We start from the raw sequence: 56,490 nt of genomic DNA on the forward strand, positions 1-56,490 counted from the left end.
GCGCCACCGATAAAGCAGATTGGGCGCGACGCCATGGCGGCGAGCGGTCGAAGATACCGTCTCGCCTGGTTCGAAACTCTGCTCAATGATCGTCAGCTTTTGCTCGGTTGTCCACCGCCTGCGGCGGACATCACCGGTCAGCAATTCAACGTGTCGATATGCGTTAGACATAAGCCTGTCCTCAAGCCTGTGCTTGAGCCTTTCTGCTTATGCCGACTGTCCGGTCGAAAGTGGGGGCAGTTCACCGACTCAATACGTCATGACGAGATGTCCTTCTTTATTTGTGCAAACCAGCCCGGCTCTCACAAAAAATGGATCGGTGCGCATCCCAAAAGTGACAATGCCGTGCTAGGCCTCGCCGAGGAAAGCGAAGCGAGGGCGCTACTTTGTCACAAGATGCAATGCGATATCGCCCGGAAGTCGACGGCCTGCGTGCCGTCGCAGTTACCCTGGTCCTCCTCTTTCACCTCGGCTCCACTACAGTCTCCGGAGGCTTCATCGGCGTTGACGTGTTCTTTGTGATCAGCGGCTTCCTCATCACCAGCAAAATCCTGCATGACCTTGAAAAAGGACACTTTTCGATCACCGAATTCTACATCGCACGTATTCGGCGGATTGCCCCCGCACTGCTTGCAACAATCATCGCCACCTGCGTCATCGCCGCTCTGATCTATTCACCGGCTGCCTTGAAGGAACTGGCCGAGAGCGCATTTTCGGCGATTTTGTCGGTTTCGAATATCTACTTTTGGCAGACAAGCGGTTACTTCGATGCAGCGGCAGATACCAAGGCGTTACTGCACACATGGTCACTTGGGGTGGAAGAGCAGTTTTATTTCATATGGCCGCTGCTGTTGGTTTGGCTATTTCGGCACAAGCTAGTTCGGCCTGTTGTTTTTCTGCCCCTGATTATAGCGTCCACCGTCGCGGCCGAGATTATACTCCAAAGAGACCCTACCGCCGCATATTTTCTTTTGCCCGCACGTTTCAGCGAACTCGCCTTGGGCGGACTTATCGTGCTTGCCGGTACAAGCCAGCACGGTGCTCGGGTTCGCGAAGGCGGTTTCCTTCTGGGGCTTCTTCTCATTCTCGTCCCGGCAGTCGTATATACGCAGGAAACGAGATTTCCAGGCATAACCGCGCTTCTTCCCTGCCTCGGCGCCGGCGCTGTCATATATTTCGGCTCAAAAGCGGCCTCGGCCTCTGTTCTATCGAACCGTTTGTGCGTCTTCGTTGGAAAGATCAGCTACTCACTTTATCTTGTCCATTGGCCAGTTATCGTTATGGCCAAATACTATTTGATGCGTGATCTCAACGCGGCAGAGACGATGCTGGCTGCTGGCGCCATTCTTCTGCTTTCATTCCTGAGCTATCGTTTTGTGGAGATGCCATTCCGCAGACGGGGGATGACGAGCTTCAGAATCCCAACAAGACCCTTGCTGATTGCCGTTACCGCAACCCTCGCCGTCGCGTGCCTACCTCTTACCTGGGCTGCCATTGACGGAATGGCCTGGCGCAGCCCTTCCACGCTCCGGGAATTGCGCTATATCGGCGAACCGAAGAAATTCCATTCAGCCTATTACGGCGGGCATTCCTGTAAGATTCCGAGATGCGAGACACAGCCAGGCTCAGGAAAGGCGACCATTTATCTACTGGGAGACTCTCATGCACGGGCGCTTGCTGAGGGACTCAAAGCAGAGATCCCTGAAGTTAACTTCATCATATATGCTCCAAGCGCATGCCTTTTCGTCTCGGAAACGTATATCACGGCACGGGGCTCTGCATCTTGTGCCGAGGCAAGACGAGACGCTTTCAACGAGATAAAAAAGCACCCGGCACCAGTTCTAATCCACCAATCCTGGCTGGGGCACGTGGAGCTACCTGTCTACAGCAACAAGGATCCTTCCGACATACTCGACACTCGGGGACCGGAAAAATTTGCGCGCTTTGTCGCGGATCAAATCGATATCCTGCGGCGGGATTCAAAAACACCGGTCTTAGTTGTGGGGGCGGTCCCGATGAGCGGCATGACCGTTTCGCCAGTCGATTGCGCAACGCGACCGCTCAAAACCGATTTCGACTGCAGCCGCGGCGACCGCTCAGCTCAGTCCATCGCCTCGAAAGAAGAGTTCAACAAGAGACTGAAAGCCGCCTTGTCGGGCATTGCGCGCTTCACCGATCCCTTCGATTTTCTCTGCAACGACGGAAGCTGTATGAACTTCACCGCGGGCGGAAAGCCAGTCTATTCCGACAACGGGCATCTTTCGATATGGGGCAGCAGACTTTTGATTTCCGGCATGCGTGATCGTGGATACCTGGTCATGCAAGAGCAGCCTGCCAGCTAAGCAATCAATTTAATCTAAGGATTTGAATAGATCGCCAGATCGCCAAACCTCCGCAGAGTTGGAAATGCGGGGTCAGAGAATCCAGCGATTGCGTCGACAACAACGACGTCGGCTCCGACGCTCGAGCCGAAAGCAAGCCACGCCCTTTGCTTTTCCGGTCCATCCGGCATCAAGGCTATGGCCTTGTAGGTTTCCATATTGCTCAAATTGTCGGTGAGTTTTTTATGGTTGGAATAGGCTAGCCATCCAGTGTCTTTCCAGTCGAATGCAAGCTCCCGGCGCGCATAGGAACGGATCTGCAGACCAAACTCTGGTGAGAAGACCTTGCCTGGAAACGCCTCGCTGTCAGATAGTTCGGCAAGGACGCGCTGCAAGTCTGTTTCGCCTGTGGTCGGGCAAATCGGATGTGCTTTGAGCCAGCACTTTATCCCCGCCAGCACATTATCATTCTGACGATAGCGGGGGCTAAGCTGGCTTGCAGCTATCCAGACCGTAGCAAGGGCGAGGGAAACGAAAATTTGCATCGCCTTGGTCGCCCTGACGTGATGCGCGACACTCCAGAATGCGATGAGCAGCAGCATAGGTACCAGATAACGGAGACCGCGGACGAGGTCCATTTGCATCGGGGTACGGCCCATCGCGCGGGCAACTCCCGCCTCGATGACAGGAACTCCTCCAGCAAGAAATGCAATCGCCAGAGTGAAGACCAATATCATCCTGACTTTCGACCGTATCTCGCTGTCATTTCGGCGAAGAAGCAAGCAGGCCCCAATCGTTGCACAGATCGGCAGGACAAGGCGCCAGCCACCAAAGGCGCGCGTGACAGCCGCCAAAACACCGTTCACTGGATCGGTGTAGTCGCTGGAATAACGTAGTTCCCAAGCCATTCGTACGAGCTGCGGATCCGCGCCAACCGCCGCTTCCCGGATTCCTAAATAGTATTGCCAGATGTTAGGGAGAGCGAATGCCAGAAAGACGATCCCACCCAGGGCAGCGCGCAAAACGAGGAGCGGCAGCTGCTTCTTTTCGTATTGGGACGCCATCATGGCTAGGAGCAGTGCAAGGGCGATCGGCGGCCCGGACGCGGGATGAAGCCACATGGCCATGCCCATCAGCAGGAACACACCCATCCAGTCCAGCACCCGCGGACGAGCTTCCAGGGCGGCAAGGATGATCAGAGGAAGGACGGCGCTGAACATTTGCCGCGCCTGAGGCTCATTGAACAACCCCCAGTAGTCCCCGCTTAAGACCGGGATCGCGACAGCGCAGCTCACCGTAAACGCTGCCGCACAAATGCTTGAGCGATAGAGTCGATACGCAAGGAAAAACCAAGAAAATAGGAACAGCGCCACCACGAGAATATTCAGTGCGCGGTACCAAGTAGAGAAGTTGCCGCTCCCCAGGGACTCAACGAGGTAGAAGAACCACACGCTTGCATTATTGTAGAATTTATAGTTTTGCGGCGAAGAAAAGAGAAAATCGCCCGCATAGATTGAAGGTTCATACTGGGCGAGCGCGCGTGATATGGTTATGAGGGTGTCACTACCGAAATCCAGCACATCAACCTGCCGGAATGAGCCGGAAAAATCCGCTACGCCGACAACCAATGCAACTACGGCAGCAACGATCGAAACCGCCAGTTCTCCGCGCTGACCTGTTGCCGCCGACATTTCAACTCCCTCTCGGATCTACTTTACTCAAAACGCGCTTGGCGACTCGCCGCCAAGACAAAGGCAACAGGCTTGTTATCAGCGGAACGACGACTCCCATGTAGGCGACAGGGCCAGCGCCGATCTTGCGGCACCCCCTAAGTCCTATCTTCGCCTGCTGCCACATGGCCGTGGCGCTGTTCTTGCGAAAGGTCTCAGCCGTTTCCCTATACAGCAGGAGAGCCTCAGGCAGATTATCGATTTTCATTCCGCTGGCGACCACCCGAAACCACAAATCATAGTCCTGCCGGCGGCGCAGTGTTTCATCGTATCCGGCCAGTTGCTTGATCTTGTCCGCTCGGAAGACAACCGTCGGGTGGATGACCGGGTTGGTCCAAACAAGATCGGCGTTTTTGCGAACGCCCACCGGCATACGCCTGATACGACCCGTTCGCCGCCCACTTTCATCTATGTCCTCAGAAAAAGTGCCCAGGACGTCGATTTCGGGATGCGCCTGCAAGTAATCCATCTGCCTCTGGAGACGCTGAGGCAACGCAATATCGTCGGCATCCATTCGCGCGACGAACTGTGCGCGGGTTTGCGCAAGACCGATATTAAGCGCGCGCGCCAACCCACCATTGGCTTCACAATTCACAACCCTGATTCGCGCATCGCGTGCCGCGCAGTGCTGCAATATATCGACCGTACGATCGGTTGAGCCGTCGTTAACGACCAGTAATTCGAAATCGGTATAGGTCTGATTGAGAATGCTGTCCAAAGCAGACTTTAGATACCGCTCATCATTATATGTCGCCATCAACACACACAATTTCATACGCGACCTCTCATCAAGTTTCCAACGAGGGTCTCGTACTGGGCGAACACACGCTGCTCTGAAAAATCCTCCGACCGGGCTTTAAGCACATTCGCAGGCATGGGCGACTGCCATGCCGTCACCATCGCAGTTGATAGTGCCGGGACATCGTCGACCGGAACAAGATAGCCGTAGCGTCCATCTTCAAGAATCTCCTTCGGCCCGCTCGGGCAGTCTGTGGCTACTGGCGTCGTGCCACAACCGAGTGCCTGGATAAGCGCGTTCGGCAAGCCTTCCCATCGGCTGGCAAGAACGAATACATTCGATTGGCGAATGATAGGCAAGGGATTGGCGACATAGCCGGCAAAGTCGACCGCTGCGGAGATGCCGAGGATCGATGCCAAGGCCTGCAATTCGGCCAGGAGAGTTCCCTCCCCCATGATGATTAAACGCGCACCGGCAACGCGATGATGAACATCGGCAAAAGCCCGCAGGAGAACATCGTATCCCTTTTCGGGACCTAATCGACCGCATGCGACATAAAGGGGTCCTGCCGTCTCATGCTGAAAGCGATACGCGGCCTTTTCGACTGATCTGCCATGAAACCCTTCGTCTATGGTCGGGTTGAGCAGGACATGGACCTTTCCGCGCGGCAGGCCTAGATTTCCAACGAGATCTTGCGCGACTCCCTCCGAGGGAGCGATTACGGCATCCGCAAGCGGATACACCCACTTGGCGAGTTGGCACAGCAGACGACCCAATACGCCGCCGCGCCTTGATCTTGCTCCGATCGTTGTGGTTTCCCTGATAACGCATAAAACACGCTTGCCAAATGCAAGCCGGGCGGCAAGCAACGTGACGACATTCGCAACAAGCAATGTGCTTAAGACTATCGCTGGCTTCGAGCGGCGAAGCCGAAGAGCCAAGGCGAATATGCAGACTGGATAAAGCAACTTGTGGCCAATCGTACCCAGTATCCCTCTCACCCGAAATGGTTTGGCTTCATTCAAAGCCTGACGTGTCGGATCAAGCAGCAAGACGTCGATAAGATTGTTCGTCGTTTCGAGATGCCGGGCAAATGCCAAGGCAATCTGTTGTGCGCCCCCCCTGGCGAGGTTGGTCACCACAACGACGGTCGAACGGTCGTTAACAGGCTTAAAGGTCATGATCTTTCGGCAATAAGCGAGCGAATGAGCGTCTCCCATTCGCTCGCGATCGCTTCTATATTCAGCCTCCGGCTGACCGATGCCGCTTCCCGTCCCATGGCTTCACGCTGTTGCGGATGACAGATCATATTCTCCATTGCTTCAGCAAGTTTTTCCACGTTATCGGCCTCGACAAGAAGACCATTCTTACCATGGTCAATTAGTTCGCCGGGGCCGAAGGGACAGTCGAAGCTGATGCAGGGCAACCCCATGCTCATTGCCTCTACAAGTGCATTGGGAAATCCCTCATGCCTTGAAGACAGGACGAACATGCCAGCGGACTTGAGACACGTCTCCGGCGTCCGTGTGAAGCCTTCCAGAGTGATCCTGTCACCGTACGGGCTTTGCGCAATCTGTCGTTCAAGGCCCGGACGATAATCACCTTCACCATAGATGCGCAGACGCCAATCCGGGTAGGTTCCTGCAATCCTGTTGAACGCGTCGATCAGCATGTCATGACCCTTGACCTGGTTTAGTCGACCGAGGGTCACAATCGTCTTTTCGGCAACCCGGTCGGTAACCGTCGCCGGCAATCGGATAGCGGGGTTGTAAATGACCGCTTTCTTTTGGTCATCGAGCCACGGATAAGCTTGTCTCACGCCTTCGCTCACGAAAACGACCTTATCCGCAAATGGGTAGATCAGTCGGCGAATACGCGCGCCCCGAGCGTTTATCTTCTGCTTGTCCGGGTTGGTCCGCTCCGAAATGATGAACGGCATGGAGAAGAACGGCTTTACGGCGAGGGCGCGGAAATTTATGCCCGTCACGAAACTGATGACGACATCAGGCTTGAATTCCCGGATTACCTTTCCAGTAGCATAAATGGTCTTGAAGTATTTTATGTAGCGCTGATGCCGGCGGCGAGCTGAATACCCGAGATCGAATGCTACTCTGGCAATCTCCGGTTCCAGCTTATAAAAGTCGCTTGCTTCTTCACGAACTGTCGCAACACAGATCTGAAAGCCCTTTTGGCTCCAATAATTTGCCAACCGGCTGACCACGCGCTCTGCCCCGCCCATGCGCAACGAACCGATCAAGAACAGGATTCGCATTACCACTCCGTTATTCGTTCGGACCACAATAGAACGGCCGTGTAACGCCTCGGCGAACGATCGTTAGCGCTCCCAGTCGACACATGCGCGGGCCTTCCTCAATCCACCTGCTTGGACGAACCGGACAAATCTATAAGTTCATCTGCTGCCGACAGCGACTCCAGCCGATGAGCAATCATGATTACAGTCTTGCTGTGACCAATATTGTTGATTGCAGCCATGACCTCCCTCTCCGTGTCCATATCAAGCGCACTCGTGGCCTCATCCAAAACAAGCACAGGACGGTCAAGGTAAAGTGCCCGAGCAATTCCCACACGCTGCCTTTGCCCCCCAGACAGGCGCACGCCATTCTCACCTAGCAGTGTATCCAGCCCCTCTGGAAGATCGTTCTCTACGAATTCCTGCAGGGCCGTTAACCTTATGGCCTCCTGCAATCTTTTCTCATCAATCTGACTATCGGGTACGCCGAATGCGATATTCCTCCGGATGGAATCGTCGGAAAGATAGATGTGCTGGCTGACATAAGCGACGTTCTTCTGCCACGCCCTTACGTTTTCCGGCCCCAGCTTAACTCCGTCGATGAAGATTTCCCCTCCCGTCGGCTGCAACAAGCCGATCAGCACGTCCACAAGAGTTGTCTTTCCCGCGCCACTTTTCCCGACGATGCCGACAATCGAGTTGGCACGGATTGTCAGGTTAAAATCTCGAAAAACGGGGCGTAGCGCCCCGTTATAAGAGAAGCTTGCGTTCTTAAGCACAATACTGTGTTCGAACGGCAGGCGGGGTTGGCGATCATCGACCGGATGCCTTCCGGAAGCTGGCAGCGTCGCATGTAATTCTTGGTGTATGCGCGTCAGCACTATGCTGTTGAAGCGAATCTTGGTGACAGACGAGAAAATGGCCTGGAAGTTCGGCATCAGGCGATATCCCGCCACGGCGTAAAGCGTGACAATGGGGAGCGTTCCCTGCAAGTCGCTGGTTTGCGAAAGCTTATACAGGACAACGAACAGCAGGCCTCCGAAGGCAAAACTTTCAAGGGCGTATCGCGGCAACTCAGCTGCCATCACGGCCAAGGCATTCGCACGGATCTGGTCCCGCGAAGGTCGCTCGAAGAGCTTCACATATAGACTTTCCTGCCCGGTAAGTTTTACATTCTTGATTCCCTGCAATGCTTCATTGACAATCTTGTGCCGGATCGTCTGGGCGTTAGAACGAAGCATTCCGATGCGTGACAACCATCTGCGAATGAAGATGTAAACGAGGGCATAGGCTCCGCCAAGCACCAGCACTGTCGCGATGGCCAGGATCGGGTCAGCAATGAAGATCAGCCCGATAACCGCGATGCAGATAAGTGAGCGCGACAGCACATCCAGAACCGGGATGAGGTAGCTGCTGATCAGAATCTGGACTTCACCAAGGACGAGTTTCCTCAATTCAGAGGAATTGCGCTCAATGAAGAAAATATACGGCTGATTCAGGTACTGCTCGAATAGCAGGATAGAAATGCTGTGTCCCCAGCGTCCAGAAAATCTGTTGCTGGCCCAACTGCTGACGGCCTTCGCGGCATTTCCCAACATTAGCAAAGAAAATGTCAGAATCCCCAAAAATATCAGGAAGCTTCTTGAGGAAGAAAATCCTAATATGTCATAGACGCCTTTGATAATCTTGTTGGTCGTTATCGTGTCCGGGGACGACAGAACGGCCATGAAGGGCAATATCGATGCGACGCCTACCAGCTCAAACATTGCCACGAAGGTCGTCAATGCAAAAAGTACAGCAGCCTGAAGCCTTTGCCGCTTTGTCAGCAGGCTGTAAATCTTGTGCATTTGCCCAAACATGAGAAGCTCAGTTGATATTATGGTATTGTTTGAACCAAGAAACGAACTTCGGAATGCCTTCGTCGATACTGGTCGTCGGCCGATAGCCGACAGCCTCGGTTGTCTCGGTCACATCGGCGTACGTCGCTTCAATGTCTCCAGGTTGCATCGGCAAGTACTCGATATCTGCCTTGCGCCCCATTTCCCGTTCAATGATCGCAATAAAGTCCATGAGGTCTTCACTTCGCGTATTGCCGATATTGAACACCCGGGCTGGAGGATCGACCTTTCCAGGATCAGGGGGGGTGTCCAGGCAGGCAACGATGCCGGTAACGATGTCGTCGATGAATGTAAAATCGCGCTTCATCTGCCCCCCGTTAAAAACGGGCAACTTCTTCCCTTCGGCGATTGCCTTGGCAAAAATGAAAAGTGCCATATCGGGTCGGCCCCAAGGGCCGTAGACAGTGAAAAAGCGCAAGCCGGTCTGCTTCAGGCCGAATAAATGACTGTAGCAATGGCTCATCAACTCGTCTGAGCGCTTCGTCGCCGCATAAAGCGAAATTGGGCGGTTAACGTCGTGCTGGACGGAGTAAGGCAATTCCTTATTCCCCCCATACACGGAACTTGAACTCGCATAGACAAGATGCTCGAAGCCTTCAGTATGCCGGCACATCTCGAGTACCGTGACATGGCCCATGCAGTTGCTTGTGATATAGCTATAGGGATTCTCAAGGGAATAGCGCACTCCTGCCTGCGCTGCGAGATGAATAACGCGCTTGAACGGTCCCTGCTCGCTCCAGACTTTTTCCATCGCCGCCTTGTCCGAGATATCGCCACGGACGAATGTGAATTTCTCGAACTTCGCAAGTTCCGCCAGCCGCGCATACTTGAGCGTCGGATCATAGTAGTCGTTGACAACATCATAACCGACTACAATCTCACCGCGTTCAAGCAAGCGAAGCGCGGTATGAAAGCCGATGAAGCCTGCAGCTCCCGTTACAAAAACCTTGTTCATCAGAGGCTCCAGTTCAGGCGGTTCGAGGCGTCGAGAATCTGTTTGTCGAGAACCGATTTGATATCGATGATGACACCACCCTCTGCGACCTTGGCAATGTAGGAGTTGAAATCCCTAACGTAGCTTTCGTGCGGAACCGCAAGGATCAATCCATCCAATTGATCGAACTGAGCGAGAGGCTTCAATGAAACATCGTACTCTTCAAGGGCCTCTTCGGCGGAGGCCAGCGGGTCGTGCACAATGGGCTCGATGCCGAACTGCCGCAATTCCTTGATGATATCTGGCACACGGCTATTCCGTAGGTCAGGAACATTCTCCTTGAAAGTGAGCCCCAGAATACCAATTCGAGCACCATTCAGTGGGCGCTTTCCGGCGACCAGCATCTTGATCATTTTCTGGGCCACAAACGCGCCCATGCCGTCATTGATACGTCGTCCCGACAGAATGACTTGTGGGTGGTATCCCAGCGACTCGGCCTTCGCGGTCAGATAATAGGGATCGACCCCGATACAGTGCCCACCGACAAGACCAGGAGTGAACGGCAAGAAATTCCATTTGGTACCGGCGGCGGCCAGGACTTCGCTGGTCCGGATGTTCATGCGCTCGAAGATGATCGCTAGCTCGTTCATGAGCGCGATGTTCAGGTCGCGCTGGGTATTTTCAATGACCTTCGCGGCTTCGGCCACTTTGATCGACGAGGCTTTGTAGATGCCGGCATCAACGACCGCTTCGTAAACAGCGGCAATCTCATCCAAGCTCTCCGCGGTGTCTCCCGACACGACCTTCGTGATCGTCTTGAAAGTGTGCTTCTTGTCACCGGGATTAATACGCTCTGGCGAGTAGCCGAGATTGAAGTCCACACCTTGTCGGAGCCCCGAAATCTCGGAAAGAATCGGACCACAGACATCCTCGGTCGCGCCTGGGAACACGGTCGATTCGAAAACGACGATATCGCCGGCCTTGAGCACCGAAGCCACCGTTTTGGACGCTGCAATGAGGGGAGCGAGGTCCGGTTGGCGATTGTCGTCAATGGGCGTGGGAACCGCGACGATATAGAAGTCACAATCCTTCACGTCGGCAATTTCATACGTCAGTTGCAGAGATGACCTTTTGAGTACCGCACCGTCGACTTCACCGGTCACATCCTCGCCCACTTTGAGGGCCTCGATGCGGGACTTCTTGACGTCAAATCCCACGACGAAGGGAAACTTCTCTGCTAGCGCCACAGCGACCGGCAAACCGACATATCCGAGACCGATAACGGCAATCTTTCGGGCCACCATGTCATCCTCATATTTTTATGCCACCAGACCTTGCGTGGCACCTAAACGATATCGTCAAAGAAAGCTAGCTTGCCGTCGGATGAATGGCCCTGTTGCAAGCCCTTTCCGCTCGATACCAAAAACCTTTCAGTTCGGCGAGATTGCCAACGGCATGGCCCCTGCCCAGCCGGCACAAACCGCTGGAAATCTGGTTTCGCCTGACAAAAGGGAAATGGCTGGGGCGCCAGGATTCGAACCTGGGAATGCCGGTACCAAAAACCGGTGCCTTACCGCTTGGCGACGCCCCAACTTGCGGGAGCCTGATAGCAAAGCGGGGGGGCGTGGACAATGCTTATGTTCGGCTTTTCTGCGATTATCTTGTGCCGAGCCGCGGCTCTGCGGGCTTGGTGCTTGGCAAGGGCGGGTGGCGGGCGGTAGGATTTGTGCCGCCCCCGCCTGCACGGCTTTGCGCGCGAGCGCGCCCGTGCATTTCCGTCCCCGCGTCCAATTCCGCAAGGAGCCTTCATGTCCCAGTTCCGTGCCCGTCCGCCGGCCGTTCCCACCGTTCTCCTCGATGATGCGATGGTGCGTGTCACGCGGTGGGATTTCGAGCCGGGTGCGGATACCGGCCATCACGTCCATGGCCTCGGCTATGTCGTCGTGCCGATGACGGATTGCGATTTCCTGATCGAGGACGAGGCGGGCGCGCGGCGCGTGCCGACAAAGGCCGGCGCCGTCTATCGCCGCGAGGCGGGCGTGGCGCACAATGTCGTCAATGGCGGCGACACGCCGATGAGCTTCATCGAGATCGAGTACAAGTGACACCTGCCGTGCGTGACGACAAGGACGAGAGCCCGCATTTCGAGCGTGATTTCAGGCCGGCCTATGGCGATGCCGTTGCGGTGGCGCCGGGTGTGCAGCGTATCACCGTCAACAATCCGAGCCCCTTCACCTTCCACGGCACCAACAGCTATATCGTCGGCAACCGCTCCGTGGCGGTGGTCGATCCCGGGCCGGAGGACGAGGCGCATTTCCGGGCGCTCATGGCCGCACTTGCCGGGCGTGAGGTCACGCATATCGCGGTCAGCCATACGCATCGCGATCATTCGCCGCTTGCCCGCCGCCTGAAGGCCGAGACGGGCGCCGTCATCGTCGCGGAGGGGCCGCATCGCGCCGCACGGCCGCTGCATGCCGGCGAGAGCAATCCCTTCGCCGAAAGCGCCGACATCGATTTCGTGCCCGACATCGCGCTGGCGCATGGCGAGCGGGTGGAAGGCGACGGCTGGGCGCTGACGGCGCTTCTGACCCCCGGCCATACGGCCAACCACGCGGCCTTCGCGCTGGACGGGCCCGACGGCATCGTCTTCTCGGCCGACCACGTCATGGCCTGGGCGACCTCCATCGTCGCGCCGCCGGATGGCGCCATGGCGGATTACATGGCCTCGCTCGAGCGGCTGCTGGAGCGGGACGACCGGCTCTATCTTCCCGGCCATGGCGGACCGGTGACGGAACCGGCGGCGTTCCTGCGCGGCCTGCGGACCCACCGGCGCATGCGCGAGCGGGCGGTGCGCGAGCGCATCCGTGCGGGCGACCGGCTGATTGCGGACATGGTGAAGGTCATCTACCGCGAGACGGATCCGCGCCTGCATGGCGCAGCCGCCCTCTCCGTGCTGGCGCATCTGGAGGATCTCGTCGCCCGCGGCGAGGTGGTGACGGACGGCCCGCCCTCGCTTTCGGGCCTCTATTTCCCGGCGCCGGGTCTCTGATCAGTCGCCGGGATCAGTCGCCGGCGATGCCGAGCAACTCGGCGTCGAGCGCCTTCAGATAGCCTTCCACCACATCCGCGCCGATGCCGAGGTCATGGCCGCCGGTGCGCGAGGCCGCGCGCATGTCGACCAGCGTGGTTTCGGCTTCCTCGCGCAGGCGGATGACGACATCGAAGCGCAGGCCGAAGACCAGGCTGCGCCATTCCCCCTGCACCAGCACATCGCCCGAGCTGCCGGCATGCGGCGTCAGCGGCGTTTCGAGCGGGCGCGCCTCGGGGATCGGCACCTCGCCCAGCGCCTCGGCCCCCTGCCCCGCCTTTGCGGGATCGACGGCCAGATCCTCCAGATCGGTCAGGATGTTGTCCATCCCGTCTTCCGCGACGATCCTGATGCCGTAGGCGTCGGACACCGTGCGCACACCCTGATAGACGCGATCGAGCGCGCCTTCGTAGCGCCGGCCGGACAGGGCGGGATAGGCATCGAGCTGCAATTGCCGGTCCTGCGGCGTGATCGTGTGGGCGCGGGCCGGCCAGCCCTTGTCCGCGACCGGCTCGATTATCCATGGCGGCGGCGCGTTCGTATCGGTCGTGACATCGTAGAGGGCGGGCTTGTAGATGTAGGAATAGACCGCGGCGGCCGCGACACCGAGCGGCAGGAGCGCGAAGAACAGCGCCGTGAGCGAGGCCTTGCCGCCGCGCGCGCCGACATGCCAGAGCCGGGCAAGCCCGACAGCCGCCATCAGGACCGCGAGGGCCGCCACACCGCAGGCGAAGGCGGCAAGCACCAGGAAATGCGGCGTCGTCAACGGGCCGAAGCGGTGTGCCGCGACGACGACGACAAACAGCGCGCAGGAAAACAGCGACAGGCGGCGCGCCCACTGCGCGGCGTAGGAAACGGGCCGTTCGTACTGGATCGTGATCGCCATGGCCTCACCGAATGCCGATGCGCCCCGGTGAAACCGATCCACCGCAAGCGCCTCTCCCTGTTTCACGCCGTTCCGGATGCGAGAGGGCCGCGCGCCGAACCGGATAGGCCGGCGGAAAGCCCGCGGCTCTCTTCCCTAGCGCAGGGAGGCGCATTTTTCCATCCGTCAGATAAGCGGGATCAGATGTTGTCCTGCGGCAACAGATGGCAGGAAAACGCGGCTGCCGCAAAATTGCCACGCTCCTTAACGAACTTTCCCGGGACGGGGGTAGTTCATCTTTACGCGATTCCGGGTGCAGGCCGCTTTCATTCTTGCCGGGTCGCCTCAGGAGAAAGACAATGTTGCCGACGCCGACAGCCGCCGACACCACAACCGCCGCCACGAACGGCGAGACCGCCCTCCCGCTCGAACTTCTGGAACTGGAGCTTTCCCTCGACGGCTTTTCCGGCGATGCGGATGCGTTCGCCGATGCCGTGCGAACCGCCGCCAGCCAGCTCGATGGCGATTTCCTGTTCGAACTGCCGGCATCCGGCCTCGCGGATGATTGCCAGCGCATTGCCGCGCTGCGCGTGCCCAAGGGCGAGAACGGCGCGCTGGAAGTGGTTTTTGCCCTGCTCGACGCGGAGGCATCGTCGATTCGCGTGGAAAATCCCGATGAAAACACGGCCGGCCTCAAGCGCTTCGCCGATGCCTTCATCGGTGTGCTGGAACGGATCTAGAGCATTGGCCTATGCCGAAGCGACCCCGCTTCGGCTGGAAATGCGCCTGGTCTTGCCGAAACGGCGGCGCTCGCCTAAGTCAAGCCAGCAACTGATCGCCGGAGCCAGAGCATGTCACCGATATTATCCCGCCTGATCGCCCTTACCACGGTGATGCTCGCGCTGGCGGGCTGCCAGACAGCCGAGGAAATTCGCGCTTCCGACGAAAGCCGCTGCGTCTCCTATGGCTTCCGGCCGCGCACGGATGCGTTCGCGGCCTGCCTGCAACGCATCGATCTCGACCGGCGGGCGGAACTGCGCGCGGCGAGCCGCGAGGCGCTGTTCATGTCGCAGCCGGTCTATGTCGTACGGACCTATCGCCGCTGACCTTCAGGCCTTGCCGTTGGTGAACGCCGCCTGGGCAGCCGCAAGCCGCGCGATCGGCACGCGGAAGGGTGAGCACGACACGTAATCCAGCCCCGCATCCTCGCAGAAATGGATCGACGCCGGGTCGCCGCCATGCTCGCCGCAGATACCGAGCTTGAGGTCGTTGCGCGTGCGCCGGCCGCGTTCGGCGGCAATGCGGATCAGTTCGCCCACACCGTCGAAATCGAGCTGCACGAACGGGTCCTGCTCGACGATACCCTTCTGGATGTAGGTCGAGAGGAAGGCGGAAGCGTCGTCACGCGAGATGCCGAAGGTGGTCTGCGTCAGGTCATTGGTGCCGAAGGAGAAGAACTCCGCGGATTCGGCGATGACATGGGCCCGCAACGCCGCGCGCGGCAGCTCGATCATCGTGCCCACGAGATAATCGATCGTCACGCCGCTCTCGGCGATGACCGCCCTGGCGACGGCCTCGATGCGGCCCTTCACATAATCGAGCTCGGCCTTCAGGCCGACCAGCGGCACCATGATCTCGGGCACCACGGCCGCGCCGGTCTTCTTCGCCGCTTCCACGGCGGCCTCGAAAATGGCGCGCGCCTGCATCTCGGCGATCTCGGGATAGGAGATCGCAAGGCGGCAGCCACGGTGGCCGAGCATGGGATTGAACTCGTGCAGCGTATCCACGCGGCGGCGCAGCACCGCCTCCTCGATGGACAGGGCCGTGGCGACCTCGGCAATCTCCTCGTCGCTCTTCGGCAGGAACTCGTGCAGCGGCGGATCGAGCATGCGGATGGTCACCGGCAGGCCGTGCATGATCTCGAAGAGCTCGGCAAAGTCCGAGCGCTGCATCGGCAGGAGCTTTTCCAGCGATGCCCGGCGGCCGGCTTCGTCCTCGGCGAGGATCATCTCGCGCATCACGTTGATGCGGCTGCCCTCGAAGAACATATGCTCGGTGCGGCAAAGGCCGATGCCCTCGGCACCGAAGGAGCGCGCGGCGCGCGCGTCTGCCGGCGTCTCCGCATTGGTGCGCACCTTCATGCGGCGCGTGCGGTCGGCCCACTCCATGAGGCGGCCGAAATCGCCCGACAGTTCCGGCTGTAGCATGGGGATCGCACCCTTCAGCACCTGGCCGGACGAGCCATCGATGGTGATGACGTCCCCCTTGCGGAGCGTCACGCCATGGGCGACGAGCAGTTCGTTGCGCAGGTCGACGCGCAGCGTGCCGGCGCCGGACACGCAGGGCGTGCCCATGCCGCGCGCGACGACCGCCGCATGGCTGGTCATGCCGCCGCGTGTCGTGAGGATGCCCTGTGCGGCATGCATGCCGTGAATGTCTTCCGGGCTCGTCTCGACGCGCACGAGGATGACCTTGCGCCCCTCGTCCTGCGCCTTCACCGCGTCTTCCGAGGTGAAGACGATCTCGCCGGTCGCAGCCCCCGGCGAAGCCGGCAGGCCGGAGCCGATGACGTCTCGGCGGGCGCGCGGATCGATGGTCGGGTGCAGAAGCTGGTCGAGAGAGGCGGGATCGATGCGGCTGACGGCCTCGCCCTGGCTGATCAATCCCTCCGTCGCCATGTCGACGGAAATCTTCAACGCGGCCTTGGCGGTGCGCTTGCCGGCACGGGTCTGCAGCATCCAGAGCTTGCCGCGCTCGATGGTGAATTCGAGGTCCTGCATGTCGCGGTAGTGCCGCTCCAGCTTGTCGCAGATGGCGCGGAACTCGCTGAACGCTTCCGGCATGAGCTTTTCCAGCGACGGCCGGTCGGAGCCCGACGCGATGCGCGCTTCCTCGGTGATGTTCTGCGGCGTGCGGATGCCGGCGACGACATCCTCGCCCTGCGCGTTGACGAGGAATTCGCCGTAGAGCGCATTCTCACCCGTCGAGGGATTGCGCGTGAAGGCGACGCCCGTCGCGGAGGAATTGCCGAGATTGCCGAAGACCATGGCCTGCACATTGACAGCCGTGCCCCAGACGGCGGGGATATTGTGCAGCGTGCGGTAGGTAACGGCGCGCGCGTTCATCCAGCTCGCGAAGACGGCGCCGATGGCACGCCACAGCTGGGTCTCCGGGTCCTGCGGAAAGTCCTCGCCCAGTTCCTCGCGGATGGCCTCCTTGTAGCGGGCGACGACCTCCTGCCATTCCCCGGCCGAAAGCTCGGTGTCGTGCTCGTGGCCGAGCCTGCCCTTCTCATCCTCCAGGATTTCGACGAAGACCTCGTGATCGAGGCCCATGACGACATCACCATACATCTGGATGAAGCGCCGGTAGCTGTCCCAGGCAAAACGCGCATCGCCGGCATCCTGGCCCAGTCCCTCGACGGTCGCGTCGTTGAGGCCGAGATTGAGAACGGTGTCCATCATGCCGGGCATGGAGGCCCGCGAGCCGGAGCGGACCGAAAGCAGCAGCGGTTTTTGCGTGTCGCCGAAGACGCGGCCGGTAATGGCTTCCATCCGGCGCAGACCGGCGCGGACCTGATCCTTCAGGCCTTCAGGCAGCGTGCGGCCATTCTCGTAATAGTGGTTGCAGGCATCGGTGACGATGGTGAGGCCGGGCGGCACCGGCAGGCCGAGATTGCACATTTCGGCCAGGTTCGCGCCCTTGCCGCCGAGCAGGTTGCGATCTTCCGCACTGCCTTCGGCACGGCCATCCCCAAAGGTATAGACCCACTTCTCCATCAACGCCTCCCACATGCGCGTCCGCAATCTACAGGAAGTGCATCCCTTTGAAAACGCGGCAGGATAGGAATTATGCTGCACTGCGTCAAAAATGCGACGGCAATGCAATATAGCGTTGACGAAGACTGGAAAAGCCCTGCCCCCGGCGGGACGCGGCATCATGGGTCACGCGCCGGCGTCAATTGCCCTCGATCGAAAGCCCCTGGTCGTTGAGCTTGATCTCCACCCCGTCCGGCTTCTTTTCCTGCTGATAGGCATAGTAAGCGAACCCGGCCACCACGACGATAAGGGCGCCGATGATCATGTAGAGTGCGTTTCTGTTCACGTGTGATCCCCAATTGCGTATGCGCTGCAAATCGGCAGGCGGCTTTAAACGCACTGGAGAGTTTATTGTTCCTGATGTCAGGACGCTTCGCGCAGCTGTTCGGCGGTCTGCAGGTCGACGGAGACGAGCTGGGAGACGCCCTGTTCGGCCATGGTGACGCCGAAGAGGCGGTTCATGCGGGCCATGGTGATGGGGTTGTGGGTGATGATGATGAAGCGCGTCTCGGTGGAGGCCGCCATCTCGTCCATCAGGTTGCAATAGCGCTCGACATTGTGGTCGTCGAGCGGCGCGTCCACCTCGTCCAGCACGCAGATCGGCGCGGGATTGGTGAGGAAGACGGCGAAGATGAGCGCCATGGCCGTCAGCGCCTGCTCGCCGCCCGAAAGCAGCGTCATGGTCTGCGGCTTCTTGCCGGGCGGGCGGGCGAGGATTTCCAGCCCGGCATCCAGCGGGTCCTCGCTTTCGATGAGCTGGAGTTCCGCCGTGCCGCCGCCGAACAGGTGGGTGAAGAGGCGCTGGAATTGCGCATTCACCACATCGAAGGCGGCCAGCAGGCGCTCGCGCCCCTCGCGGTTCAGGCTCTGGATGGCCGAGCGCAGCTTGCGGATCGCCTCGATGATATCCTCGCGCTCCGTGACGAGCGCATCGAGCTTTTCGGACAGGTCACGCTGCTCTTCCTCGGCGCGCAGGTTGACGGCGCCGAGACGCTCGCGCTCGATCCTGAGACGGTCGAGGTCCCGTTCGGTCTCGCGCGGATCGGGAAGCGGCGCGCCGGCGGCATGGCCTGTCAGCCGTAGGGCCTCGTGCGGCGCGCAGTTCAGCGCCTCGCGGATGCGCGTCTCGCCTTCGATGCGGCGCTCCCGCGCCGAGACGAGGCGCTCTTCCGCGCGGCCGCGGGTTTCGCGCGATTCGGCAAGCTGCGAGAGCGCGGTCGTGGCGACGCGGTCGGCCTCGCGCTGGCGGTTTTCGGCCTCCTGAAGCGCGTCGGCGGCTTCGCGGCGCGCGGCCTCGGCATTGCTGAGGCCGGTCAGCAGCTCGCGGCGCTTTTCCTCGATCTCGTCGGGCGCCTCGGCGAGCTCCTCCATTTCCTCGCGGGCTTCCGCCTCGCGCTCACGCAGCGTGGCGATGTGGTTTTCGGCGCTCGTGGCGCGGGTCGTCCAGGTCTCGCGTTCGGTCGCGATCGCCATGAGGCGGCGGCGGCGGTCGGCCATTTCGCGGGCGAGGCCGTCATGGGCGGCGCGGGCTTCCGCGAGCGTCGCGCGGTCGGTCGCGACATCCATCGTGTGGGCGCGCAGGCGCAGGTCGAGATCGGAAAGGTCGGGCGCGTCTTCAAGGGCTGCGCGGGCGTCCTCGAGCGCTTGCGCCGCCTCTTCCACTTGCCCTTCGATCTGCGCGCGCGTCTCGCCGAGAACGGCGCGGCGGCGGATGAGATCGCCGGAGGCGCGCTCGGCCGTTTCCAGCGCCTCGCGGGCCTCGGCAAGCGCGCGCGTGGCGACGCGCTGCGCCTCGCGGGCGGCCTGCTGGCGCTGCATTTCGGCGCGGATCGTCTCGGCGGCGCGGGCAAGGTCGGCCTCGGCATCCGCAAGCGCCGCCCGCGCGTCGTCCAGTTCGGCTTCCAGTTCGGCGAGGCGGTTCTTCTGCTCCAGGCGCAGCGCCGCCGCACTTGGCGCATCGGCACCGGTGACATGGCCATCCCAGCGGAACACCGCACCGTCGCGGGTCACCAGCCGCTGGCCGGGACGGAGCTGCGGCAGGAGATCCAGCGCCTCCTCCACGCCGCCGGCAATCCCGACCTGGGCAAGGCGACGGTGCAGGACCGCGGGCGCGCGGACATGAGAAATGAGAGACGGCACGCCGCCCGGCAGGGCCGGATCGGCGGAGACATCGCCCGACGCGCGCCAGTGAACGGGCGCATCCACATCGGCCGGCGATTCGAGATCGTCGCCGAGTGCGGCGCCCAGCGCCGTTTCATAGCCGCGGTCGACCGCGACATCCTCGACGACGGGCGCAGAAGAGCCCGCGCTCGTGCCGGCCTCCAGCATGCGGCGGATGGTGCGGGCTTCCGTCTCGATACCGGCCAGCCGGGCGCGTGCCGTGTCGACGGGACCGCGCAGGGCGGCTTCGCCGAAGCGGGCCTCCTCCAGCGCCTCCTCGACGGCGACCAGCATCTCGCCGGCGGCTTCCAGCGCCTGCCCGGCCTCCTGCACGGCGGCGCGGCGCTCTTCCGGGTCGGGCAGTGCGGCGATGCGCGCATCCATGTCGGCAAGCTCGCGCGCCTGCGCATCGAGCTGCTGGCCAAGCCGCAGATGGCGCTCGGAAAGATCGCGGATCGCCTTTTCCAGCTGGTTGCGCACGGCCTGGGCTTCGGCGCGCTCGGCGGTAACGGCGGCAAGAGCGGCTTCGCTCGTCGCAAGCTTCGCCGCCGCCTCGTCCATCGTCTCGCGGGCCGCCTCGGCGCGCTCGTCGGCCTCGGCCAGAATTTCGCGGATTTCATCCTCTTCGACGAGAAGTCGATCGAGTACGGCCGCATTGTCCGCCACCATGCGCTCCTCGCGCACGATGTCCTCGGCAAGCTGCGCCATGCGGCGGCCAAGTTCGTCACGGCGGCGCAGCAGGCGGGCGGAATCCTCTTCCAGCTGCGCCCGTGCGATCTGGAGGCGCTGGAGCGCGGCGGCAAGCTTCGCCTCGTTCTCGCGCAGCTCCGGCAGCTTCAGGCTGGCGACGGCCTGATCCTTGGCGGCCTGCATCTGCGCATTCGCCCGCTCGGCGACCAGCGATGTGGCCTGGTTGAGCTGGCTTTCGGCCTCGCCCTCTGCCTCCTTCGCCTGCACCCAGCGGATGTGCAGAAGCATCGCCTCGTGGCGGCGGATATCGGCCGACAGCGCCTTGAAGCGATTGGCCTGGCGCGACTGGCGCTTCAGGCTTTCGATCTGGCTTTCGAGCTGCGAGGTCACATCGTCGAGCCGTTCGAGATTGGTTTCGGCGGCGCGCAGGCGCAGCTCCGCCTCATGGCGACGCGAATGCAGGCCGGAAATGCCGGCCGCCTCTTCGAGCAGCTGGCGGCGGGCCTGGGGCTTGGCCTGGATGAGTTCGCCGATCCGCCCCTGCCCCACCATGGAGGGCGAGCGGGCGCCGGTGGAGGCATCGGCGAAGAGCAGCTGCACATCCTTGGCGCGCGCTTCCTTGCCGTTGATGCGGTAGATGGAGCCATTCTCGCGCTCGATGCGACGCGAGACCTGGATCTCGTCCTCGTCGTTGAAGGCGGCCGGCGCCGTGCGGTCGGAATTGTCGAGATAGAGGCCGACTTCGGCGGTGTTGCGCGCCGGACGGTTGGCGGAACCGGAGAAGATGACGTCGTCCATGCCGGACGCGCGCATGTTCTTGTAGGAGTTTTCCCCCATCACCCAGCGCAGCGCCTCGACGAGGTTCGACTTGCCGCAGCCATTGGGGCCGACCACGCCGGTCAGGCCGCGCTCGATGACGAATTCGGTGGGTTCGACGAAGGACTTGAAGCCGAGAAGGCGGAGCTTGTTGAACTTCATGCGGCTGCCTTGGGGGTGCGGCACCCCCCTCTGGCCTGCCTGCCATCTCCCTCATAAGGGGGGAGACTGAATCGTGGCACCGCCTTGCTCCAAGCCGATCTCCCCCCCTGTGGGGGAGATGCCCGGCAGGGCAGAGGGGGGTGAACCACGGATGCCGACGAAAAATAAAAAGCGGGCGCACGGCTTCCGCCGTCGCCCGCCGTCAATCCGGTCGAAGGATCAGAGCATGCTGTCGATGAGGGCCGACATGGTGCCAACCGACATGTCTCCCGAATAGCGCTTGCCATTGATCAGGAAGGTCGGGGTCGCTGCGACGCCGAATTCCTTGGCACCGCGTTCCCGTACCGCGTTCACATCATCCAGAAGCTTCTGGTTCGTCAAGCAGGCCTGGAAGCTCTCCTGTGTAAAACCGGCGAGTTTCGACATCTGCAGCAGCGCTTCGCGGCCATCCTGCGCGGCGGCCCAGACTTCCTGCTGCTTCATCAGCATGGAGATCATCGGGAAATACTGCGCGGCGTCCGTCAGCTCGGCCGGGTTCTGCGGCTTGCAGCGGGCCAGCATGAAGGCTGCGGCGGCGCGCGGATCGAACGGGAATTCGCGGACGATGAAACGGACCTTGCCGCTATCGACGTACTTCGTCTTGATCGCGTCGAAGGTATTGTTGTGGAAGGCGGCGCAATGCGGGCAGGTCGTCGACATGTATTCGACGATCGTCACCGGCGCGTTGGCTTCGCCGAGCGCCATGTCCGGCAGGGCGCCGGGCTTCAGCACTTCGGCCATGTCGACATCGCCCTCGGCGGTCGGCAGTTCCGCGGGCGCGGCCGTCGCCGTGTCGGCCTGGGCGACCTCCGTCGTTCCGGTCGTGGCGGCCGAGGTCGTCGAGCCCGTGGTTTCAGTCGATGTCGACTGCGTGGCCGCCGGATCCTGCGCGGCCTGTTCCTTCTTTTCGTCGGAGCAGGCGGCGAGCGTCACGGCAAGCCCTGCTACGGCAACGCCGGTGAGAAGGCGCTTCATCAGGCTCATTTCGGAAAGGGACATGGTCTCTCCTGTGGGATGGAAATTCTTGGGACGGACGCAATTCTTGAGGAAAGACGGTTCAAGTCTTTTCGCAAGAATTGCTCTTCGCACTCCCGATATACCTGCTTTGGGGCGCGAACAAGCTGCGTGGAGGCCAGTAACTTCAAAGAATTGTGACCGTTCGATGGTTCTCGGGCACGTCCGGCGAACACAGGCTCACCGGGCATGCCCTATCATTTTTTCTTCCCGCATCGTCCAACGCCGAAGCGATTCCGCTTCGGCTGGAAATGCTTTAGCGACGCCGGCCGAGCACCGCCGTGCCGAGCCGCTTCAGAGCCGCCTTCAGGGCATCGCCCTCGATGCCCTCGACGAGGCCGTCAAGATGGCGGGCGGCCTCGCCGGTCAGCGGGCGCGGCCTTGCGCGGTGGCGCGACTGCTGGCTGACCGGCTTCTGGACGATCCGGACCTGATTGATCGCCGGGAAGCCGAAGAAGCCGTTGATGCGCTGGATGATCTCGCCCTGCTGGTGGCTGAGGAAGAGCGCGCGGGCGCCCTCGCAGGCAATGGTCAGCACGCCCGGCTGATGGCCGCCGCCCTCGCCCGCCATTTCCGAGGCCCGGCGCGGCCAGGAAATGCGTTCAGGCCGCGTGCAGTCGGAAAACTGCGTTCCGGCAATCTCGTCCCACGAGCCCAGAAGCATCGTGTTGATGCCGGCACGCTTGGCCAGCACCGGGTCGATGAGACCGTTGGCGACTTCGCTGATCTGCACGATGCCGCGTCTTGACGCCTTGTTGTTCACGGTTTACCCCTTGCGGGAAAATATTCCTGCCATGCCCGCGAAGCACCTTGAAGAGCGCGGACCACTCCGCCAGTTATAGAGCAATTCCAGCAAAAGTGTGCAGGGTTTTGCGCCGATTCAGCGATACAATGAGGGGCGATCCGACCCCGTTCAGGCCGATCATGACCAAGCCTCACCGAACGACGGCGCTCGCCGACCTGCTTCTCGCCTGGTACGACCGGCACCATCGCGACCTGCCCTGGCGGGTGAGCCCGCCGATGGCGGCGCGCGGCGAGACGGCCGATCCCTACCGCGTCTGGCTCTCCGAGGTCATGCTGCAGCAGACGACCGTCCAGGCGGTGAAATCCTATTTCGCCCTCTTCACGTCGCGCTGGCCGACGGTCACGGATCTCGCGAAGGCCGACAATGAGGACGTGATGAAGTCCTGGGCCGGGCTCGGCTACTACGCCCGCGCGCGCAACCTCAAGAAATGCGCCGAGGCCGTCGCCTTCGGGCATGGCGGGGTGTTTCCCGATACGGCGGAAGGGTTGAAGGCCCTGCCCGGGATCGGCGACTATACAGCCGCCGCGATCGCCGCCATCGCCTTCAACCGCCACAGCGCCGTGCTCGACGGCAATGTCGAGCGCGTCATTTCCCGCCTCCATGCCATCGAAACGCCCCTGCCCGCCGCCAAGCCGGAAATGCGGGCGCTGGTCGCCGCGATGACGCCGCAGGACCGGCCCGGCGATTTCGCCCAGGGCATGATGGACCTCGGCGCCACGATCTGCACGCCGCGCCGCCCGGCCTGCGCGCTCTGTCCCTTCAACGCGCAATGCCGGGTGCTCGGGCAGGACGATCCGGAACTCTATCCGCGCAAGGCCGCCAAGAAGGAAAAGCCGGTGCGACTGGGTGCCGCCTTTGTGGCGGAAGACGAAACGGGCGCTATCTTCCTGCGCAAGCGGGTGGAAAGCGGCCTGCTCGGCGGCATGACGGAGGTGCCCGGCAGCCAATGGACGGCGCGCATCGATGGCGACACCGGCACCGGGGCGGCCCCGTTTGCGGCTGCATGGCAGGCCTGCGGCACGGTCGTGCACGTCTTCACGCATTTCGAGCTGCGGCTGACCGTCTATCGTTCGAAGGCATCGCGTGATGCCGCGGCCGGCGAAGGATGGTGGCAGCCCAGGGAGACACTCGACGGCGAGGCCCTGCCGACCGTCATGAAGAAGGCCATAAAACAAGCGATACCCGACGCATTCGAAACGGCGAGGAAAGCATGAGCAGCATCGAAATCCGACATATCGTCTTCGACATCGGCAGGGTGCTGATTCACTACGATCCGCATATTCCCTTCGCCCGCCTCATCCCTGATGATGCCGAGCGCAACTGGTTCTTCAGCAATGTCTGCACGCACGACTGGAACCTGGAACAGGATCGCGGCCGGGCATGGGCGGACGCCGAGGCCCTGCTGATCGAGGCGCATCCCGATCGCATCGAGCACATCCGCGCCTTCCGCAAACACTGGCACGAGATGGTCTCGCATGCCTATGTGGAAAGCGTGGCGATCATGGAGGCCCTGATCCAGGAGGGCCGCGACGTGACGATGCTGACCAATTTCGCGGCCGATACGTTCAAGGAGGCGCGCAAGCTCTTCCCCTTCCTCGACATGCCGCGCGGCGTCACGGTGTCCGGCGAGATCGGCCTCATCAAGCCCGACATCGCCATCTACGAGAAGCACAGCCGCGATTTCGGCCTGTCGCCGGCCCACACGCTGTTCATCGACGATGCGCCGGCCAATGTGGAGGGCGCGCGCCTGGCCGGCTGGCACGCCGTGCTGTTCACCGATCCGGAAAAGCTGAAGGCGGACCTCGCCGCCCACGGCATCGCTCTTTAATTTAAAGAGTGCGCCTGAAACCGAAACGCCCGGAGCCTTTGGAGCTCCGGGCGTTTTCGCATTTCCGGGACTGAAGGTACAAAAACCGGAAAAGCGATATCCGGCCTGCCTGGCCGGTTGTTCGGCCGTGGCTTTCGCAACGATTTCCGCCGCTTGGCCTGATGTCCTTGTCGGCTTCAAAGTAAGCGCGCGTTGGTTAACATCGTCTGAATCGCGCAAGGCCGAAACACAAAAGATTTCCGTCCCTTGAAAGCCACAGCCCCCGGTGCAGGGAACACCGGAGGCCGCAGCTGGAGAAACGGTCTTTCAGTCCTGGACAGGCCTATTCGAGGCCGGCCATCCGTGCGCGTACGATGGCGCGCAGATCGTCGATCGGCTTCAGCTCCGCACCTTCCGCATAGTGCCAGAAGGTCCAGCCGTTGCAGGCGTCGAAGCCCTGCACCCTGGCGCCGACGCGGTGGATGGAGCCGGCGTCGTTGCCTGCCACGAGCGTGCCATCGGCGCGCACGATGGCACTGTGGCGGCGACGGGCATCGGTCAGCACGGTGCCGGGTGCGATCAGGCCGCTTTCAATCAGCGTGTTGAAGGCGACGCGCGGTTCGGCCTTCTTGCCGGTCATGACGGAAAGCGTGCCGCTGCCGAGCGGTTCGACGGCCTCGATGCGCTCGCGGGCGGCATCGATATAGGCCTGCTCGCGCTCGATGCCGACGAAGTGGCGGCCGAGGCGCTTGGCGACGGCACCCGTCGTGCCGGAACCGAAGAACGGATCGAGCACCACGTCGCCAGGCTTGGAGGAGGCCATCAGGATACGGGCAAGCAGCGCTTCCGGCTTTTGCGTCGGATGCACCTTCTTGCCGTCCTCGCCCTTCAGGCGCTCGCCGCCGCTGCAGATCGGGAACAGCCAGTCCGAGCGCATCTGCACATCGTCATTGGCGGCCTTCATGGCATCGTAGTTGAACGTGTAACCCTTGGCCTTGGGGTCGCGGGTGGCCCAGATCATCGTCTCATGCGCGTTCTGGAAGCGGCGGCCCTTGAAGTTCGGCATCGGGTTGGTCTTACGCCAAACAATGTCGTTGAGGATCCAGAAGTTGAGGTCCTGCAAGGTGGCGCCGACGCGGAAAATGTTGTGGTAGGAGCCGATGACCCAGATGGTGCCGGAGGGCTTGAGCACGCGGCGGCAGGCCAGCAGCCAGGCGCGGGTGAAGGCATCGTAGGCGCCGAAGGAGGCGAACTGGTCCCATTCGTCGTCGACCGCATCGACCTGCGACTGGTCGGGCCGGGTCAGCATGCCGCCGAGCTGGAGATTGTACGGCGGATCGGCGAAGATGACATCGACGGACTGGTCGGGCAGCGCCTCGAGCGCGGCGACGCAGTCTCCCTTGATGATGGTGTCGAGCCACACGCTCTTGCGGGGCGAACGGGAGACGTCGGCAAGCGAAAGAACAGATGGCATTTGATACTCGCTGATACGCTTACTGGGAACTGAACTTGATGGGCTTATGGTTACCGAAGATGGTTACCAAAGGCTGAAGGCCCTGAAGAAAAAGCCGAAACCGCGTCGAGACGGGATTTCTCGCGTTATTTAGGGACATTCAATGGAGCGGCTCGCCGGCGACTGCGCGGTCGCCGAGGACAAGCCTGCCGGTGCGGCGGGCGTCACGCTGCAAACGGCAAGCGCCCATCTGGCCAAGCTGGAGGCCGGCGGACTGCTCGCGCAGCGCAAGCAGGGCCGCCACCGCTATTTCGCGCTAGCCGACGACCAGGCCGGACGGCTGCTCGAAAGCATCATGGGATTTGCGGCCAACCGCGGCCATCTGCGCGCCCGTGCCGGCCCTAGGGATCCGGCACTGCGCAAGGCACGCGTCTGCTACAACCATCTCGCCGGCGACTACGGCGTGCGCCTGCTCGACCGGCTGGTGGCCGACGGCGATGTCACACTTGATGGCGACGACGCCGCGCTGACGCCGGCGGGCGAGACGCGCATGGCCGCGCTCGGCATCGACCTGCCCGCGCTGAAGGCGCAGCGCCGCCCGGTCTGCCGCACCTGCCTCGACTGGAGCGAGCGGCGCTCGCATCTGGCGGGATCGCTGGGCGAGGCGCTGCTCGCCCGCTTCATCGCCGACGGCTGGGCAAAACGCGAAAAGGACAGCCGCGCGGTCCGCTTCACCGGCGATGGCGAACGCAAGTTCATGGCGCTGTTTCCGTGATCTTGCAGGGCTGAAGCGCGGCAGACAGCTGCGCATAGCTCCTTCCACCACTCCGCAATTGTCCCGGGCCACCCTTTGGTGTACGGATGCCGCAGCTGTGCGGGCCTGCCCGCCCCCTCCGATCTTTTCCCGGTTTCGGCAAGCAAGGCGTGATGCGCCTGCCGGCGCCGACAGTTTGAAAGACAGCCCATCATGGAAGGTTTCGACCTCATCATCTTCGACTGCGACGGCGTCCTGGTCGATTCGGAAATCATCGCCGCGGAAGTGGAATCCCGGCTGCTGACGGAGGCCGGTTATCCGATCAGCGTGGAAGAGATGGGCGAGCGTTTTGCCGGCATGACCTGGCAGAATATCCTGCTCGCCATCGAGCGCGAGGCCGCCATCCCGCTTTCCGCATCGCTGCTCGACAAGTCGGAAAAGCTGCTCGATGCACGCCTGGCAGCCGAGGTGAAGGTGATCGACGGCGTGAAGCAGATGCTGTCGCGCATCCGCAAGCCCTATTGCATCTGCTCCAACTCCTCCTCGCACCGGCTCGACATGATGCTGACGAAGGTCGGCCTCAAGCCGGTCTTCGGCCCCTACATCTACTCGGCGAAGGACCTCGGGCCGGACCGGGTGAAGCCGAAGCCTGATATCTTCCTGCATGGCGCCAAGCAGTTCGGCGCCGATCCGGCGCGCACGCTGGTCGTCGAGGATTCCGTGCATGGCATTACGGGCGCCCGCGCCGCCGGCATGCGCGTCGTCGGCTTCACCGGCGCCTCGCACACCTATCCCTCCCATGCCGACCGCCTGACGGAAGCCGGCGCGGAAACCGTCATTTCCCGCATGACGGAGCTGCCGGGCGTCATCGCCGCACTGGCCGAATGGAGCGAGGCGATCTGACGGTACGGATTGCCGGAAACAAAAAGGCCGCGGTCCTGATCGACCGCGGCCTTTTCTGTCTGGAAGGCGCTTACTTGCGCTTCTTCGCCGGACCGTCCTCGAAGCCGACATAGACCTTCGTGAAGCCGCCGGAGCCGCCGGGAACGGCGATATTGTCCTGTTTGAAGACGAACTGGCCCGCCGAGCCATCGGCCGGGATGGCGACCGGGTACTGCACCAGCTGGGAGTAGAGCGTGTTGGTGCCATCGAGCACCGAGACGCGGATCGGCACGTTCACGGTGCCCGAGGCGCCGGCCGGGCCAACGACGACGCGGCCCTGCACCATCACGGTGATCGTGAGCTGGCTGGAATTGATCGTGCACTGGCGCGTCGTGTCGGCAAGCGTCACCTGGTAGGCGAGGTTCTGCGGATCATCCTTGGCGCCCCTGGCGTAACGCTGGAGCACGGCCGTGCCATCCTGCAGGTAGACCTGCGGGCACGACCCCTGGATGACGGCGACCTGCGTCTGCTGCTGCGTTGCAGCCTCGACGCCCGAGGGATCGCTGGTCACGCCGAGATTGACAGGCTTGTCGGACTGGCTGCAACCGGCGACGGTGGCGAGAAGGGTGATGCCGAGAAAGCGGCGGATTGTCATTCCAAACACGTTACGTCTACCCCTGCGATCAGGCCCCGCCTCCGGCGTCCAAGCCTTTCCGAACTCGTTTTACGGGCCTTTTCACGACCCCAGGCGATGGTCTATAGCAGCGGCGTGGGGAAAAATCGATTGTCGAATGAAATCGCCCGCAGAATTTCGAACGGTCCGCCATCGGCGGGCCGGACAGAACGGCATCGTCACGAACGGCCGCAGGCAAAGCCCCGCAGCCCAACCATTCCAAGGACGTGTGAACGTGGACTATGTTTCGACGCGGGGCGAGGCCCCTTCCCTCGGTTTCTCCGATGCGCTCCTGGCGGGCCTTGCCCGTGACGGCGGCCTCTATGTGCCGCGCGAATGGCCGACCTTCTCGAAGAAGGACATCCGCGCGCTGCGCGGCAAGTCCTACCAGGACATCGCCTTCACCGTGCTTTCGCCCTTCGTGAAAGGCGATATCCCCGCCGACAAGTTCCGCGCGATGATCGACGAGGCCTATGCCACGTTCCGCCATCCGGCGATCGCACCGGTCGTCCAGACAGGCCCGAATTCCTTCGTGCTGGAGCTCTTCCACGGCACGACGCTCGCCTTCAAGGATGTGGCCATGCAGCTGCTGGCGCGGCTGATGGACCATGCGCTGGCCGTCCGCGGCGAGCGCGCCACCATCGTCGGCGCGACATCGGGCGATACCGGCGGCGCGGCCATCGATGCCTTTGCCGGCCGCGAGCGCACCGACATCTTCATCCTCTTCCCGGAAGGCAAGGTCTCGCCGGTGCAGCAGCGCCAGATGACGACCTCCACGGAAAAGAACGTCCACGCGCTGGCGATCAAGGGCAATTTCGACGATTGCCAGAACCTCGTGAAGGCGATGTTCAACGACGGCAAGTTCCGCGACAGCGTGAAATTGTCCGGCGTCAACTCGATCAACTGGGCGCGCATCATGGCCCAGATCGTCTATTACTTCACGACCGCCGTCGCGCTGGGCGGGCCGGACCGGAAGATCTCGTTTACCGTGCCGACCGGCAATTTCGGCGACATCTTCGCCGGCTATGCCGCAAAGCGCATGGGGCTGCCGATCGACAAGCTGGTCATCGCCACCAACGAGAACGACATTCTCGCCCGCACGCTGAAGACGGGCCGCTACGAGATCAAGGGTGTGAAGGCCACCACGTCGCCTTCCATGGACATCCAGATTTCCTCCAACTTCGAACGCCTGCTGTTCGAAGCCCTCGATCGCGATGCGGGGGCGGTGCGCCGCGCCATGGAAAGCCTCAAACAGTCCAACGCCTTCGAGATCGAGGACAAGGCGCTGAAGACGATCCGCAAGAAGTTCCGTGCCGGCCGCGCCACCGAGAAGGAGGTCGCCAGGACCATCAAGACCACGCTCGCCGAGACCGGCTATCTGCTCGATCCTCATTCGGCGATCGGCGTGTTCGTTGCCGCCAAGCATGAAAAGCCCGGTTCGCCGATGGTGACGCTCGCCACCGCGCATCCGGCGAAATTCCCCGCCGCAGTAAAATCCGCGAGTGGTATTGACCCGGCGCTTCCGTCGTGGCTTGCTGACCTGATGCAAAGGGAAGAGCGGTTCGACGTGCTCGGTGCTGAGCTCGATGCGGTGGAAGACTTCATCGGCAAACACACGCGGGCGCGGGACTGAACGCAGAAAGTGCGCATGATGAGAGTTGAGTGCACCCGGCTTACATCCGGGTTGACCGTGGTGACGGAAGCCATGCCCCATCTCGAGAGCGTCGCTCTCGGCGTGTGGATCAAATCCGGATCACGCAACGAAACCACGGACGAGCACGGCATCGCCCACCTCCTGGAACACATGGCTTTCAAAGGCACGGAGCGCCGCTCCGCCCGCCAGATCGCCGAGGAGATCGAGAATGTCGGCGGCGAGGTCAACGCCGCCACCTCGACCGAGACGACCTCCTACTATGCCCGCGTGCTCAAGGACCATGTTCCGCTCGCGGTCGACATTCTCGCCGATATCCTGACGGAATCCGTCTTCGACGAGGAAGAGCTGCGCCGCGAAAAGCACGTCATCCTGCAGGAAATCGGCGCGGCGAACGACACGCCCGACGACGTGGTCTTCGACAAGTTCTCCGAGGTCGCCTATCGCGACCAGATCATCGGCCGCGCCATTCTCGGCACGCCGGAGACCGTGCTCTCCTTCACGCCCGGCGAGATCCGCAGCTATCTCGACCGCAACTATACGACGGACCGCATGTTCGTCGTGGCGGCAGGTGCCGTGAAGCACGACGAATTCGTGCGCCAGGTCGAGGAGCGTTTTTCCAGCCTTCCGACGGCGCCGAAAATCTCGCCGGTCTTCGAACCCGCCCGCTATACCGGCGGCGACATTCGCGAGACGCGCGACCTGATGGACGCCCAGGTGCTGCTCGGCTTCGAGGGCAAGGCCTATCATGCGCGCGACTTCTACTGCTCGCAGATCCTCGCCAACATCCTCGGCGGCGGCATGTCCTCGCGCCTCTTCCAGGAAGTGCGCGAGCATCGCGGCCTCTGTTACTCGATCTATGCCTTCCACTGGGGCTTTTCGGACACCGGCATCTTCGGCATCCATGCCGCGACGGGCGGCGAGAACCTGCCCGAGCTGATGCCCGTCATCTTCGACGAGCTGAAGAAGTCCTCCGACAGCATCCACCAGCAGGAAATCGAGCGCGCCCGCGCGCAGATCCGCGCCCAGCTGCTGATGGGTCAGGAAAGCCCGGCCGCCCGTGCCGGCCAGATCGCCCGCCAGATGATGCTCTACGGCCGCCCGATCCCCAACGAGGAACTGATGGAACGCCTGCAAGGCATCACCATCGAACGCCTGACGGATCTCGCCGGACGCCTGTTCTTCGACACCGTGCCGACCATCTCGGCCATCGGCCCGCTGGAACACCTCGTCCCGGCCGCCGACATCACACGCTCGCTGGCGCGCGGCAGCGTGCCCGACCGGGTCGCAAGTTGAGCGGCCCTTCGAAGACCGCGCATACGCCGTAAAGCCACCGGACACTCCTCCTTTCGGTGGATGTTCTTTCCCGTCGATCGCAGCGATGGTACCCGAACCGGGTCTGTCGCGCCCGACGGGGAGACGTCGATGAGAGCAGTCGCCAGAAACCTGCTTCGATACGCCGGCTATACATTGCTCGAACACATGCCGGTGCAGCAATCGGAGCGCAGCCGTGCACGCGAGGCCCAGAAATACTGGAGCGACGTGAACCAGCGGGCTTTCCACTCCAACTCCCACTGGAAAGGCGACCAAGGTGTGCCGGAGCGCGTCTGGCTGGAACTCGGAAAACCGCATCTCAAGCTCATGCTCGACCACCTGACGCTCCGCAGGCGCAGCCTGCCGGTCGGGCGTGTCGTCGAATGGGGGTGTGGCGGCGGCGCGAATGCGGTGCATTTCGCGCCCGTGACAGACAGTTTCGTCGGGGTGGATATCTCGCAGGCCACGCTGGACGAATGCGGGATCGTGCTGCGCAGCATGGGCCAGGAGAGCTTTCAGCCCGTGCTGACCGATGTCTCCAATCCCGAGGCTGCGGCCGGCGCCTTGGCGGGCACGGCGGACGTTTTTCTCTGCACCTATGTTTTCGAGCTGCTCCCCTCGCAGGAGCATGGTCAGCGCATCCTCGACATCGCCAACCGGGTGCTGCGGCCCGGCGGAACCGCGATCATCCAGATCAAATACGAAACGGCCGACCGAAAGACGAAGTCCCGCCAATGGGGCTACCGCCGGAACCTCGCCAACATGACGACCTATTGCATCGACGATTTCTGGCAGAGGGCCGAACGCGCCGGCTTCACGCCGGTGTCGATTTCGCTTCGTCCCAAGGACGACCTCATCGACGACGAGCGCTACGCTTATTTCGTGCTCGACAAGCCGGGCGGCTGAGCGGCCATCGGCCCGCTGGAACACCTCGTCCCGGCAGACGACGCAACAGGACGGCCGGGTTCCGGCCGCCTGCCTGCTCAAAGATGCGGCGGCACCTTGACCTTCAGCAGCGCCACAAGTGCCGGGTCCATGAACGTGTAGTTGTCGGGAATATCAAGGCAGATCACCCGTTTGCCCCGTAGGGCCGAGCGGTATCGCGTCTGCACTTTGCTGCGGTGGACCTTTTCCATCACGAAAACGATGTCCGCCCATTCTATCAGTTCCGCGGAGAGCGGATTTTCCGCGTCATTGTTCGTGCCGGCCGAAGACGTCTCGATGCCCGGCCAGTCCGCGAAAACCTGTTCGGCGGTCGGGCTGCGCAGCCTGTTCTGGCTACAGACGAACAAGATGTTTTTCACGGCGCCTCTTTTGCGATCTCAACGCGACCGGTGATAGCAGCGGCGCTGAAAGGCGTCGATAGCTTAATGCCGGCGGGAGCCCAAAACGACAAAACCCGCCTTGCGGGCGGGTTATGGGCCGGAACCTGGAGGTGCGTTCCGGCGGTCCGACGGGATGCGGCGCGTGCCGCGATCCGCATCAGATGATGTCGCTTGCGCCCTTGACGGCAGCGCGGATGTTCGAGCGCGTCAGGCCGAGGTCCTGCAGGGTGCGGTCGTCGAGAGCGCCGAGTTCGCGGATGGCGCGGCGGTCTGCAACATTCTTCTTGAGCTTTGCGAAAAGGTTCATGTTCATCTCTCCTTTGTGTTGATGAAAATATAGCCTTTCCCGTGCCTACTTAAAATGCACATGCTTTCAGCGCAGGCATGCGAATCTTGCATAGCAAGGCAAATCCGGCCGTCTCCCAGCCGATCGTCTCCCAACAGGATTTGACGCCGGTAACGCTGTCGTCATAATCTCGGACGAATGCGCGCCACCAGCCGGCGCGTGCGGAGGGCTGCATGACGAGGTCGGTTTTTCGGTTTCTGTCCCGGCAGTCCGATACGGTCGAACTTGCCGGCGACGGCTACCTTCTTCGCCTTCCCCGCTTCCATGATTATCGGCAATGGTATGCGCTGCGCTCCGAGAGCCGCGCGTTCCTCGAGCCGTGGGAGCCGACATGGCGCGGCGACGACCTGACCGAGAGCGCCTTTCGTGCCCGCGTCATCCGCAATGAACAGGAATTTTCCTCCGGCCAGGCCGTTCCGCTGTTCGTCTTTTCGCGCGAGGACAATGCCCTGCTGGGCGGGCTGACCGTCGGCTATATCAGGCGCGGGGCGGCGCAGTGCTGCATGATCGGCTACTGGATGGGCGCGCGCCATGCCGGCAAGGGTCACATGTTCGGCGCGCTCAAGCTCACCATTCCCTATATCTTTTCGAGCCTTCAGTTGCACCGTATCGAGGCAGCCTGTATTCCAGACAATACGAGAAGCATTCGCCTCCTTGAAAAGGCCGGCTTTCAGCGGGAAGGCTACCTTCGGGAGTATCTAAAGATAAACGGGCAGTGGCGCGACCATGTGATGTTCTCGCTCCTGGCTGCCGACAGGCGGCCCTGAGCGACACCGGGCGCGACGGGACTGGGCAAGTACCGAAGGACAATGCGCTTTCAATGACGTCTTCAATCGTGCCGCGCGCGCTGCGTGCCAGCCGGTCCTCATACTTCATCCTGCTGGCGGCGATGGTGCTGTTCGCCTCGCTCGCCGGGCAGGCGTTTGCCGTCGAGCCCGTGCGGATCTCGCGTGACGATACCGCCCTCGACCTGACCGCCACGACGGAGATCTATACGGGCCGGGGCGAGGCCTTCCAGGTTTCCACCGCGCCCGGCACCGACGGCATCGTGCGCCGCATCGAGGTGCGCGCGACCTCCGATACGCACCAGGGCGACTGGGCCGTCTTCGCGCTCGCCAACGTTTCCGACGAACAGATCGACCGCCTGATCGTCGCCCCGCATTTCCGCCTCGTGCAATCCAAGCTGTTCTGGCCCGATCTCGGCGCCAAGCGCATCATCTCGATCACGCCGAGCCAGGGCTTCGCGCTGGATCGCCAGCCGAGCGACGAGGCGGACGTCTTCCGCATCACGCTCGACCCCGGGTCCGTGGTGACCTTCGTGGCCGAACTCGCCACGCCCGACCTGCCGCAGATCTATCTCTGGGCGCCGGACGCCTACAAGGACACGGTCAATGCGTTTACGCTGTATCGCGGCATCGTGCTCGGCATTGCGGGCCTCCTCGCCGTCTTCCTGACGATCCTGTTCGTGGTGAAGGGCACGTCCATGCTGCCGGCAACGGCGGCGCTGGCCTGGGCGGTGCTCGGCTATATCTGCGTGGATTTCGGTTTCCTGTCCAAGCTCATCAGCATCACCGCCGGTGACGAGCGCATATGGCGCGCGGGAACGGAGGTGTTCCTTGCCGCGGGCCTCGTCGTCTTCCTCTTCACCTATCTGAACCTCAACCGCTGGCATGCGCATCTTTCCTACGCGACGCTCGCCTGGATCCTGGGTCTTGGCCTGTTGTTCGGCGTGGCGATCTACGATCCGCCGATCGCCGCCGGCATTGCGCGCCTCTCCTTCGCGCTGACGGGAACGGTGGGCATCGTGCTCATCGCCTATCTCGGCTTCAACCGCTACGACCGCGCCATCCTGCTCGTGCCGGCCTGGGCGCTGATCCTCGTCTGGCTGTTCGGCGCATGGCTCACCGTCACCGGCCAGCTCAACAACGATATCATCCAGCCGGCGCTGGGCGGCGGGCTCGTTCTCATCGTGCTGCTCATTGGCTTCACGGTGATGCAGCACGCCTTTGCCGGCGGCGCCTACAGCCAGGGCCTGTTCTCCGATCTCGAGCGCCAGTCGCTGGCGCTGACGGGCTCGGGCGATACGGTCTGGGACTGGGACGTGGCCCGCGACCGCGTCGTGACCATTCCCGACATCTCCATCCAGCTCGGCCTTGCGCCCGGCGTCATGCACGGCCCCGCCCGCAACTGGCTGCCGCGCCTGCATCCCGATGACCGCGACCGCTTCCGCGCCACGCTCGACGTGCTGCTCGAACATCGCCGGGGCCGGCTCAACCATCAGTTCCGCGTGCGCGCCGAGGACGGCCATTACCACTGGCTGTCGATCCGCGCCCGGCCGGTGCTGGGCGCCAACGGCGAGATCATCCGCTGCGTGGGCACGATCATCGACATCACCGAGCAGCGCAACTCCGTGGACCGGCTGCTGCAGGACGCGCTGCACGACAACCTCACGGGCCTGCCGAACCGGCAGGTCTTCCTCGACCGCCTGCAGGCCATGCTGTCGCTGACGGCAAGCTCGGATACGGTGCGCCCCACGGTGATGACCATCGACATCGACCGCTACAAGCAGGTCAACGATGCGCTCGGCATCGCCGCCGGCGACAATATCCTGATCGCGCTGACCCGGCGCCTGCGCCGCCTGCTGCGGCCGCAGGACACGCTGGCGCGCCTCTCCGGCGACCAGTTCGGCCTGATCCTGATGTCGGAGCGCGATCCCGCCAAGGTGGCCGATTTCGCGGATGCGGTGAGCAAGGCGATCATGGTGCCGATCAATTTCGGCGGCCGTGAAATCATCCTGACGGCATCCATCGGCCTTGTGTCCTGGGTCGACCAGCAGGAGGATGCGGCGGGCCTGCTCAACGATGCCGAGCTTGCCATGTACCGGGCCAAGAAGGCCGGCGGCAACCGCGTCGAGCCGTTCCGCCCCGCCTTCCGCACCTTCGGCGCGGACCGCCTGCAGATCGAAACGGATCTGCGCCGCGCCATCGAGCGCAAGGAATTGTCCCTCGTCTACCAGCCGATCGTCCGCCTCAAGGATGCGGAGATCGCCGGCTTCGAGGCGCTGATGCGCTGGGATCATCCCAAGCGCGGCAATATTTCGCCGGCGGAGTTCATTCCTATCGCCGAGGCGTCGGACCTCATCGGCCAGCTCGGCCTCTTCGCCTTCGACAAGGCGGCGAGCGACCTCATGGACTGGCAGCTGCACACCGGCGAGCTGCCGATCTTCGTTTCCGTCAATCTCTCCAGTTCGCAGCTTCTTAACAACGAGCTTTACAACGATGTGCGCGCCGCGCTCGCCCGCACGCGCTGCGAGCCCGAGAAGATCAAGCTGGAGCTCACCGAATCCGTCGTGATGGAAAATCCGGAACAGGCGCGGCTGATCCTCAACAAGCTGCGCGACCTCGGCCTTGGCCTGGCGCTGGACGATTTCGGAACCGGCCATTCGTCCCTGTCCTACCTGACCCGCTTCCCCTTCGACACGATCAAGATCGACAAGGCGCTGGTGCGCGACGGCTCGGACAAGCGCACCGTGCTGCTGCGCTCCGTCATCTCGATGGCGCGCGAGCTGGAAATGCAGGTTGTTGCGGAAGGCATCGAGTCCGAAGAGGATGCCATCGAGCTTGGCAATATGGGTTGCGAGTTCGGCCAGAGCTATCTCTTCGGCCCGCCGATCGGCTACGATTCCGTCCAGCGGCTGCTCAAGGAGCGCTTTCCGCTGATGAAGCGGGCGTAATAGGAACTAGGCAGTAGGCAGTTTCTCCCCCTGTTGCCTAATTCCTACTGGCTAACCCCTCTCACCAGCCCGTTGATGAAATCCAGCTTGTCGACAACAGGCGGGGGCAGCACGAAGGGATAGCTGTCGGGCTGTCCCACCGAGCGCTGGATGGCGTTCAGCGCGACGCTGAGCGGGATCCAGGATTCGACGAGGCGGCCGGCATTGGCGGCGCGGTAGGGGTCGAAGGTCACTTCGGCCTCAAGCTCCTCGTGACCCTTCGGATCGGTGTTGAGGCCGAAGCTGCGGGCCGTCTCCAGCGTATCGACGATATGGAAGAAATGCGCCCAGCATTCCGCGAAATCCTCGGCGGGATGCGCGGCGGCATAGGTGCTGATGAAGCGCTGCTGCCAGTCGGCCGGCGGGCCTTGCGTATAATTGCGCCGGAGGGCGGCGGCATAGTCCTCGCGCTCGTCGCCGAACAGGCGGCGCGCTTCTGCCAGCAGGGCATCGTCGCGCACGAGCTGCGTCCAGTAGAAATGACCGATCTCGTGACGGAAATGGCCAAGCAGGGAGCGGTAGGGTTCGCCCATCGAAACGCGTACGCTTTCGCGCACCGCATCGTCTGCTTCCGCCGCCCGCAGGCTGATCAGGCCGTCCTCATGGCCGGTCATCGCCGCGTTCACCACATTGCCATTCGCATCCAGTTCATCGGCCAGGAAATCAAAGACGAGGCCGCCGGCGGGGTCGTCTTCGCGCGTCGGGCGCGGCAGGTTCCAGCGCAGGATGGAATAGAACAGATGACGCTGCGCTGCGCCGATACGCCGCCAGCGTTCCAATCCCTGCGGATCGGTAGTGGGCACGATGCGGTTATGGCGGCAGGCTTCGCAGAAGGCATGCGAGCCATCCGCCGGCACAAGCCAGTTGCAAACGTCATGAACCGCGTTGTCGCAGAAGCGGAAGGCACCGCCCCGCCCTGCTATGTTCCACACACCCTCTCCGGCCGGGAGCAGCGCATGGAGCGCCACATCTTCTGCCAGGAAGCCGAGTGCGGAGCCGCAGCGCACACAAAACCGGTTGTCGAAATAAATCGTCTGGCCGCAGGTGGCGCAGGTAAAGAGCTTCATGGCGATACCGGAGAACGGGTTCTACAGAATGCCCGCGCCGGGAAGCCGGCACGGGCATACATTCATTCGATGGCGGAATGGCTCAGCCATCCCGTCGGATTACATGCGGTCGACCGCGCCCTTGACGGCGTCCTTGGCCTTGCCCACGGTCTTCTGGGCCTTGCCCTTGCCTTCCTGGGCGGCACCTTCGGCGCGCAGCTTCGGATTGTCCGTGGCCTTGCCGGCGGCCTTCTTGGCCTTGCCGGTCAGCTCGTTTGCCGTACCCTTGATCTTGTCGCTCGTGCTGCCCATTGCGATAATCCCTTTGTTAGAAACGCCGTCAGCGGCGCGTTCTACAAACGGCGCTCTTCGCAACTAGTTCCCGCAGTCCTGCTAAAATTCCGCGCCGCTCAGGCGTGGCCGGCCTCGGTGGACAGCATGGCGGGGGTGATGCCCATGAGAGCGAGCGCCCGCTCGTATTTGCTGTCGAGATTGGTGTCGAAGATCAGTTCTTCCTGCGCCGGGCAGGTGAGCCAGCCATTCGCGCCGATCTCGTTTTCGATCTGCCCCGCGCCCCAGCCGGCATAGCCGAGCATCATCAGGCCGCGCTGCGGCCCGCGCCCGTGCGAGATGGCGCGCACGATATCGAGCGTGGCCGTGAGGCAGATATCGTCGCTGACGGGAATGCTCGATTCGGACATGTAGTCGTCGGAATGCAATACGAACCCGCGGCCGCTCTCCACCGGCCCGCCGCAGCGGATGGGGAAATCGCGCGTGGTGCCGGGCATGCGGATCAGTTCGTCCTCGTTGGCGATTTCCAGATGCAGCAGCACGTCCGAGAAGCTAAGCTGCTGCGGCCGGTTGATGACGAAGCCCATCGCGCCGTCATCGGAATGGGCGCAGATATAGACCACGGTGCGGGCGAAATTCGCGTCGGCCATGCCCGGCATGGCGATCAGGAACTGACCGTCAAGGAAACCGCGCTCGCGTCTGTTTTTCAGAACCGACATAGCCATAGTGCACCCAGCCTACCAATTCGCCGCCAAATGAAAAGCCTTCTTTTAGGCCGGGCGCATAACCGCCCTCCTGCCGATCAAGCTATTATGATCGCCACGCGCGCGTTTGCCGCTGGAAAGCCGCCTTGGCCGGCGTTAAATGTGCGTCATGAAACGCCTGAATGTCGCAGCCTTCCTCCTGCTTTGCGCCGCATCCCCGGCGCTTTCCGCCAGCTCGCCCTGGTTCGAGACGCCGGGCGGCGACGTGCGCCTCGTGACGCTGCCGCGCGCGGCCGACGGCACGGTGCGCGCCATGCTCGACATTCGCCTGCATGACGGCTGGAAGACCTATTGGCGCGATCCCGGCGGCAGCGGCATTCCGCCTGCGGTTTCCATCAGCGGCGCCGAACTCAAATCCATCGGCTTCCCTGCCCCGCGCCGGCTGGGCGACAAGGAAACCCATTACGTGGGCTACGATGCGCCCGTCCGGCTGCCGCTGACGCTCGATGCAAAAGCGGGCGATGGCGCGATCACCGCGACGGTGTTCCTCGGCGTCTGCAAGGAGATCTGCGTGCCCGTGCAGGCGCAGTTGACGGCCGATGCCAGCGGCGAGGCCTTTGCCAACCCGCTGGAGGAAGTCGCGATCGCCGATGCGGAGGCGAGCCTGCCGCATGGCGCGGGCGACGGCTTCAAACCGCTCTCCGGCCGCTTCGCCGCCGACAACAAGAGCATCTCCGTGCGCTTCGAGGCGCCTGCCGACGGGGCGCTACCGGATGTCTTCCTGTCCGGCACGTCCTCCTTCGAGTTCGGCGCGGCCGGCCCCGTGCGCCGCGAGGGCAATGTCTTCGTCGCGGAGGTGCCCGTGCTCAACAAGCCGAAGGTCTACGATCTCGCGAAAGACCCGATCCGGCTGACGGTGCGCGCCGGCGAGAAGACGATGGAAAGCCCGCTTGCCATCGAATGAGCCTCCCCTATAGTGCCGCGGCAGGCCCTTGCGGGCCGCTTCGATCACAGAGACAGGAGAGACGCCGTGACCATTGCCGTTGGAGACAAGCTGCCCGACCTCAAGCTCAAGGAGCGCACGCCGGACGGTCCCGCCGACGTCTCGACCGCAGAGCTTTTCGGTGGCAAGCGCATCGTGCTCTTCGCCGTTCCGGGCGCCTTTACCCCCACCTGCTCGCTGAACCACCTGCCGGGCTACCTGGAAAACCGCGATGCGATCCTCGCCAAGGGCGTCGATGACATCGTCGTCGTCGCCGTCAACGACCAGCACGTCATGGGCGCCTGGGCGACCTCGACGGGCGGCGCCGGCAAGCTGCGCTTCATCGCCGATTGGGACGCCGCCTTCACCAAGGCGCTGGGCATGGACATCGACCTTTCCGCCGGCACGCTCGGCGTTCGCTCCAAGCGTTACTCGATGCTCGTCGACGACGGCGTGGTGAAGACGCTGAATGTCGAGGAAAGCCCCGGCCAGGCAACGGTGTCGGCCGCCGCCGCAATGATCGAACAGCTTTGATCTGATCGGGCGGGCCATGGCCGACGCCGTGGCCCGCATCAGCCTTGCGGCAGAACCCGCATTTCGCGGATGAGCCATCGCTCGAGCGCCAGCGTATCGGGATGCCCGGCAAGATGCGGGGCGATCCACAGCACCAGCCGGCGTGGCCCCTGGCAGAAGCCGAGCGGCGCCACGAGCCTTTTCGAGGCGATGTGATCGGCAACGAGCATCTGCGGCACCATGGCGACGCCGAGGCCGAAGATCGCCGCCTGAATCAGCAGATAGAAATGCGCGAAGCTGGAGCGCGGCTCCAGCGCGAGCGCCTCGCAGCCCGCCGCCGCCTGCCACTCGGCGAAGGCCTGGGCGCGCGTGCGCGTTCCCAGAAGCGCGGCATCGACGAGATCCGCCGGGTCGGAAATCGGATATTGCGCGAGATAGGAGGGCGCGCAGACGGGCCCGATCTCCTCGGCACCGAGATCGCGGATCACCGCACCGGGCGGCGGTTCGATGACGCTGGCGCGGATGGCGATGCTGATCTTGTCGCGCATGAAATCGATGCGGTCGTAGTTCATGTTGAACTGGACCTCGACATGGGGATGGCGCGCGTGAAACCGCCCGATGCGTGGAATGATCCACTCCATCATGATGGAGGACGAGCAGGACAGCGTCAGGGGCCCGGGCCTGACCCGCTCGATGCTCGTCTCGATGAGGGCGAAGGCGCTCGCCAGGCCTTCCGCGAGACGCGCGCCTTCCAGCGTCGGCTCGCTGGTGCGTGCGCCGCGCGACAGAAGCAGCACGCCGAGCGTCTCTTCCAGTGAGCGAATATGACGGCTCACCGCTCCGTGCGTGACGCAAAGCTCCTCCGCGGCACGCGTCATCGAGCGATGGCGCGCCACGGCCTCGAAGACCTTCAGGGCATTGAGTGACGGCAAAGGACGCAAGCCAAACGGCTCCTTATCTCGTTATACCTGTGATCTGAAATCACAGCTTAACGAGAATAAATCGATTGTGGCCACAAGTCATCCCCCATAGGGAAGAAGGTATTGCGGAGGGGGAGGAAGAAACCTTCGCACGGAAAGCCAGGGTGGGACGCGCAGTACCTGGATTTTTCCCCGTCCCCCTTGCATCCGACAACGCACACGGGAGGGGCCTCATGGCTACAGCATCTCAGGAAATTTCACAGACCGAAAAGTCTGCCATTTCGAAAGTGGCAAAGCTGCTGGTGCCGTTCATCGCCCTGATGTTCTTCATCAACTTCCTTGACCGCACCGCGATCTCGTTTGCCGGTCCGAACGGAATGACGACGGATCTCGCGCTGACGGCCGCCCAGTTCGGCTTTGCCGCGGGCATCTTCTTCTTCGGCTACATCATCCTTGAAGTGCCGAGCAATCTCGCGCTCCACAAATACGGCGCCCGCCGCTGGCTGGCGCGCATCATGGTGACATGGGGCATCGTCGCCCTGCTGTTCACCTGGGTGTCCAGCGCCACGGAACTCTACATTCTCCGCTTCCTGCTCGGCGTCGCCGAGGCCGGCTTCTTCCCGGGCGCCATTCTCTTCCTATCGATGTGGGTTCCCTCGCGCCACCGCAACAAGATCCTCGCGCTCTTCTATCTCGCCCAGCCGCTGACGATCGTCGTCGGCGCGCCGCTGGCCGCCCTGCTCATCGACATGCATGGCGCCTTCGGCCTCGAAGGCTGGCGCATCATGTTCTTCGGCGTGGCGGTTCCGGCCATCATCGTCGGCATCGTCACGTGGTACTACCTGCCCGATACGCCGAACGATGCGAAATGGCTGACGAAGGACGAGAAGGACTGGCTGAACGGCGCACTGGCGCAGGAAGAAAAGGTCAAGCAGAACGCGCATGGCCGCATGACGGGCCTCGCCCTCACCGATGGCCGCGTCTGGCTGCTTTCCGTGATCTATTTCGGCCTCGTCTACGGCCTTTATGCGCTTGCCTTCTTCCTGCCGACCATCATCGCCGGCTTTGAAACCAAGTTCGCCACCAAATTCGACGTGTTCGACAAGGGCCTCGTGACGGCGATCCCCTATCTGCCGGCCGCCGTGGCGCTCTACTTCTGGAGCCGTGACGCGGCCAAGCGGGGCGTACGCGCCTGGCACATCGGCATCCCGGCACTCGTCGGCGCCGCCAGCATTCCGGCCGCCCTCTACATGAACTCGCCGGAAGCGACGATCCTCATGATCACCATCACGGCCTGCGCGATCTTTTCCGCCCTGCCGAATTTCTGGGCCATTCCGTCGCGCTTCCTCAGCGGTCCTGCCGCTGCCGCCGGCATCGCGCTCATCAACACGATCGGCAATGTCGCCGGCTTCGCCGCGCCCTACATCACCGGCCGCGTCAAGGATGCCACCGGCGTCTACGAACTGCCGATGTTCATCGTCGGCGCGTTTCTGCTGCTCTCGGCGATCCTCGCCTTCTCGATCACGAACCGCGTGCGCGAGCCGGTGCCGAGCCCGGCCGAATAAGCCGATCGATCAGCGATAAAATGAAGCCCGTCCGGGAAACCGGGCGGGCTTCTTTCTTTGCGATGTAAAAACACGCGAGAGCGGCGCGTTCAACCCTTCTTGAACGGCGCCATGCCCTTGCGGGCGAGTTCGTCGGCGCGTTCGTTTTCCGGGTGGCCGGCATGGCCCTTCACCCAGTGCCACTCGACCTTGTGACGCAGGCGTGCGGCATCGAGCGCCTGCCAGAGATCGCCGTTTTTCACCGGCTTCTTGTCGGCGGTCTTCCAGCCGTTCTTCTTCCAGCCGAAGATCCACTTCGAAATGCCGTCCATGACATATTTCGAGTCGGTGTAGAGATCGACTTCGCAGGGTGCCTTGAGCGCGGTCAGCGCATTGGTGGCGGCCATCAGTTCCATGCGGTTGTTGGTGGTCTGCGGCTCGCCGCCGTTCAATTCCTTCTCGACCTCGCCATAGCGCAGCACCGCGCCCCAGCCGCCGGGGCCCGGATTGCCCGAACAGGCGCCGTCCGTGAAAATATCGACATGCTTCATCGGGAAAGACCGTATTCGACCGGGTTTTCGACCGCGCGGTGGAAGCGCAGCTTGCGCAGATATTCCAGCGGGTCCTTCTTGACCACGAGGGCGCCGGCCGGGGTCATCAGCCAGTCGTAGAGCCGCGTCAGGAAGAAGCGCATCGCCGATCCGCGCGCGAGCAGCGGGAGCGCCGCCGCCTCGTCGTCGGAGAGCGGGCGCACGCTCTCGTAGCCGGTAAGCAGCGCCATGCCCTTGGTGAGATTGTAGGAGCCGTCCTTCTCGAAGCACCAGGCGTTCAGGCAGATCGCGACATCGTAGGCGAGATAATCGTTGCAGGCGAAATAGAAGTCGATCAGGCCGGAAAGATCGTCGCCGATGAAGAACACGTTGTCGGGAAACAGATCGGCGTGAATGACGCCTTCCGGAAGATTGCCCGGCCAGTGCGCCTCCAGGTAGTGCAGTTCCTGGCCGATTTCCTTCTGGAGCCCGGCTTCGACCTCGTCGGCCCGCGCGGCGGATTTTTCCCACAGCGGTCGCCAGCCTTCGACCGAAAGCGCGTTCTCGCGCCTGATCTGGAACCCGTCGCCGGCGAGATGCATCTTCGCCAGCGCTATGCCGACTTCCCGGCAATGCCGAGCGGCCGGCTTGCGCAACCACATGCCCTCCAGGAACGAGATCATCGCGGCCGGACGGCCGGACAATTCCCCGAGCAGCGCGCCGTCCTTGCGGGGCAGCGGCAGCGGGCAGGACAGCCCGCGCTCCGCAAGGTGATGCATCAGGCCGAGGAAGAACGGCAGGTCGTTCCGATCCACGCGCTTTTCGTAAAGCGTCAGGATGAAGGGGCCCTTGGTGGTGTGCAGCAGGAAGTTGGAATTCTCCACGCCCTCCGCGATGCCCTTGTAGGACAGGAGCGTACCGGCATCATAGGCGGTCAGGAAACTGGAGAGATCGTCTTCGGTGATATCGGTATAGACGGCCACGGCGGGTCTCAGGCTTGAAGGAAAGACGAAGGAGAAACGGGGACGAACGCCATCCCAGCCTTATTCCCCATTGACGAAGGCCATGTCGGCGGTGGTGAGCTCGATGGCGCGCAGTTCGCGGTTGACGAGGAAGTGTTCGTTTTCCTCCACCGTATCGGCCAGTTCCACCACCGCATTGTAGCGCGCGCGGAATGCCTCGATGATCTCGTTGACGATGACCTCGGGCGCCGATGCACCAGCCGACAGGCCGACGGTGCGGATATCGCCGATCGTCTCCCAGTCGATCTCGGAGGCGCGCTGGACGAGCACGGATTTCGTCGCCCCTGCCCTCAGCGCCACTTCGACGAGGCGCTTGGAGTTCGACGAATTCGGCGCGCCGACGATGAGGAAGAGATCGCAGCCGGGCGCGGCCTGCTTTACCGCCTCCTGCCGGTTGGTGGTGGCGTAGCAGATCGAATCGGCGGCGGGCGCCGTGAGGTTGGGGAAGCGCTCGTGCAGCCGCTTGATGACGCCGGCCGTGTCATCGACCGAAAGCGTGGTCTGCGTGACGAAGCCGAGATTATCAGGGTCGGGCGGGGTGTAGCGGTCGGCGTCCTCGACCGTCTCGATCAGATCGACGGTGCCTTCCGGCAGCTGGCCCATCGTGCCGATGACTTCCGGATGGCCGGCATGGCCGATCAGCACGACATGGCGGCCGAGGCGCTGGTGGCGCATGGCCTGCTTGTGGACCTTGGAGACGAGCGGACACGTCGCATCGAGATAGAAGAGGTTGCGCGCCTCGGCATCCGCCGGCACGGATTTCGGCACGCCATGGGCGGAAAACACCACGGGCTGCTGGCGGTGCTCCGCCGGGATCTCGTCGAGTTCCTCCACGAAGATCGCGCCCTTGGCTTCCAGGCCTTCCACGACATAGCGGTTGTGCACGATCTCGTGGCGCACATAGACGGGCGCGCCATAGGCCTTCAGCGCCAGCACGACGATCTGGATGGCGCGGTCCACACCCGCGCAAAAGCCGCGCGGGCCGCAAAGCCTGATGGTCAAGTCCGGTCGGTTCTCGGTCATGCGTATCGGTTATCCGGCAATGAGGACGGCAACAAGGGCGATGGCCGCAGGAAGCGCCTGGATGACAAAAATTTTCCGTGAGGCCGTTGCGCCCCCATATAGGCCGACCAACACCACACAGCCAAGGAAAAACAGCTTGAGCTGGAAAGCGACCTCGGGATTGGGGTGAAGCAACGACCAGACCAGGCCGGCGGCGAGGAAGCCGTTGTAGAGCCCCTGGTTGGCAGCAAGCGTCTTCGTGGCTTCGGCCTGCGCCGGCGTCATGCCGAAGGCCTTCAGGCCCCGCGGCGTCGTCCAGAGAAACATTTCGAGGATAAGGATGTAGACGTGTTCGAGGGCGATCAGTGCGACGAGTATGGTTGCGAGTGCCTGCATGCGCTTTCCTTCCTCTTTGTTGCGCAAGCCCCCTCATCCGACCCTTCGGGCCACCTTCTCCCCGCAGGGGAGAAGGGGAAGGAAGCCGTCGCAGCATGTCCCCTTCTCCCCAACGGGGAGAAGGTGCCGGCAGGCGGATGAGGGGGCTCGGCTCTCATCCTTCCTACGGCATTTCAGGGCGCCGGGCGATCACCCTTTCGCCGGAAAACGGCGTAGAGCGCGACACCGACGAGGGCAGCCGCGAGGCCGTACCAGGTGACGGCATATTGCAGGTGATTGTTCGGCAGGTCGAACTGCGTGACGGCGCCGATCGGCAGGCCCTTCGGATTGGGCGCATCGCCGGCATCGATGAAGAAAGGGACCAGTCTGTCGGCCGCAATGCCGGTGCTGGCCGCCATCGCGTCGAGATCCTTCCAGTAGAAGATGTTCTTGGCGAGGTCGTTTTCCGGCACGATGGACGACGGCTTTTCGGCAAGGCGGGCGCGGGCAAGGCCCGTCACCGTCTGCTCGCCGGTCAACTGCCCCTGCTTGCGCATTTCCGGTTCCTTCGCCTCGTAGGGCACGAAACCCCTGTTGACGAAGAGGAACCGGCCATCGGCCAGCTGGAGCGGTGTATAGACGTAATAGCCGGTCTGGCCACGCCAGGTCGCAAAGAAATGCCGTTCGCGATTGTTGGCGAAAACGCCCGTGACGGTGACGGGGCGGTATTCGATATCCTCGCCGCGCGCCGCCATCGCCTCGATCTCGCCGAGCGTCACAGGCGGCGCGACGCGGCGTTCGGCGATGTCGGCGAGCAGTTTTTCCTTCCACTGGAGGCGCTCGACCTGCCAGGTCCCCAGGGACAGGAGGATGGCAAGCGCCGCCAGGAAAGCGACGCCCGTCAGGATCGCCCTGCCCTTGCCGGACCGCGGCGCGCGGTGAGCGGGTCCCTCAGCCACGATCGATTTCACCCGGGCGGGCATGGTTACGGTATTGCAGCGCGATCAGCAGTCCCTTGAGGATGCGCGTCACCGCAAGGCCGAGCACGATCACGAGCGGGATCCACAGCGAGAAATGCACCCAGAGCGGCGGGTTGATGTTCACCTCCGTCCACAGTGCCGCGCCCACCACGATGAAGCCGACGATCAGGATGACGAAGACCACCGGCCCATCGCCCGAATCGGCGAAGGAATAATCGAGGCCGCAATTGGTGCAGGACGGCCTGACCTTGAGCAGCCCGTCGAAGAGCTTGCCCTGGCCGCAACGCGGGCAGCAGCCCAGTGCGCCCGCCTTGAAGGGGTCCACGGGTGGGTAGAGTGCCTTGTCCTCGTCCATGATCGCTTCCGTCTCTCGCGCCGTGCGGAAACCGCCGCCCGGTCAAGACGGTTCTATATCGCCGCCGCCGCCTCCGTCCAATCGAAAGTCCGCGACAAAGGGCGCAACGCAAAACGGCCGCATCGCTGCGGCCGTTTCGAAGGTCTGTTCGTCGTCGCGCTTACATATGCGCGATCGGTGCGCCCCAGCCGCCCCAGATATAGATGGAGAAGAAGAGGAACAGCCAGACGACGTCGACGAAGTGCCAGTACCAGGCGGCAGCCTCGAAGCCGAAATGCTGCTTCGGGGTGAAGTCGCCGCGCATGGCGCGGATGAGGCAGACGATCAGGAAGATCGTGCCGACCAGGACGTGGAAACCGTGGAAGCCGGTCGCCATGAAGAAGGTCGCGCCGTAGATGGAATCCTTGAAGGCGAACGGCGCGTGGGCGTATTCGTAAGCCTGCACGAAGGAGAACAGCACGCCAAGCGCAACGGTGAGCGCCAGGCCGTTGATCAGGCCCTTGCGGTCGTTGTGCAGCAGGGCGTGGTGCGCCCAGGTCACGCAGGTGCCCGAGAGCAGCAGGATAACGGTGTTGTAGAGCGGCAGGTGCCAGGGATCGAGAACCTCGATGCCCTTCGGCGGCCAGACGCCACCGGTATATTCCGCACGGGCGGCCTGGATGGCTTCGCCGGGGAAGAGGCTGGCATCGAAGAAGGCCCAGAACCAGGCGACGAAGAACATCACTTCGGAAGCGATGAACATGATCATGCCGTAGCGCAGGTGCAGCGACACGACGCGGGTATGGTGCCCCTCATGCGCTTCCTTCACCGTGTCTGCCCACCAGGCATACATGGTGTAGAGCGTGATCAGCAGGCCGATGTAGAAGACCCACGGCGTGGCGAAGTTCAGGCCGAACAGGTGGAAGGCGCCGCCCGAAAGGTAGCGCATGTAACCGATGCCGCCGAACGCCAGGACGAAGGCGCCGATGGATGCGAGCAGCGGCCACGGGCTGGGGTCGATGATGTGGTAGTCGTGTTTCTTCTGATGCGCATCGGCCATTTGACTTATCCCCGAATGTATCGCGTTCCGTTCCCGGCATAGCCGGAAACGCATGTCTTTCAAAGGTTATTCGCGTCGTCCGCCTTCACGTCCGCAGCCGCAGCCACCGGCTTCGACGCCTCTCGCGGAAAGAAGGTATAGGACAGCGTGATCGTGTGGACGCCCTTGGTCTCCACCGGCTTGACGATCTCGGGATCGACGAAGAAGACGACGGGCATTTCCATTTCCTCACCGGGCTTCAGCGTCGTCTCGGTGAAGCAGAAGCACTGGACCTTGTTGAAATAGGCCCCGGTCGCCTCGGGCGTGACGTTGAACGTCGCCTGGCCGGTCGTCGGCCTGGAAGCATTGTTGCGGGCCTTGTAGAAGACCTGCACGGTCTCGCCGATCTTCAGCTCGATCTCGCGCTGGACCGGCGTGAAGGTCCAGGGCAGGCCGGGCGCGACGTTCGCGTCGAAACGCACCTTGATCGTCTGGTCGAGAACGACGTCGGAGGCCTGCTCGACGCGCTGCGTCGTGCCGCCGTAACCGGTGACCTTGCAGAACATCTCGTAGAGCGGCACGGCGGCATAGGCCATGGCGCCCATGCCGATGACGAAGGAGCAGCACATGGCGACGACAGCGCCGTTCCGCTTGCCATGTCCTACGGGGCCGCTCTTCTCGGTCTTCTTCGTTTCGCTCATGGTCAGCCTGCCATTCCGCCGCCGAATTTGATCAGCGTGACGATGTAGAACAGGACGACGAGGCCGAGAAGAACCGCGCCGAGCGCGAGGTTGCGGCCGCGGCGGGCCTTCTTCTGGCTATCGGTGAGCTTTACGGTTTCCATTACAGCACCCATCCAAACGACGCGATCAGGTGGTCGAGCATGAGGCCGGAGAACACGGCGAACAGATAGACGATGGAGAAGGCGAAGAGCTTCTTGGCCGGCACCATCGCACTGTCGCCCTCCGGCATGCGCAACACGCCGATGGAATACCACACGAAGCCGAGGCCAAGCGCTGCGGCAAAGAGACCATAACCGAGGCTGGCGAAGCCGAGGAACGTCGGCACGACGGCGATCACGGCGGTGAGCACGGCATAGACCAGGATCTGCACCTTCGTCGTCGCCTCGCCTGATACGTTGGGCAGCATCGGCACGCCGACGGCCTCGTAGTCGCGCATCTTGAACAGCGCGAGCGCCCAGAAATGCGCCGGCGTCCAGAGGAAGGTGATGAGGAAGAGCACGACGCTCTCGACCGACACGCCGCCGGTGACGCAGGCCCAGCCGATCATGGGCGGGAAGGCGCCGGCCGCACCGCCGATGACGATGTTCTGCGGCGTCGAGCGCTTGAGCCACATCGTGTAGATGACGGCATAGAAGAAGATAGTGAAGGCGAGCAGGCCGGCGGCAAGCCAGTTGACCACAAGACCCAGGATACCGACCGAGAAGGCCGAGAGCGTCAGGCCGAAGGCGAGCGCTTCCTCGGGCCGGATGCGGCCGGACGGAATGGGACGCTGGGCGGTGCGGGTCATGACCGCATCGATATCGGCGTCGTACCACATGTTGAGGGCACCGGATGCACCGGCACCCACGGCGATACAGAGGATCGCGATGGCGCCAATGAACGGATTGATCGAACCGGGCGCAACGACGAGGCCGGCAAAGGCCGTGAAGACGACGAGCGACATGACGCGCGGCTTCAGGAGCTCGAAGAAATCACGCGGCGACGCTTCGGAGAGGTAGACCTCGCCGCCGCCCGGAACCGTTTCGTGATGCTCGATGACCGCCATGTTGTTTCCGTATCGTTCCGTTGTCAGAGTGGGCAAGCCTCATGCCTCCCCTCCTCCGTCATCCTCGGGCTTGACCCGAGGATCCATGCCACATCCTCCGGCGTACCGTGGGAGTGGATCCTCGGGTCAGGCCCGAGGATGACGGAGAGCGGGGTTTCGGCTGCGGCTCAACGCCGGCGCCCTGTCCCGGCCTCCGCCGGTTTGCCAGTACTGAGGCCGCCGTTGCCGGCGGCCCCGATCTCAAGACCTTACTTGATGCGCGGGAGCTGTTCCCACTGGTGGAACGGCGGCGGCGAAGACAGCTGCCATTCCAGCGTGTTGGCACCTTCGCCCCACGGATTGTCGCCGGCAACGCGCTTCTTGGCGAAGGCTTCGAAGACGCCGAAGAGGAAGATCAGCACGCCGACGCCTGCGATATACGAGCCGTAGGACGACACCGCGTTCCAGCCGGCAAAGGCATCCGGGTAGTCGATGTAGCGGCGCGGCATGCCGGCGAGGCCGAGGAAGTGCTGCGGGAAGAACACCAGGTTCACGCCGATGAACATGACCCAGAAGTGCAGCTTGCCGATGAACTCGGAGTACATGTAGCCGCTCATCTTCGGGAACCAGTAGTACCAGGCTGCGAAGATGGCGAAGACGGCGCCGAGCGACAGAACGTAGTGGAAGTGCGCAACCACGTAGTAGGTGTCGTGCAGGGCACGGTCGAGGCCGGCATTGGCGAGCTGGACGCCCGTGACGCCGCCGACGGTGAACAGGAAGATGAAGCCGATCGCCCAGACCATCGGGGTCGTGAAGCGGATCGAGCCGCCCCACATTGTCGCGATCCACGAGAAGATCTTGATGCCCGTCGGGATGGCGATGACCATCGTGGCGAACACGAAGTAGCGCTGCGTGTCGAGCGACATGCCGACCGTGTACATGTGGTGCGCCCACACGACGAAACCGACGGCGCCGATGGCGACCATGGCATAGGCCATGCCGAGGTAGCCGAAGATCGGCTTGCGCGAGAAGGTGGACACGATGTGGCTGATGATGCCGAAACCGGGCAGGATCAGGATGTACACTTCCGGGTGGCCGAAGAACCAGAACAGGTGCTGGAAGAGGATCGGGTCACCGCCGTTTTCCGGCGCGAAGAAGGCCGTGCCGAAGTTGCGGTCGGTCAGCAGCATGGTGATGCCGCCTGCCAGGACCGGCAGCGAAAGCAGGAGCAGGAAGGCGGTGATCAGAACCGACCAGGCGAAGAGCGGCATCTTGTGCAGCGTCATGCCCGGAGCGCGCATGTTCAGGATCGTGGTGATGAAGTTGATCGCACCGAGGATCGAGGACGCGCCGGCAATGTGCAGGCCGAGGATCACCAGGTCCATCGCGGGACCGGGCTGGCCGGCCGTCGAGAACGGCGGATAGATCGTCCAGCCGCCGCCTGCGCCATAGGCACCCGCCGGGCCTTCGACGAACATCGAAAGCAGCACCAGCAGGAAGGCCGGGATGATGAGCCAGAAGGAGATGTTGTTCATGCGCGGGAACGCCATGTCAGGCGCGCCGATCATGATCGGGACCATCCAGTTGGCGAAGCCGCCGATCAGCGCGGGCATGACCATGAAGAAGATCATGATGAGCGCGTGCGCCGTCGTGAAGACGTTGAACATGTGCTTGCCGCCATCGATGGCAGCGTCGCCCTCGAAGCCGTAGACCATCTGCGCCAGACCGTGGAAGATCTGGATGCCCGGCTCCTGGAGCTCCATGCGCATGAAGATCGACAGCGTGCCGCCGATGATGCCCGCACAGATCGCGAAGATGAGGTAGAGGGTGCCGATATCCTTGTGGTTGGTCGACAGGAACCAACGCTGGAAGAAAGTAAGCGGCTTGTGTTCGTGGTGATCGTGGTGATCGCCGTGGGCAGCGGATGTTCCGGCCATGGATCTGACTCCCTAGGTATTACTGCGCGGCGTTCTGGGCGACGTCTACGGACTTGGCCGCACCGTCGACAGACGCCATCAGGGCCTTGTTTGCCTCGCCGACATTCGTCGCGGCGGCAGCAAGCCAGGTATCGAACTTTTCCTGCGAAACGACGCGGATGGCGATCGGCATGAACGCGTGGTCCTTGCCGCAGAGCTCGGAACACTGGCCGTAGAACAGGCCTTCGCGCTCGGCCTTGAACCAGGTCTCGTTCATGCGGCCCGGCACGGCGTCGATCTTCACGCCGAAGGACGGCATGGCGAAAGCGTGGATCACGTCGCCGGCGGTGACGAGGAGACGGACATGCTTGCCGACGGGAACGACGACTTCGTTATCGACGGCCAGGAGGCGCGGATAGACGGACTTGTCTTCCTTGCCGGCGGCCGCGCGGTCGTTGTCATGCAGAAGCAGGCTGTCGAAGGAGACCGGGTTGTCGCCGACCTGGTACTCGTAACCCCAATACCATTGGAAACCCGTGGCCTTGATGGTCAGTTCCGGCTCTTCCGTGGGAGCGAGCTGCTTGGTCAAGAGCTGGAAGGAGGGAACGGCGAGGAACAGGAGAATGACGACCGGGCCGAGCGTCCAGAGCACCTCGATAGCCGTGTTGTGGCTGGTCTTGGACGGCACCGGGTTCTTGCTTTCGCGGAACTTGACGACGACGATGATGAGCAGGAGGAGAACGAACAGGGTGATCGGAACGATGAACCACAATGTGTACTGCTCGAACCAGCGAATTTCCTCCATGATCGGAGTCGCGGCGGGCTGAAGGCCCTTCTGCCAGTCGAACGGCTGATCAGCGAAGGCGGTCGAAGCAAAGAGCAGACAGCCGAGAGCGGCCAGACCTGCAAAAGCTTTGTTTTTCACAACGTATCTCCCCAAGGCGTTTGATCGGGATCAAACAGACGCGCAGAATCCCTGCTATACTGAGTGCTTAAAATCATAGTTTCATGTCCGCCGCAACCGCCATGGGGATGCCCCCGTGCGGCATTTTTGCGCAAACGCAAAGACATGGGGCCACTCCCCACAGTTTCTTCACATTTGTCTATAGCATGAAAGGTTTGGCAGCGGCGAGCCTGCTTCGGCCGGTCTAACCGTGCGACGCTTGGGGCAGCAGACACTCCTTATTAAATAAAGAGTGGCGGATGGCGCGAAACTGCGCGATCGCGTCCAATTTCCGCCTTCAATCAATCGGAAAGCAGCGGCCGGGGCTTTTCATTTCGCCGCCGGCTATTCAAAGATAGCCCGACTGATTCGAGATTCCGAGGTTTTCATGGGTTTCACTCCCCTCTCCCGGCTGTCACGGGCGGCGTTCGGCCTTGCCGTCTTCGCGCTCGGCGCCACGGCACTCCCTTCCCTCTCCGCAGCGCAGCAGCCCGGAACGGTGAAATCCAACCATGGCGCCTGGTCGATCGTCTGCGACCAGCCGGCCGGCGCATCCGGCGAGCAGTGCGCTCTCATGCAGAACGTGCTGGCCGAGGACCGGCCGGAGCTCGGCCTTTCCGTCGTCGTGCTCAAGACGGCCGACCGCAAGGCGAAGATCCTGCGCGTTCTCGCCCCGCTCGGCGTGCTGCTGCCAAACGGCCTCGGCCTCAATGTCGACGGCAAGGATATCGGCCGCGCCTATTTCGTGCGCTGCTTCGCCGATGGCTGCTATGCCGAGGTGGTGCTGGAAGACGAGCTGCTCAAGACCTTCCGCTCCGGTGCGACGGCGACCTTCATCGTCTTCCAGTCTCCCGAAGAAGGCATCGGCATCCCGGTCGATCTCAAGGGCTTCGGCGAAGGCTACGACGCGCTGCCGTAAGCCTTCCGCCGCGGGCTTGCCGCCCGCCGCCGGGGAACTTACATGAGCCCCGTCCACCATTGCTTGCGGAGCCCGCCATGAACACCGACCTTCTCTCCCTCTTCGATGCCGACGAGGCGACCGTGCAGGCCGTTCTGCGGGAAACGCTCAAGGGCGCCGACGACGGCGAGCTGTTCATCGAGCATGCCCAGGCCGAATCATTGTCCTTCGACAACGGCCGTCTGAAGGGCGGCAGCTTCAACACCGACCAGGGTTTCGGGTTGCGCGCCGTGGCCGGCGAAGCCGTCGGCTACGCCCATTCCGGTGAGATGAGCCTGTCGGCGCTGAAGCGCGCAGCCGATGCCGCCGGCGCCGTCGCGCGCGGCTATTCCGGTGATTACGCCGCCGCACCGCAGGGCACCAACCGGCAGCTCTACAGCCCCGACAATCCTATCGGCGCGCCGACCTTCGAGGAGAAGGTGGCGCTCCTGACCGAGATCGACGCCTATCTGCGCGCCAAGGACCCGAAGGTGCGGCAGGTCACGGCCTCGGTTGCCGCAAGCTGGCAGGTCGTCAACATCCTGCGCGCCGACGGCCATCGCGTCAGCGATGTGCGCCCGATGACGCGCATCAACATTTCCGTCGTGGTGGGTGACGGCGACCGGCAGGAGACCGGCAGCTTCGGCACCGGCGGTCGCACCACCTTCGATGCCTTCCTGACCGAGGAAAGCTGGCACGCCGGCGCCGACGAAGCGCTGCGCCAGGCGCTCGTCAATCTCGAGGCCGTCGAGGCCCCGGCCGGCACGATGGATGTCGTGCTCGCCAATGGCTGGCCGGGCGTGATGCTGCATGAAGCGGTCGGCCACGGGCTGGAGGGCGATTTCAACCGCAAGAAGACCTCGGCCTTCGCCGGGCTGATGGGCGAGCAGGTCGCCGCCAGGGGCGTCACGGTCGTCGATGACGGCACGATCGACAACCGCCGCGGCTCGATCACCGTCGACGACGAGGGCACGCCTTCGGCCTACAACGTGCTGATCGAGGACGGCAAGCTCGTGGGCTACATGCAGGACCGGCAGAATGCCCGGCTGATGGGCATGAAGGCGACCGGCAACGGCCGCCGGCAGGGTTATGCCTACCGCCCCATGCCGCGCATGACCAACACCTACATGCTCTCCGGCGACAAGACGCCGGACGAGATCATCGCCTCCGTCAAGAACGGCATCTACGCCGTTTCCTTCGGCGGCGGGCAGGTGGATATCACGTCGGGCAAGTTCGTCTTCGGCTGCACCGAGGCTTATCTCATCGAGAACGGCAAGGTGACGGCGCCGGTCAAGGGCGCCATGCTGATCGGCAACGGACCGGACGCCATGCGCCGCGTCTCGATGATCGGCAACGACACCAAGCTCGACACCGGCATTGGCAATTGCGGCAAGGCCGGCCAGTGGGTGCCGGTCGGCGTCGGCCAGCCGCATCTGCGCATGGACCAGATCACGGTGGGCGGGACGAAGGCCTGATTTTTCTGGGCCAGTCGGGCGACGCCATCACGTTCCACCCGACGCAGCAATCCTCTGCAACAACCACTGCCGGAAGGCGCGCGCTTCCGGCGAGAGGCGCTTGAAGCTGCGCGCGACCAGCCAGTAGGCGCCGTGGCGGATCGACAGGTCGAACGGCTGCACGATCCTGCCGGCGGCGATGTCTTCGGCGGCCAGGAAGCGATCGACCAGCGCGACGCCGTGGCCGCGCAGCACGGCCTGAAGCACCAGGTTTCCTTCCGCGAAGATCTGCGCGCGGCCAAGCGGCACGCCTTCCACACCGGCGGTGGAAAACCAGCGCTCCCAGACGCTGCGGTTTTCCTCATGCAACAGGGTATGCGCCAGAAGATCGGCGGGCGTCCGCAACGGCGGTCCGGATGCCAGAAGCGTCGGCGCGATCACCGGCACCAGATCGACCTCGACGACAAGGTCGGCTTCCGTACGCGGCCAGGCCTTCGCATCCATGCCATGGCGAATGGCGATTTCCGCTTCGTGGGTGCGGAATTCGATGAGCCGCATGTCGGAATCGACGGCGACGTCGATCTCGGGGTGCCCGGCGCGGAAATCCTCCAGATGCGAGACCAGCCAGCAGGCCGCAAAGGATGGCTCGGCGCTGATTTCCAGGAGTCCCCCACCCCGTCGGCCGCGGATTTCCGAGAGGCTCGTGTCCATGGCATCGAAGGAGCGGGAGAGCACGTCGAGCAGGCTGCGGCCCGCCGCCGTCAGCCGCACGCTGCGGTGGCGGCGCTCGAAAAGCGGCTTGCCCAGTTCCGCCTCCAGCTCCTTGACCTGCCGGCTGACGGCGGCCTGCGAGACGGAAAGCTCATCGGCGGCAAGCGTGAAAC

General features: G+C 62.8%; 54 protein-coding genes, 1 tRNA gene and 1 pseudogene (1 of these 56 only partly in view). 20 read left to right on the top strand and 36 right to left on the bottom strand.

The window, feature by feature from the left end:
* Window positions 1-171: transposase (locus B5M41_RS15630; protein ID WP_230640143.1), on the bottom strand; the 171-nt coding region annotated here is incomplete at its 3' end.
* Window positions 172-401: 230 nt separating this feature from the next.
* Between B5M41_RS15630 and B5M41_RS15635 the strand changes: the two genes are divergently transcribed.
* Window positions 402-2,342 carry an acyltransferase family protein gene (locus B5M41_RS15635; protein WP_134648839.1) on the top strand — a complete coding sequence of 647 codons (1,941 nt, stop codon included), beginning with the start codon at window positions 402-404 and terminating at the stop codon, window positions 2,340-2,342.
* A 14-nt stretch (window positions 2,343-2,356) separates the two neighbouring features.
* Here B5M41_RS15635 and B5M41_RS15640 read toward each other — a convergent pair whose 3' ends face one another.
* The 8 genes from B5M41_RS15640 to B5M41_RS15675 form a co-directional block, all read right to left on the bottom strand.
* Window positions 2,357-4,012, bottom strand: a complete 1,656-nt coding sequence (locus B5M41_RS15640) for a hypothetical protein (protein ID WP_134648840.1) — start codon at window positions 4,010-4,012, stop codon at window positions 2,357-2,359.
* A 1-nt stretch (window position 4,013) separates the two neighbouring features.
* Window positions 4,014-4,826, bottom strand: coding sequence for a glycosyltransferase (locus tag B5M41_RS15645; protein WP_134648841.1), 813 nt, complete (start codon window positions 4,824-4,826; stop codon window positions 4,014-4,016).
* Window positions 4,823-5,971 carry a glycosyltransferase gene (locus B5M41_RS15650; RefSeq protein WP_167718988.1) on the bottom strand — a complete coding sequence of 383 codons (1,149 nt, stop codon included), beginning with the start codon at window positions 5,969-5,971 and terminating at the stop codon, window positions 4,823-4,825. Before B5M41_RS15650 ends, B5M41_RS15645 begins: the two co-directional genes overlap by 4 nt.
* Window positions 5,968-7,062: a glycosyltransferase family 4 protein gene (locus B5M41_RS15655; protein ID WP_134648843.1), complete on the bottom strand. Its 1,095-nt coding sequence runs from the start codon at window positions 7,060-7,062 to the stop codon at window positions 5,968-5,970. Before B5M41_RS15655 ends, B5M41_RS15650 begins: the two co-directional genes overlap by 4 nt.
* Window positions 7,063-7,160: 98 nt before the next feature.
* Entirely contained in the window at window positions 7,161-8,888 is a 1,728-nt protein-coding gene (locus tag B5M41_RS15660; RefSeq protein ID WP_167718991.1) for an ABC transporter ATP-binding protein, read from the bottom strand.
* Between the two features lie 19 nt (window positions 8,889-8,907).
* Window positions 8,908-9,894, bottom strand: coding sequence for an NAD-dependent epimerase/dehydratase family protein (locus B5M41_RS15665; RefSeq protein ID WP_134648845.1), 987 nt, complete (start codon window positions 9,892-9,894; stop codon window positions 8,908-8,910).
* Window positions 9,894-11,177, bottom strand: a complete 1,284-nt coding sequence (locus B5M41_RS15670; protein WP_134648846.1) for a nucleotide sugar dehydrogenase — start codon at window positions 11,175-11,177, stop codon at window positions 9,894-9,896. Before B5M41_RS15670 ends, B5M41_RS15665 begins: the two co-directional genes overlap by 1 nt.
* Window positions 11,178-11,389: 212 nt before the next feature.
* Window positions 11,390-11,464, bottom strand: a tRNA-Gln gene (locus tag B5M41_RS15675).
* Window positions 11,465-11,681: 217 nt separating this feature from the next.
* Here B5M41_RS15675 and B5M41_RS15680 point away from each other — a divergent pair.
* Together B5M41_RS15680 and B5M41_RS15685 are read left to right on the top strand one after the other, a co-directional pair.
* Entirely contained in the window at window positions 11,682-11,978 is a 297-nt protein-coding gene (locus B5M41_RS15680) for a cupin domain-containing protein (RefSeq protein ID WP_134648847.1), read from the top strand.
* Between the two features lie 8 nt (window positions 11,979-11,986).
* Complete coding sequence (locus B5M41_RS15685; protein WP_134648848.1) at window positions 11,987-12,922, top strand: MBL fold metallo-hydrolase; 936 nt, start codon at window positions 11,987-11,989, stop codon at window positions 12,920-12,922.
* A 13-nt stretch (window positions 12,923-12,935) separates the two neighbouring features.
* Here B5M41_RS15685 and B5M41_RS15690 read toward each other — a convergent pair whose 3' ends face one another.
* A complete protein-coding gene (locus B5M41_RS15690; protein ID WP_134649027.1) occupies window positions 12,936-13,841 on the bottom strand; it encodes a DUF1499 domain-containing protein in 906 nt (301 codons plus the stop codon).
* A gap of 344 nt (window positions 13,842-14,185) precedes the next feature.
* Here B5M41_RS15690 and B5M41_RS15695 point away from each other — a divergent pair, with 344 nt between their 5' ends.
* Together B5M41_RS15695 and B5M41_RS15700 are read left to right on the top strand one after the other, a co-directional pair.
* Complete coding sequence (locus B5M41_RS15695; RefSeq protein WP_134648849.1) at window positions 14,186-14,566, top strand: hypothetical protein; 381 nt, start codon at window positions 14,186-14,188, stop codon at window positions 14,564-14,566.
* A 111-nt stretch (window positions 14,567-14,677) separates the two neighbouring features.
* Entirely contained in the window at window positions 14,678-14,932 is a 255-nt protein-coding gene (locus B5M41_RS15700; protein ID WP_134648850.1) for a hypothetical protein, read from the top strand.
* Between the two features lie 3 nt (window positions 14,933-14,935).
* On the opposite strand, the gene ppdK is transcribed toward B5M41_RS15700, so the two are convergent.
* From ppdK to B5M41_RS15725, 5 genes are all read right to left on the bottom strand, one after another.
* A complete protein-coding gene (gene ppdK / locus B5M41_RS15705) occupies window positions 14,936-17,605 on the bottom strand; it encodes a pyruvate, phosphate dikinase (protein WP_134648851.1) in 2,670 nt (889 codons plus the stop codon).
* A 178-nt stretch (window positions 17,606-17,783) separates the two neighbouring features.
* On the bottom strand, window positions 17,784-17,930 hold the full coding sequence (locus B5M41_RS15710; RefSeq protein ID WP_167718995.1) for a hypothetical protein: 147 nt from the start codon (window positions 17,928-17,930) through the stop codon (window positions 17,784-17,786).
* A 77-nt stretch (window positions 17,931-18,007) separates the two neighbouring features.
* Window positions 18,008-21,472 carry a chromosome segregation protein SMC gene (gene smc / locus B5M41_RS15715; RefSeq protein WP_134648852.1) on the bottom strand — a complete coding sequence of 1,155 codons (3,465 nt, stop codon included), beginning with the start codon at window positions 21,470-21,472 and terminating at the stop codon, window positions 18,008-18,010.
* A 219-nt stretch (window positions 21,473-21,691) separates the two neighbouring features.
* Window positions 21,692-22,510: a DsbA family protein gene (locus tag B5M41_RS15720; protein ID WP_134648853.1), complete on the bottom strand. Its 819-nt coding sequence runs from the start codon at window positions 22,508-22,510 to the stop codon at window positions 21,692-21,694.
* 271 nt (window positions 22,511-22,781) lie between these two features.
* A complete protein-coding gene (locus B5M41_RS15725; RefSeq protein WP_134648854.1) occupies window positions 22,782-23,288 on the bottom strand; it encodes a DUF721 domain-containing protein in 507 nt (168 codons plus the stop codon).
* A gap of 161 nt (window positions 23,289-23,449) precedes the next feature.
* Between B5M41_RS15725 and mutY the strand changes: the two genes are divergently transcribed.
* Entirely contained in the window at window positions 23,450-24,544 is a 1,095-nt protein-coding gene (gene mutY / locus B5M41_RS15730) for an A/G-specific adenine glycosylase (RefSeq protein WP_134648855.1), read from the top strand.
* Complete coding sequence (locus B5M41_RS15735; protein ID WP_167719001.1) at window positions 24,541-25,158, top strand: HAD family hydrolase; 618 nt, start codon at window positions 24,541-24,543, stop codon at window positions 25,156-25,158. Before mutY ends, B5M41_RS15735 begins: the two co-directional genes overlap by 4 nt.
* A 322-nt stretch (window positions 25,159-25,480) precedes the next feature.
* Here the strand turns inward: B5M41_RS15735 and B5M41_RS15740 are convergent, their stop codons facing one another.
* Window positions 25,481-26,611, bottom strand: a complete 1,131-nt coding sequence (locus B5M41_RS15740) for a site-specific DNA-methyltransferase (RefSeq protein WP_134648856.1) — start codon at window positions 26,609-26,611, stop codon at window positions 25,481-25,483.
* A 142-nt stretch (window positions 26,612-26,753) separates the two neighbouring features.
* On the opposite strand from B5M41_RS15740, the gene B5M41_RS15745 reads away from it, so the two are divergent.
* Window positions 26,754-27,365, top strand: a complete 612-nt coding sequence (locus B5M41_RS15745) for an ArsR/SmtB family transcription factor (RefSeq protein WP_230640120.1) — start codon at window positions 26,754-26,756, stop codon at window positions 27,363-27,365.
* A gap of 192 nt (window positions 27,366-27,557) precedes the next feature.
* Entirely contained in the window at window positions 27,558-28,247 is a 690-nt protein-coding gene (locus B5M41_RS15750; protein WP_134648857.1) for an HAD family hydrolase, read from the top strand.
* 70 nt (window positions 28,248-28,317) lie between these two features.
* On the opposite strand, the gene B5M41_RS15755 is transcribed toward B5M41_RS15750, so the two are convergent.
* Entirely contained in the window at window positions 28,318-28,881 is a 564-nt protein-coding gene (locus tag B5M41_RS15755) for a hypothetical protein (RefSeq protein WP_134649029.1), read from the bottom strand.
* Between the two features lie 253 nt (window positions 28,882-29,134).
* Here B5M41_RS15755 and thrC point away from each other — a divergent pair, with 253 nt between their 5' ends.
* The 3 genes from thrC to B5M41_RS15770 all read left to right on the top strand — a co-directional run bounded on the left by thrC (window position 29,135) and on the right by B5M41_RS15770 (window position 32,770).
* Window positions 29,135-30,532 (top strand): threonine synthase, encoded by a 1,398-nt coding sequence (gene thrC, locus B5M41_RS15760; protein WP_230640121.1) that lies wholly within the window; start codon window positions 29,135-29,137, stop codon window positions 30,530-30,532.
* A gap of 18 nt (window positions 30,533-30,550) precedes the next feature.
* Window positions 30,551-31,846 carry a M16 family metallopeptidase gene (locus B5M41_RS15765; protein ID WP_167719026.1) on the top strand — a complete coding sequence of 432 codons (1,296 nt, stop codon included), beginning with the start codon at window positions 30,551-30,553 and terminating at the stop codon, window positions 31,844-31,846.
* A 129-nt stretch (window positions 31,847-31,975) separates the two neighbouring features.
* Entirely contained in the window at window positions 31,976-32,770 is a 795-nt protein-coding gene (locus B5M41_RS15770; RefSeq protein WP_167719004.1) for a class I SAM-dependent methyltransferase, read from the top strand.
* A gap of 77 nt (window positions 32,771-32,847) precedes the next feature.
* On the opposite strand, the gene B5M41_RS15775 is transcribed toward B5M41_RS15770, so the two are convergent.
* Window positions 32,848-33,168 (bottom strand): low molecular weight protein tyrosine phosphatase family protein, encoded by a 321-nt coding sequence (locus B5M41_RS15775; protein WP_134648861.1) that lies wholly within the window; start codon window positions 33,166-33,168, stop codon window positions 32,848-32,850.
* Window positions 33,169-33,346: 178 nt separating this feature from the next.
* On the bottom strand, window positions 33,347-33,496 hold the full coding sequence (locus tag B5M41_RS15780; RefSeq protein WP_134648862.1) for a DUF1127 domain-containing protein: 150 nt from the start codon (window positions 33,494-33,496) through the stop codon (window positions 33,347-33,349).
* Window positions 33,497-33,708: 212 nt separating this feature from the next.
* Between B5M41_RS15780 and B5M41_RS15785 the strand changes: the two genes are divergently transcribed.
* The gene (locus B5M41_RS15785) at window positions 33,709-34,302 is read left to right on the top strand and encodes a GNAT family N-acetyltransferase (RefSeq protein ID WP_134648863.1); all 594 of its coding nucleotides are present in this window, start codon (window positions 33,709-33,711) and stop codon (window positions 34,300-34,302) included.
* A gap of 122 nt (window positions 34,303-34,424) precedes the next feature.
* The gene (locus B5M41_RS15790) at window positions 34,425-37,268 is read left to right on the top strand and encodes an EAL domain-containing protein (RefSeq protein WP_246665605.1); all 2,844 of its coding nucleotides are present in this window, start codon (window positions 34,425-34,427) and stop codon (window positions 37,266-37,268) included.
* Between the two features lie 44 nt (window positions 37,269-37,312).
* Here the strand turns inward: B5M41_RS15790 and B5M41_RS15795 are convergent, their stop codons facing one another.
* From B5M41_RS15795 to B5M41_RS15805, 3 genes are all read right to left on the bottom strand, one after another.
* Complete coding sequence (locus tag B5M41_RS15795; RefSeq protein WP_134648865.1) at window positions 37,313-38,374, bottom strand: zinc-binding metallopeptidase family protein; 1,062 nt, start codon at window positions 38,372-38,374, stop codon at window positions 37,313-37,315.
* Window positions 38,375-38,473: 99 nt separating this feature from the next.
* Window positions 38,474-38,665, bottom strand: coding sequence for a CsbD family protein (locus B5M41_RS15800; protein ID WP_134648866.1), 192 nt, complete (start codon window positions 38,663-38,665; stop codon window positions 38,474-38,476).
* A gap of 98 nt (window positions 38,666-38,763) precedes the next feature.
* The gene (locus tag B5M41_RS15805; RefSeq protein WP_134648867.1) at window positions 38,764-39,369 is read right to left on the bottom strand and encodes a YqgE/AlgH family protein; all 606 of its coding nucleotides are present in this window, start codon (window positions 39,367-39,369) and stop codon (window positions 38,764-38,766) included.
* Between the two features lie 148 nt (window positions 39,370-39,517).
* Between B5M41_RS15805 and B5M41_RS15810 the strand changes: the two genes are divergently transcribed.
* Together B5M41_RS15810 and B5M41_RS15815 are read left to right on the top strand one after the other, a co-directional pair.
* Window positions 39,518-40,312: a protein-disulfide reductase DsbD domain-containing protein gene (locus tag B5M41_RS15810; RefSeq protein ID WP_167719007.1), complete on the top strand. Its 795-nt coding sequence runs from the start codon at window positions 39,518-39,520 to the stop codon at window positions 40,310-40,312.
* A gap of 66 nt (window positions 40,313-40,378) precedes the next feature.
* Entirely contained in the window at window positions 40,379-40,864 is a 486-nt protein-coding gene (locus B5M41_RS15815) for a peroxiredoxin (RefSeq protein WP_134648869.1), read from the top strand.
* A gap of 38 nt (window positions 40,865-40,902) precedes the next feature.
* Here the strand turns inward: B5M41_RS15815 and B5M41_RS15820 are convergent, their stop codons facing one another.
* Complete coding sequence (locus B5M41_RS15820) at window positions 40,903-41,784, bottom strand: LysR substrate-binding domain-containing protein (protein ID WP_230640122.1); 882 nt, start codon at window positions 41,782-41,784, stop codon at window positions 40,903-40,905.
* Window positions 41,785-41,996: 212 nt separating this feature from the next.
* Here B5M41_RS15820 and B5M41_RS15825 point away from each other — a divergent pair, with 212 nt between their 5' ends.
* Window positions 41,997-43,328: an MFS transporter gene (locus tag B5M41_RS15825; RefSeq protein WP_134648870.1), complete on the top strand. Its 1,332-nt coding sequence runs from the start codon at window positions 41,997-41,999 to the stop codon at window positions 43,326-43,328.
* An 89-nt stretch (window positions 43,329-43,417) separates the two neighbouring features.
* On the opposite strand, the gene rnhA is transcribed toward B5M41_RS15825, so the two are convergent.
* Genes rnhA through B5M41_RS15845 form a run of 4 tightly spaced genes read right to left on the bottom strand, consistent with a single transcriptional unit; the run spans window position 43,418 to window position 46,257 of the window.
* The gene (gene rnhA, locus B5M41_RS15830; RefSeq protein ID WP_134648871.1) at window positions 43,418-43,858 is read right to left on the bottom strand and encodes a ribonuclease HI; all 441 of its coding nucleotides are present in this window, start codon (window positions 43,856-43,858) and stop codon (window positions 43,418-43,420) included.
* Window positions 43,855-44,820: a homoserine kinase gene (locus B5M41_RS15835; RefSeq protein WP_134648872.1), complete on the bottom strand. Its 966-nt coding sequence runs from the start codon at window positions 44,818-44,820 to the stop codon at window positions 43,855-43,857. The genes rnhA and B5M41_RS15835 overlap by 4 nt, the downstream gene beginning before the upstream one ends.
* Window positions 44,821-44,880: 60 nt before the next feature.
* Complete coding sequence (ispH, locus tag B5M41_RS15840) at window positions 44,881-45,882, bottom strand: 4-hydroxy-3-methylbut-2-enyl diphosphate reductase (RefSeq protein WP_134648873.1); 1,002 nt, start codon at window positions 45,880-45,882, stop codon at window positions 44,881-44,883.
* 9 nt (window positions 45,883-45,891) lie between these two features.
* Window positions 45,892-46,257 carry a DUF1304 domain-containing protein gene (locus B5M41_RS15845; protein ID WP_134648874.1) on the bottom strand — a complete coding sequence of 122 codons (366 nt, stop codon included), beginning with the start codon at window positions 46,255-46,257 and terminating at the stop codon, window positions 45,892-45,894.
* On the opposite strand from B5M41_RS15845, the pseudogene B5M41_RS27215 reads away from it, so the two are divergent.
* Window positions 46,252-46,405, top strand: a pseudogene (locus tag B5M41_RS27215) (endonuclease domain-containing protein); the annotation flags it as partial. The gene B5M41_RS15845 and the pseudogene B5M41_RS27215 sit on opposite strands and share 6 nt — an antisense overlap.
* Before the next feature lie 25 nt (window positions 46,406-46,430).
* Here B5M41_RS27215 and B5M41_RS15850 read toward each other — a convergent pair.
* The 8 genes from B5M41_RS15850 to coxB all read right to left on the bottom strand — a co-directional run bounded on the left by B5M41_RS15850 (window position 46,431) and on the right by coxB (window position 53,197).
* On the bottom strand, window positions 46,431-47,219 hold the full coding sequence (locus B5M41_RS15850) for an SURF1 family protein (RefSeq protein ID WP_134648875.1): 789 nt from the start codon (window positions 47,217-47,219) through the stop codon (window positions 46,431-46,433).
* A complete protein-coding gene (locus B5M41_RS15855) occupies window positions 47,188-47,571 on the bottom strand; it encodes a DUF983 domain-containing protein (RefSeq protein ID WP_134648876.1) in 384 nt (127 codons plus the stop codon). The genes B5M41_RS15850 and B5M41_RS15855 overlap by 32 nt, the downstream gene beginning before the upstream one ends.
* Before the next feature lie 160 nt (window positions 47,572-47,731).
* Entirely contained in the window at window positions 47,732-48,610 is an 879-nt protein-coding gene (locus tag B5M41_RS15860; RefSeq protein ID WP_134648877.1) for a cytochrome c oxidase subunit 3, read from the bottom strand.
* Between the two features lie 59 nt (window positions 48,611-48,669).
* Entirely contained in the window at window positions 48,670-49,290 is a 621-nt protein-coding gene (locus B5M41_RS15865; protein WP_134648878.1) for a cytochrome c oxidase assembly protein, read from the bottom strand.
* Window positions 49,291-49,292: 2 nt separating this feature from the next.
* Window positions 49,293-49,433, bottom strand: a complete 141-nt coding sequence (locus B5M41_RS15870; RefSeq protein ID WP_134648879.1) for a hypothetical protein — start codon at window positions 49,431-49,433, stop codon at window positions 49,293-49,295.
* Window positions 49,433-50,413, bottom strand: coding sequence for a heme o synthase (locus tag B5M41_RS15875; protein WP_230640124.1), 981 nt, complete (start codon window positions 50,411-50,413; stop codon window positions 49,433-49,435). The genes B5M41_RS15870 and B5M41_RS15875 overlap by 1 nt, the downstream gene beginning before the upstream one ends.
* A 212-nt stretch (window positions 50,414-50,625) precedes the next feature.
* Window positions 50,626-52,293 carry a cytochrome c oxidase subunit I gene (gene ctaD, locus B5M41_RS15880; RefSeq protein WP_134648880.1) on the bottom strand — a complete coding sequence of 556 codons (1,668 nt, stop codon included), beginning with the start codon at window positions 52,291-52,293 and terminating at the stop codon, window positions 50,626-50,628.
* Window positions 52,294-52,312: 19 nt separating this feature from the next.
* Window positions 52,313-53,197: a cytochrome c oxidase subunit II gene (gene coxB / locus B5M41_RS15885; RefSeq protein ID WP_134648881.1), complete on the bottom strand. Its 885-nt coding sequence runs from the start codon at window positions 53,195-53,197 to the stop codon at window positions 52,313-52,315.
* 406 nt (window positions 53,198-53,603) lie between these two features.
* Between coxB and B5M41_RS15890 the strand changes: the two genes are divergently transcribed.
* Window positions 53,604-54,134, top strand: a complete 531-nt coding sequence (locus tag B5M41_RS15890) for an invasion associated locus B family protein (RefSeq protein ID WP_134648882.1) — start codon at window positions 53,604-53,606, stop codon at window positions 54,132-54,134.
* A 77-nt stretch (window positions 54,135-54,211) separates the two neighbouring features.
* Window positions 54,212-55,627 carry a metalloprotease TldD gene (gene tldD / locus B5M41_RS15895; protein WP_134648883.1) on the top strand — a complete coding sequence of 472 codons (1,416 nt, stop codon included), beginning with the start codon at window positions 54,212-54,214 and terminating at the stop codon, window positions 55,625-55,627.
* Between the two features lie 27 nt (window positions 55,628-55,654).
* Here tldD and B5M41_RS15900 read toward each other — a convergent pair whose 3' ends face one another.
* Window positions 55,655-56,490, bottom strand: partial view of a LysR substrate-binding domain-containing protein gene (locus tag B5M41_RS15900; RefSeq protein WP_134648884.1) — the 3' portion only. 64 nt of this gene lie beyond the right edge of the window; only the last 836 of its 900 coding nucleotides appear in the window; its start codon lies off the right edge, out of view; its stop codon occupies window positions 55,655-55,657.

It is taken from the genome of Shinella sumterensis (assembly GCF_004514425.2).
GTDB lineage: Bacteria > Pseudomonadota > Alphaproteobacteria > Rhizobiales > Rhizobiaceae > Shinella > Shinella sumterensis.

Coding starts and splice junctions, on each gene's coding strand:
- B5M41_RS15855 (WP_134648876.1), bottom strand. CDS start 47,571: ATGGACGAGGACAAGGCACTCTACCCACCCGTGGACCCCTTCAAGGCG.
- B5M41_RS15825 (WP_134648870.1), top strand. CDS start 41,997: ATGGCTACAGCATCTCAGGAAATTTCACAGACCGAAAAGTCTGCCATT.
- B5M41_RS15640 (WP_134648840.1), bottom strand. CDS start 4,012: ATGTCGGCGGCAACAGGTCAGCGCGGAGAACTGGCGGTTTCGATCGTT.
- B5M41_RS15865 (WP_134648878.1), bottom strand. CDS start 49,290: ATGAGCGAAACGAAGAAGACCGAGAAGAGCGGCCCCGTAGGACATGGC.
- B5M41_RS15740 (WP_134648856.1), bottom strand. CDS start 26,611: ATGCCATCTGTTCTTTCGCTTGCCGACGTCTCCCGTTCGCCCCGCAAG.
- B5M41_RS15800 (WP_134648866.1), bottom strand. CDS start 38,665: ATGGGCAGCACGAGCGACAAGATCAAGGGTACGGCAAACGAGCTGACC.
- B5M41_RS15745 (WP_230640120.1), top strand. CDS start 26,754: ATGGAGCGGCTCGCCGGCGACTGCGCGGTCGCCGAGGACAAGCCTGCC.
- B5M41_RS15660 (WP_167718991.1), bottom strand. CDS start 8,888: ATGCACAAGATTTACAGCCTGCTGACAAAGCGGCAAAGGCTTCAGGCT.
- B5M41_RS15765 (WP_167719026.1), top strand. CDS start 30,551: ATGAGAGTTGAGTGCACCCGGCTTACATCCGGGTTGACCGTGGTGACG.
- B5M41_RS15795 (WP_134648865.1), bottom strand. CDS start 38,374: ATGAAGCTCTTTACCTGCGCCACCTGCGGCCAGACGATTTATTTCGAC.
- tldD (WP_134648883.1), top strand. CDS start 54,212: ATGAACACCGACCTTCTCTCCCTCTTCGATGCCGACGAGGCGACCGTG.
- B5M41_RS15790 (WP_246665605.1), top strand. CDS start 34,425: ATGGTGCTGTTCGCCTCGCTCGCCGGGCAGGCGTTTGCCGTCGAGCCC.
- B5M41_RS15860 (WP_134648877.1), bottom strand. CDS start 48,610: ATGGCCGATGCGCATCAGAAGAAACACGACTACCACATCATCGACCCC.
- B5M41_RS15845 (WP_134648874.1), bottom strand. CDS start 46,257: ATGCAGGCACTCGCAACCATACTCGTCGCACTGATCGCCCTCGAACAC.
- B5M41_RS15650 (WP_167718988.1), bottom strand. CDS start 5,971: ATGACCTTTAAGCCTGTTAACGACCGTTCGACCGTCGTTGTGGTGACC.
- B5M41_RS15720 (WP_134648853.1), bottom strand. CDS start 22,510: ATGTCCCTTTCCGAAATGAGCCTGATGAAGCGCCTTCTCACCGGCGTT.
- B5M41_RS15670 (WP_134648846.1), bottom strand. CDS start 11,177: ATGGTGGCCCGAAAGATTGCCGTTATCGGTCTCGGATATGTCGGTTTG.
- B5M41_RS15870 (WP_134648879.1), bottom strand. CDS start 49,433: ATGGAAACCGTAAAGCTCACCGATAGCCAGAAGAAGGCCCGCCGCGGC.
- ispH (WP_134648873.1), bottom strand. CDS start 45,882: ATGACCGAGAACCGACCGGACTTGACCATCAGGCTTTGCGGCCCGCGC.
- B5M41_RS15695 (WP_134648849.1), top strand. CDS start 14,186: ATGTTGCCGACGCCGACAGCCGCCGACACCACAACCGCCGCCACGAAC.
- B5M41_RS15805 (WP_134648867.1), bottom strand. CDS start 39,369: ATGGCTATGTCGGTTCTGAAAAACAGACGCGAGCGCGGTTTCCTTGAC.
- B5M41_RS15700 (WP_134648850.1), top strand. CDS start 14,678: ATGTCACCGATATTATCCCGCCTGATCGCCCTTACCACGGTGATGCTC.
- B5M41_RS15655 (WP_134648843.1), bottom strand. CDS start 7,062: ATGCGAATCCTGTTCTTGATCGGTTCGTTGCGCATGGGCGGGGCAGAG.
- B5M41_RS15785 (WP_134648863.1), top strand. CDS start 33,709: ATGACGAGGTCGGTTTTTCGGTTTCTGTCCCGGCAGTCCGATACGGTC.
- B5M41_RS15635 (WP_134648839.1), top strand. CDS start 402: ATGCGATATCGCCCGGAAGTCGACGGCCTGCGTGCCGTCGCAGTTACC.
- smc (WP_134648852.1), bottom strand. CDS start 21,472: ATGAAGTTCAACAAGCTCCGCCTTCTCGGCTTCAAGTCCTTCGTCGAA.
- rnhA (WP_134648871.1), bottom strand. CDS start 43,858: ATGAAGCATGTCGATATTTTCACGGACGGCGCCTGTTCGGGCAATCCG.
- B5M41_RS15735 (WP_167719001.1), top strand. CDS start 24,541: ATGAGCAGCATCGAAATCCGACATATCGTCTTCGACATCGGCAGGGTG.
- B5M41_RS15665 (WP_134648845.1), bottom strand. CDS start 9,894: ATGAACAAGGTTTTTGTAACGGGAGCTGCAGGCTTCATCGGCTTTCAT.
- B5M41_RS15750 (WP_134648857.1), top strand. CDS start 27,558: ATGGAAGGTTTCGACCTCATCATCTTCGACTGCGACGGCGTCCTGGTC.
- B5M41_RS15645 (WP_134648841.1), bottom strand. CDS start 4,826: ATGAAATTGTGTGTGTTGATGGCGACATATAATGATGAGCGGTATCTA.
- ctaD (WP_134648880.1), bottom strand. CDS start 52,293: ATGGCCGGAACATCCGCTGCCCACGGCGATCACCACGATCACCACGAA.
- B5M41_RS15850 (WP_134648875.1), bottom strand. CDS start 47,219: ATGCCCGCCCGGGTGAAATCGATCGTGGCTGAGGGACCCGCTCACCGC.
- B5M41_RS15780 (WP_134648862.1), bottom strand. CDS start 33,496: ATGAACCTTTTCGCAAAGCTCAAGAAGAATGTTGCAGACCGCCGCGCC.
- B5M41_RS15680 (WP_134648847.1), top strand. CDS start 11,682: ATGTCCCAGTTCCGTGCCCGTCCGCCGGCCGTTCCCACCGTTCTCCTC.
- mutY (WP_134648855.1), top strand. CDS start 23,450: ATGACCAAGCCTCACCGAACGACGGCGCTCGCCGACCTGCTTCTCGCC.
- B5M41_RS15755 (WP_134649029.1), bottom strand. CDS start 28,881: ATGACAATCCGCCGCTTTCTCGGCATCACCCTTCTCGCCACCGTCGCC.
- B5M41_RS15890 (WP_134648882.1), top strand. CDS start 53,604: ATGGGTTTCACTCCCCTCTCCCGGCTGTCACGGGCGGCGTTCGGCCTT.
- B5M41_RS15810 (WP_167719007.1), top strand. CDS start 39,518: ATGAAACGCCTGAATGTCGCAGCCTTCCTCCTGCTTTGCGCCGCATCC.
- ppdK (WP_134648851.1), bottom strand. CDS start 17,605: ATGGAGAAGTGGGTCTATACCTTTGGGGATGGCCGTGCCGAAGGCAGT.
- B5M41_RS15770 (WP_167719004.1), top strand. CDS start 31,976: ATGAGAGCAGTCGCCAGAAACCTGCTTCGATACGCCGGCTATACATTG.